We start from the raw sequence: 56886 nt of genomic DNA, 5'->3' as shown, positions 1-56886 counted from the left end.
CAGCGACGCGGCCGACCTCGCCACCCGGGCCGCCCAGCGCTTGATGGACCTGGACGACACAGACGCCACCTGGGACCCGCGCCACTACGTCCGCCAGCAGTACGCCCACTGGGCCAAGCACCAGTAGCAACGCCCGAGGGCGGTTGTCTCCGGCCAAAAACCCAACCGCCCTCGGTTCTCCCAGTCCCGATCACAGAACAGGCGAACCCCAGCATGCCCCAGCAGGACCCGGACGGACATCTCGGGGCAGCGCTTGACGCTGCGGCCCGGGGCTGGCGGGTCTTCCCGCTCGCCCCCCGGCGGCAAGACTCCGGCCGTACGCGATGGGGAGTCCCAGGCCACCGCAGACCCCGCGCAGATCAACCGCTGGTGGCGGGGCCGTCGGTGGGGCCGATGTCGGGGACCCCGAGTAGCCGCATCGCCTGGCGGATCCGGCCGCCACCGGTGTTCGGCCCGGCCCCACGCCCGATTGCCCGTGATCAGCAGAACCGGGCGCGGTAGAAATAGGTTATGCGTGGAGTTTTGGGTCAGTACTGGCGTGAATTGCTCAACTCATCCAGGAGCAACCATGCGCCCGGTCGGCTTACTCGTACGGGACATGGCCGCCAAGGGCACCAGGAGCACGACCAGCCCCATCAGGGAAAGTCGTGGCGGCTGCTGCGGCGCTTGCGCTCCCTACCGAGCGTGCGCAGCCTCGCCGGCCAGGTGTTCCTCATGCAGCTGGCAGTCGTGGTACTGCTCGTCGCCGCCGCGCTGGTGGCTCTCGTGGTGCAGGCTCAGCGCGGCAGTATGGCGGATGCCCGGCACCGGACGCTTGCCGCGGCCCAGGCGTTCGCGAACTCTCCGGGGATCGTGCCGGCCTTGGACAGCCCCGACCCGACCGCGGTGCTGCAGCCCCACGCCGAGGCGGCCCGGAAGGCCTCCGGCGTCGATGCCATCATCGTGTACAGGCTGGACGGGATCACCCTCACCCACAGTGACCCGAAACAGATCGGGAAACACGTCATCGGCCCCTACGCGGAGGCCGCGGAGGGCAAAGCTTTCACGAGGACCTTCCAAGGGGCCCTGGGTCTCTCCGTAATCTCGGCGGTCCCCGTCAAGAACGCCAGCGGCTCGGTTGTCGCCATCGTCTCCTCCCCCGTCAGGGTCGAGGAAGTGCAGCACGTGGTGAACCGGCAGCTGCCGGTTCTGTTCGGGAGCGCGGCCGGGGCTCTTGCCCTCGCTGCAGGTGGTGCGGGGCTGATGAGCCGTCGGTTGCTGCGGCAGACCCATGGCCTGGGCCCGGCTGAGATGACCCGGATGTACGAGCACCACGACGCCGTCCTGCATGCGGTGCGGGAGGGGGTGCTGATCATCGGGGGTGACGGCCGGCTGCTGCTGGCCAATGACGAGGCCCGGCGGCTGCTGGACCTGCCGGAGGACGCGGAGCAGCGCCACATCACCGATCTGGGGCTGGAGGCGGACCTTGTCGAGCTGCTGACCTCCGATCGCCCGGCCACCGACGAGGTACACCTGGCGGCCGACCGGCTACTGTCGGTCAACAAGCGGCCCACCGCCCCCTACGGGCCGACCAGCAGCGTCGTGACGCTGCGGGACACCACCGAGCTGCGGGCTCTCGCCGGCAGGGCCGAGATGGCCCGCGAACGGTTGCGGCTGCTCTACGACGCCGGGATGCGGATCGGGACCACGCTGGATGTCGCACGCACTGCTGAGGAACTGGCGGAGGTGGCGGTCCCCCGGTTCGCCGACGTCGTCACCGTCGAACTCCTGGACCCGGTCCTGCGCGGCGAGGAACCGCCCGGTGCGAGCACCGAGATGCGCCGCATCGCCGCCGTCGGCCTGGAGGGGGACCATGCCCTCTACCCCGTCGGCGAGCTGATCCGGTTTGTTGCCTCCCACCCCACCGCCGCGGCGGTGGCCGGCGGCCGAGCGGTCATCGAGAGGGACCTGAGCACCTCCGATGGCTGGCGGGCCCATGACCCCGAACGTGCCCAGCGAGTCCTGGACAACGGTATCCACTCCCTGATCGTGGTCCCGCTGAGGGCCCGGGGGGTGGTGCTGGGGACGGCGCACTTCTGGCGGGCGAAGGGCTCCCCACCGTTTGAAGAGGAGGACGTGTCCTTCGCCGAGGAGCTGGCTGCCCGGGCAGCGGTGTGTATCGACAACGCCCGTCGCTACACCCGCGAGCACACCATGGCCGTCACCCTGCAGCGCAGCCTGCTACCCCGTGAGCTGCCCGAGCAGACCGCCGTTGAGGCGGCCTACCGCTACCTTCCGGCCCAGGCCGGCGTGGGCGGGGACTGGTTCGACGTCATCCCGCTGTCCAGCACCCGGGTGGCCCTGGTGGTCGGCGATGTCGTCGGCCACGGCCTGCACGCTGCGGCGACCATGGGCCGGCTGCGCACCGCCGCTCACAACTTCTCCGCCCTGGACCTGCCTCCCGACGAGCTGCTGGGCCGTCTGGATGACCTGGTGGCCTACATCGACGCCGAAGAGGCCGCTGCCGGGGAGTACGGTCAGGGGATCACCGGGACCACCTGCCTGTACGCCATCTACGATCCCGCCTCCGGGCAGGTGGCCGCCGCCACCGCCGGCCATCCGGGGCCGGCGGTGGTCCATCCCGACGGGACCGCGGTCTTCCTCCAGGTGCCGGTCTCCCCGCCGCTGGGCCTGGGCGCCGGCCTGCCCTTCGAGATCGCCGAACTGGCCGTGCCCGAGGGCTCCCGGCTGGTGCTCTACACCGACGGCCTCCTCCAGGACCGCGACGTGGACGTTGCCCTGGAGGCCCTGCGTAGTGCTCTGGCCGGACCCGACCGCACCCCGGAGGCCACCTGCGCCGCGGTGATCGAGGCCCTGCTGCCCGCCCGTACCAACGACGACGTCGCGCTACTGGTGGCCCGCACGCGAAGGCTCGACCCCTCACAGATCGCCGGGTGGGACGTGCCCCGTGATCCGGCGGCGGTAGCCCCGGTTCGCACCGCCTGCGTCCGCCAACTGGCGGACTGGGGCCTGGAGGAGATCGCCTTCACCACCGAGCTCATCCTCAGCGAGTTGCTCACCAACGCCATCCGTTACGGCACCGAGCCCATCACCGTCCGGCTGCTGCGCGACCGCACCCTGATCTGCGAGGTCGCCGACGGCAGCAGCACCTCCCCCCGCCTGCGCCGGGCCGGGACCACCGATGAGGGCGGCCGGGGACTGTTCCTGGTCGCCCAGTTCGCCGAGCGCTGGGGCACCCGCTACACCCCCACCGGCAAAGTCATCTGGGCCGAACTGCCCCTCCACGGTGGCGCCACCCCGGCCGTGGAAGGCCTCGGCGAGATCCTCTTCGGCGAGGGAGCACCTCCCGGCGATAGCTGGGGGAAGGATGACACGGAGTCGTGAGGGTGGTCGTGCGATCGCCCGACGACCCGCCACCGGTCCGAGGTGCGCAGGCCGGAGTATCGCGACTCTCGGCCTCGACAGCTTCCAGGCCGCTCGATGTAGCCCATGCGCGGCGAAATACGGGCGGCTCGCGGTGCGGTTCGTCGCAGGAGAGCACAGCGTGACCAGTCGTTTACTACCGTGACACGACACGCCCTGCGACAACACTGTCCATCGGTGATAACCGCTTTCCCTTGGTATCCCCTCGCCTCCTGGAACCTTCGTGACCGCACTTCGTGCCCGAGCAGCGGCCGTCCCCTCTTGTCTGGCCCTCATGGCACTGGCCCTGAGCGCCTGCAGCGAAACGCCTACCGCCACGCCCGAGAAGCCCGCGGTGGCCACCTCAGCCGAAGACGTGGGCGGCATGGACGCACTGGTCGCCGCGGCGAAGGACGAGGGCCGGCTGAACGCGGTAGCGCTTCCGCGCGACTGGGCCAACTATGGGGGGCTGATCGACGGCTTCGAGAAGAAGTACGGGATCAACGTCACGGTCGCCAATCCGCAGCGCCACAGCCAGGACGAGATCGACGCCATCAAGAAGAACCGGGGCCGGCCCAATGCCCCCGACGTGATCGACGTAGGGGATACGTTCGCGCGGGCAGCAGCCCGGGAGAACCTGCTCGCGCCGTACAAGGTCGCCGCGTACGACTCGATCCCAAGCAATCAGAAGGACTCGCAGGCCCGCTGGTACAACAACTACGGGGGCTACATCTCCATCGGCTGCGATGCCAAGCGCGTCAAGACCTGTCCCCGGACCTTCGCCGATCTGCTGAAGCACCGGTACAAGGGCATGGTAGCGCTCTACGGCAACCCCACCCGGTCCAGTACTGGCTTCGCCGGCGTGTACGCGGCCGCCCTGGCGAACGGGGGGTCGTTCGACAACATCCAGCCCGGTCTCGACTTCTTCGCCAAGCTCAAGAAGAGGGGCAACTTCAACCCCGTCGAGTCCACCGCGGTCGCGGTCAAGAGCGGTCAGACTCCCATCAGCATCGACTTGGACCACACCAACCTCGGCTACGCCGACGAGTTCCGCAGCAAGGGCATTGACTGGCGGGTCTCGATCCCGTTCGACGGCAGCTTCGCCCAGTACTACGCGCAGGCGATCAATAAGGACGCCCCGCATCCGGCGGCTGCCCGCCTGTGGGAGGAGTACCTCTTCAGCGACAAGGGCCAGAACCTCCGGCTCTACGGCTACGCCCGCCCGGTGCTGATGGACGCCATGAAGAAGGACGGCACCCTCAACGAGGCCGCCGCCGCAAAGCTGCCGACCGTTGAGGGGACGCCGGAATTCCCGACAGACGCGCAGTTGGAGAAGGCGAGGGAGGAAGTCGCCCGGGGCTGGGCGAAGGCCGTCTCGGGCTGACACGCCGGCCTGAGGAATCCGACGGACGGTAGCCGGCCCGTTCAGGGGGACCCTACAGCGCCCTAGCCTCCGTACGCCCCGGATGCCGTCAGCCGCAGGGCGGTGTCGATCAGCGGCACATGGCTGAACGCCTGCGGGAAGTTGCCCACCTGCCGCTGCAGCCGGGGGTCCCACTCCTCGGCCAGCAGCCCCAGGTCGTTGCGGAGCGCGAGCAGCTTCTCGAAGAGCCTGCGGGCCTCGTCCACCCGGCCGATCATCGCCAGGTCGTCGGCGAGCCAGAACGAGCAGGCCAGGAAGGCGCCTTCGTCGCCCTCCAGACCGTCCACGCCCGCGTCCTCGCCCGCCGTCGGGTAGCGCATCACGAAGCCGTCGGGCGTCGACAGCTCCCGCTGGATCGCCTCGATGGTGCCGATGACCCGCTTGTCGTCCGGCGGCAGGAAGCCCATCTGCGGGATGAGCAGCAGCGAGGCGTCCAGTTCCTTGGAGCCGTAGGACTGGGTGAAGGTGTTGCGCTCGGCGTCGTAGCCCTTCTCGCACACATCCCGGTGGATCTCCTCGCGCAGCTCCCGCCAGCGCTCCAACGGGCCGTCCACATCGCCGGATTCGATGACCTTGACGGTGCGGTCGACCGCGACCCAGGCCATGACCTTGGAGTGCACGAAGTGGCGGCGGGGGCCGCGCACCTCCCAGATGCCCTCGTCCGGCTCGTCCCAGTGCTCCTCGAGGTAGCGGATCAGCTTCAGCTGGAGCACGCTCGCGTAGTCGTTGCGCGCGAGCCCGGTCATATGGGCCAGGTGCAGCGCCTCGGTGACCTCGCCGTAGACGTCCAGTTGGAGCTGGCCGGCCGCGCCGTTGCCGACCCGGACGGGCTGGGAGCCCTCATAGCCGGGCAGCCAGGGCAGCTCGGCCTCGGACAGCTCCCGCTCGCCCGCGATGCCGTACATGATCTGCAGGTTCTCCGGGTCGCCCGCGACCGCGCGCAGCAGCCATTCGCGCCAGGCGCGCGCCTCCTCGCGGTAGCCGGTGCGCAGCAGCGAGGACAGGGTGATCGCCGCGTCCCGCAGCCAGGTGAAGCGGTAGTCCCAGTTCCGGACGCCGCCGATCTCCTCGGGCAGTGAGGTGGTGGGGGCCGCGACGATGCCGCCGGTGGGGGCGTAGGTGAGCGCCTTGAGGGTGATCAGCGAGCGGACGACCGCGTCCCGGTAGGGGCCGTGGTACGTGCAGTGCTCGACCCACTCCCGCCAGAACGCCTCGGTCGTCACCAGGGCGCCCTCCGCGTCGGGCAGGGCGGGCGGCTCCTTGTGGGAGGGCTGCCAGCTGATGGTGAAGGCGATCCGGTCGCCGGGGCCGACCGTGAAGTCGGAGTAGGTGGTGAGGTCCTTGCCGTAGGTGTCGACCTCGGTGTCCAGCCACACCGAGTCGGGTCCGGCGACGGCGACCGTGCGCGTGTCCACCCTGTGCACCCACGGCACGACCCAGCCGTAGGAGAACCGCATGCGCAGCGCCGAGCGCATCGGTACCCGGCCGCTGACGCCCTCCACGATCCGCACGAGCTGCGGGGCGCCGTCACGCGGCGGCATGAAGTCGATCACACGGACCGTGCCGCGCGGGGTGTCCCACTCGGACTCCAGGACCAGCGAGTCCCCGCGGTAGCGGCGGCGGCCGGCGGCCGGCGGCTCGCTGCCCGTGGCCTGGGCCGGGCCCAGGCGCCAGAAGCCGTGTTCCTCGGTGCCCAGCAGACCGGCGAAGACGGCATGGGAGTCGAAGCGCGGCAGGCACAGCCAGTCGACCGTGCCGTCTCTGCAGACGAGGGCGGCGGTCTGCATATCACCGATCAGTGCGTAATCTTCGATACGCCCGGCCACGTGCATTCCCCATTCGAACGGCCGTATTGCCCCGGTGGGGCGCGGTCTCGGAAATTCTGGACGAGCTCTTGTACCGCGGGCGTGCTGGTGGTGCCGTGCCGGGGTGGCTCGCATGCGTGCGTCCGACGAAGGATACGACGGAGAACAGTGATCCGCTTGAGCCAGTCCACATCGTGGCTCGCATCTCACGGCCGATCGGGTGGCCAGGTCACGCAAGGTGTCCGGGTGACTGCGGAGACGGGCGTCCGCGCGATGGCGCGGACATGGCCAGCAGCGGGCGCCCCGGGGCACTGATACCCTGGTAGCCCGTGGAGCGGCGGGCGCAAAACCCCCGAACCTCAGCGACGGCGCCCCCGAATTTCCGGGGCAGCTGCCGGACCGCATCCTCACCACGCGACCACGGGAGCCCCCTCTTGGCCATTGCCGCTAAGCCCATGACGACCAAGCACCTCTTCGTCACCGGGGGTGTTGCTTCCTCACTCGGCAAGGGCCTGACCGCCTCCAGCCTGGGTGCTCTGCTGAAGGCGCGCGGTCTGCGCGTCACCATGCAGAAGCTCGACCCGTATCTGAACGTGGACCCGGGCACCATGAACCCCTTCCAGCACGGTGAGGTGTTCGTCACCAACGACGGCGCCGAGACCGACCTGGACATCGGCCACTACGAGCGGTTCCTCGACGTCGACCTCGACGGCTCGGCCAACGTGACCACCGGCCAGGTCTACTCCACCGTGATCGCCAAGGAGAGGCGCGGTGAGTACCTCGGCGACACCGTGCAGGTCATCCCGCATATCACCAACGAGATCAAGCACCGCATCCGCCGCATGGCCACCGACGACGTGGACGTCGTCATCACCGAGGTCGGCGGCACCGTTGGCGACATCGAGTCGCTGCCCTTCCTGGAGGCCGTGCGCCAGGTCCGCCACGAGGTCGGCCGGGACAACGTCTTTGTGGTGCACATCTCCCTGCTGCCCTACATCGGCCCGTCCGGTGAGCTGAAGACCAAGCCCACCCAGCACTCCGTCGCCGCGCTGCGCAACATCGGTATCCAGCCGGACGCGATCGTGCTGCGAGCCGACCGCGAGGTGCCCACCTCCATCAAGCGCAAGGTCTCGCTGATGTGCGATGTGGACGACGCGGCGGTGGTCGCCGCCATCGACGCCAAGTCGATCTACGACATCCCGAAGGTGCTGCACTCGGAGGGCCTGGACGCCTATGTCGTCCGCAAGCTGGACCTGCCCTTCCGCGATGTGGACTGGACCCAGTGGGCCGACCTGCTGAAGCGGGTCCACCATCCCGACCACGAGGTCACCGTCGCGCTCGTCGGCAAGTACATCGACCTGCCCGACGCCTATCTGTCCGTCACCGAGGCGCTGCGCGCGGGCGGCTTCGCCAACAACGCCCGCGTCAAGATCAAGTGGGTCACCTCGGACGACTGCAAGACCGCGGCCGGCGCCCGGCAGCAGCTCGAAGGCGTCGACGCGGTCTGCATCCCCGGCGGCTTCGGCGACCGGGGCGTGATCGGCAAGGTCGGCGCGATCACCTACGCCCGGGAGAACAGGATCCCGCTGCTCGGCCTCTGCCTCGGCCTCCAGTGCATCGTCATCGAGGCCGCGCGTAACCTCGCGGGCATCGAGGGAGCCAACTCCACCGAGTTCGAACCGGCCACCACCGACCCGGTGATCTCCACCATGGCCGAGCAGCTCGACATCGTGGCGGGAGAGGGCGACATGGGCGGCACCATGCGGCTGGGCATGTACCCGGCCAAGCTCGCCGAGGGCTCGATCGTCCGCGAGGTCTACGACAACCAGCCGTACGTCGAGGAGCGCCACCGCCACCGCTACGAGGTCAACAACTCCTACCGCGGCGAGCTGGAGAAGAAGGCCGGAATCGTCTTCTCCGGAACCTCCCCCGACAACAAGCTGGTCGAGTACGTCGAGTACCCGCGCGAGGTGCACCCGTATCTGGTCGGCACCCAGTCCCACCCCGAGCTGCGCTCCCGGCCCACCCGTCCGCACCCGCTCTTCGCGGGCCTGATCAAGGCGGCAGTCGAGCGACAGACCGCTGGTCAGAAGCGGGGCGCCGGCGCCTGACCGCTACGGTTGACGGGGGGCGGGCGGCCTGCGCGGCCCGCGCCCCGGCAACCGCATCGAAAGGACGCTGAGGCAAGCATGGGCATCCAGGACACCCCCGAGGAGTGGCCGGTCACCGCCACCGCCACGCCGTTCACCGGCAACAAGACGAGCGTGCGCACCGACGAGGTGGTCATGCCCGACGGCAGCCGGGTCACGCGCGACTACCAGGTCCACCCCGGCTCCGTCGCCGTCCTCACCCTCGACGAGGACGGGCGCGTCATCGTGCTGTGCCAGTACCGCCACCCGGTGCGCCACCGGCTGTGGGAGATCCCGGCCGGTCTGCTCGACATCCCCGGCGAGAACCCGCTGCACGCGGCCCAGCGGGAGCTGTACGAGGAGGCGCACGTCAAGGCCGAGGACTGGCGTGTCCTCGTCGATGTCTACACCTCGCCGGGCGGCTGCGACGAGGCCGTACGGATCTTCCTGGCGCGGGAGGTCTCGGCGGTCGAGGGCGAGCGCTTCGAGGTCTCCGAGGAGGAGGCCGACATGGAGCTCGCCCGCGTCCCCCTGGAGGAGCTGGTGCGCGGCGTCCTCGCGGGCGACCTGCACAACAACTGCCTCGCGGTCGGCGTCCTGGCGGCCCACGCCGCCCTGTCCGGCGACGGCCTCGACGCCCTCCGCCCCGCAGACGCCCCCTGGCCGGCCCGCCCCTTCGAGGCGTAACGGGGGCCGGGGCTCCGCCCCCGGACCGCGCCCCTCGTACGCCGGAGGGGCCGATCCTGTGAACATCGGTGGATCCGATGGGGTGATTTTCGCTCCGCGCCGTCGGCCGCGAGTGCCGGGGAGCTGACGCGGAGTGAACTACGCTCGTAGGGAGCCGAAGGGGCGCGCCGCTGTCGAAAGGGAGAGCGCGCGCAGACCCCGAGGGCTGCGATCCATATGCGGCTACCACCGCGCGAGGGGCCGAGCACGGTCGACCGTCGACAGGGGGGCACCCCCGGCCGAAGGTCGGGGGAGGCTTGAGCGCCCTGGAGGCGAGCTGAGCCGCAACACCCCGACCGCACCCGCGGCGGGCTCGTACGCGCAGGTGGACGGGAGTGGGCCCGTGGCGGAGCAGGCGGTCGACACCGATGGGGAGCCGGCGGCCTCCCGGAAGCGGCAGTCGCCGCCCGCCACGCCCGCTTCGCCCTCCTCCGGCCACCCACCGGCCGCCGCGCCCCGCGCGGCGAGCGGGACCCCGCCGGGGCAGCGCCCCCCGAGCGCCACGCCCGCCCCGGACACCGTCCCGGGCCCGGCCAGGGCCCGCGAGGCCCGGGAACCTCAGCCCGCCGCGGCCAGGACCCCGGCCCAGGACGGCGGGGTGTGGAGCGGGGCCACCCGGGCGGTGCTGTTCGCGGCGGCGGCCGCCGTGGGGCAGGGGTTCGCGGGGCGGCGGCGGGAGCTGCTGTCGCTGCGGGCCGATATCGACCGCGCCGGGCTGGACACGCTCGCCGGCCGCAAGGCCGCCCGCAGCCGGGTGCTGCTGATCGCCGGCCGCCCCGGCTGGGGCCGTACCGCGCTGGCCGAGGAGCTGGCCCGGCGGCTGGCGGACGACTACCCCGACGGCGTGCTGAGCGCGCGGCTGATGACCTCCGCCGGCGACCCCGTCCCCACCGAGCGCACCGCCCGCGACCTGCTCGGCCGGCTCGGGGTGACCGCCCCACCCGGGGCGGACGAGGACGAGCTGAGCGACACGCTGCGTGACACCCTCGACGGCAAGCGTGTGCTGCTGCTGCTCGACGACGTGGCCGGGGCCGAGCAGGTGGACGCGCTGCTCCCCGACGAGCCCGGCTGCCTGGTCGTCGCGGTCTCCCGCGGCCCGCTGACCGGGGTGCCGGACGTACGGCCGTGCACGGTCGGGGGGCTCGATGTGAGCGCGGCGGTGGGGCTGCTGGCGCAGTACGCCGGTCCCACCCGGATCACCTGCGACCCGGTGGCCGCGCAGTCCCTGGTCGAGGAGTGCGCGGGCCAGCCCGCCGCGCTCGTCCTGGTCGGCGGCTGGCTCGCCGCGCGCCCCCAGGCGTCCGTCGCCGATGTGGTGGCGCGGCTGCGCGAACTGCCCCCGTCCGCCGGTGAGGGGGACCAGGGCGCTCGGCCGCTGGCCCGCGCGTTCCGGCTGGCGTACGCAGCGCTGCCCCCGCCCGCCGCCCGGATGCTGCGGCTGCTGTCGCTCGCGCCAGCCGGATCGGCCGACGCGCACACCGCCTCCGCACTGGCCGGCTGCTCGGTCGAGGACGGCGAGGCGGCGCTGGAGGGCTTCGCCGGGTACGGGATGCTGCGCCCGCGCGAGGCGGGCCATTACCAGGTGCCCGGCTGTCTCGACCCGCTGCTGCGCGAGCTGCTGCGGACCGTGGAGCGCCCGGCGGAGGCGGAGCTGGCGCGGGCGCGGATGCTGGAGCGCACCGTACGGCGGCTGCACGCATGCCGGCTGGTGACCGAGCCGGCCGGGTCGCCGGCCCGGAAAAAGCTGGCCGAGATGCCGAAGTGGCTGCGGTTTCCGTCGTCGTCGGCCGCCGCCGACTGGCTGGAGGCGCGGCTTCCGGTGCTGCTGGAGGCCGCCCGGCTGGCCGTCGAGACCGGTGAACTCGACACCCTGGCCCGGCGTCTGGTGGCCGCACTGACCCACGCGCTCACCGCCCACCGGGGCCCCGAGGGCGCGGCTCCCGAGCTGTACGGGCTGCATCAGCTGGTGCTGGATGTGGCCCGGCGCCGCGATCTGCCGGTGGAGCGGGCGGCGGCGCTGCTGAACCTGGGCGATCTGGACGGCCGCGCGGGCCGGGTGGACCAGGCGCTGGACCGCTACAAGGGCGCGCTGGAGGCGGCGCGCGCGGCGGGCGATCCGTATACGACCGGGCGCGCGCTGGAGTCCATCGGCGCCACCTATCAGGAGCTCGAGGACTGGCACCGGGCGGCCGACTGGTACGGGCGGGCCCTGGAGCCGCCGCTGAGCCGCCGCGATCTGCCCGCGGGCGCCCGGCTGTACGCGCGGCTCGCCACCGTCCACGGATACGCCGGGCAGTGGGGCGAGGCGCTGCGCGACTGGCGCGCCGCCGCGGCCGCCTGCCGCCGCGCGGACGACCTGCCGGGATACGCACGGGCGCTGGGCGGCACGGCCCGCGCCCAGGAGCAGACAGGGCGGACGGGGGAGGCCTTGCGCACCTGGGCGGAGGCGGCTGCGGCCGCCCGGGGATGCGGGGACGCACGGCTGCACGCCGAGCTGTCGCTGCACGCCGCGGACGCGATGGACCGGCTCGGCGGCGACCCGGCGGTGGCGCGCTCGCTGCGGCGCGCGGCGGAGCGGATCGGGGCCGAGGACACGGGTACGTCACCCCGGGGCAATGAAGGGAGCCGGGCTCACCTACGAAATCAGTAGTGGTCTCGTGAAAGATTGATGCATTGCAAGGCTAGACAGTGCGACGTCCTTCATTAGACTGGCTGTACCGTGATTGTTGCGGTCGTCTCCGGCATGCGGACGTTCTTCGTTTTGCCTGCTTATGGTCGGGAGTGTCCCGACTGGGACGCTCTATTCCTTTCCCCCATTCAAGGACCGTGATCGACGTGAAGGTCGGTATCCCCCGCGAGGTCAAGAACAACGAGTTCCGCGTGGCCATCACCCCCGCCGGCGTGCATGAGTTGGTCCGCAACGGCCACGAGGTCTTCGTGGAGCGGAGCGCGGGCCTCGGCTCCTCCATCCCGGACGCGGAGTACACCGCCGCCGGTGCGCGCATCCTCGATGCCGCCGACGAGGTCTGGGCCGCCGCCGACCTGGTGCTGAAGGTCAAGGAGCCCATCGCGGAGGAGTACCACCGCCTGCGCAAGGGCCAGACGCTCTTCACCTACCTCCACCTCGCCGCCTCCCGGCCGTGCACGGACGCGCTGCTGGAGTCCGGCACCACCGCCATCGCCTACGAGACCGTCGAGACCGCGAGCCGTGCGCTGCCGCTGCTCGCGCCCATGTCCGAGGTCGCGGGCCGGATCGCCCCGCAGGTCGGCGCGTACCACCTGATGCGCTCGGCCGGCGGCCGGGGCGTGCTGCCCGCCGGGGTGCCCGGTGTGGCCGCCGCCCGCGCGGTCGTCATCGGCGGCGGCGTCTCCGGCTGGAACGCCGCGCAGATCGCCACCGGCATGGGCTTCCATGTCACCCTGCTCGACCGGGACATCAACAAGCTCCGCGAGGCCGACAGGATCTTCGGCAACCGCGTGCAGACCATCGCCTCCAACGCCTTCGAGCTGGAGAAGGCCGTCCTCGACGCCGACCTCGTGATCGGCGCGGTGCTCATCCCCGGTGCCAAGGCGCCGAAGCTGGTCACCAACGAGTTGGTGTCCCGGATGAAGCCGGGAAGTGTCCTTGTCGACATCGCGATCGACCAGGGCGGCTGCTTCGAGGACTCCCGTCCCACCACCCACGCCGAGCCGACCTTCACGGTGCACAACTCGGTCTTCTACTGCGTCGCCAACATGCCGGGCGCGGTGCCGAACACCTCCACCCACGCGCTCACCAACGCCACGCTGCCGTACATCGTGGAGCTGGCCAACCGCGGCTGGCGGGAGGCGCTGCGCCGGGACGCCGCGCTGGCCAAGGGGCTCAACACTCATGAGGGCCAGGTCGTCTACGGCCCGGTCGCCGAGGCGCACGACATGCCCGCCGTCGAACTGAGCTCGCTGATCGGCTGAGTCCGGCCGGGCAGTCAACACGGGCGGTCAACCAGGACCGTCAACACCAGGTCAACACCGGGCATCCGGCCGGGCCTTGCCGAAGGGCGGGACCCGGCCGCGGGTGTGTCCGCTGTGCCCCGGATCGGGGGCCGCTCACCGCCGAGCCAACTCCCCCTAAAGGTAACTATTCAGACGCTTTATGGGGTGGTGAAAGCTCCGTGGCGCCGTTCACACGCCCTTGACACAGGGGCGTTCGATTGCCGACACATCGTGCCGTGTCCGGTGGATTGTGTTGCTGCGGACCGCCGACACGCCATAGAGTCGCCAACCGTCGGCATGGTGTCACGCTGACCTATCGAGAAATTTCCTGGTCACCAAGGAGGTAGGACGACTTGTGAATGAGTCGACATTTTCTCCCGGGGGTGGTCAACCAGGAACGGCTGCGCGGGGCCAGGGTCCCTCGGGGCTCGAGGCTGTCGGCTCCGTCGCTGTCCGCACCTTCGCAACCCGCCAGAGCATGACGACAGCCCACCAGAGCCACAGCATGGACGGCCATCACGTGAACGCCATGGCCGGCGACCGGGGGGGCAACGATCCCGCCCGCCTCGCCGACTACGACGACCTCCCCGACGGGCACTTCTACGACCCGGACGCGGAGTACGAGCCCGACCCCGAATACGCGGCCACCCTCGCGCCCGACGCGGCCCGCCAGCGGCGCGAGCGCATCGGCCCGACCGGGCGGCCGCTGCCGTACTTCCCGATCCCGGGACCGCTGACCGACCACGGCCCCGCGAAGATCATCGCGATGTGCAACCAAAAGGGCGGCGTCGGCAAGACCACCTCCACCATCAACCTGGGCGCGGCCCTCGCCGAGTACGGCCGCCGGGTCCTGCTGGTCGACTTCGACCCGCAGGGCGCCCTCTCGGTCGGCCTCGGGGTCAACCCGATGGAGCTCGACCTCACGGTCTACAACCTGCTCATGGAGCGGGGCATGTCGGCCGACGAGGTGCTGCTGAAGACGGCCGTGCCCAATATGGACCTGCTTCCCAGCAATATCGACTTGTCGGCCGCCGAGGTTCAGCTGGTCAGCGAGGTCGCGCGGGAGTCGACCCTACAGCGGGCGCTCAAGCCGCTGATGGCCGACTACGACTACGTCGTCATCGACTGCCAGCCCTCGCTCGGCCTGCTCACCGTCAACGCGCTCACCGCGGCGCACAAGGTGATCGTGCCGCTCGAGTGCGAGTTCTTCGCGCTGCGCGGTGTGGCGTTGCTCACGGAGACGATCGAGAAGGTCCAGGAGCGGCTCAACCCCGACCTGGAGCTCGACGGCATCCTCGCCACGATGTACGACTCACGCACCGTGCACAGCCGTGAGGTCCTCGCCCGCGTGGTCGAGGCGTTCGACGAGCACGTCTACCACACGGTCATCGGCCGTACGGTCCGCTTCCCCGAGACCACGGTCGCGGGCGAGCCGATCACCACGTACGCGTCCAACTCCGTCGGTGCCGCCGCCTACCGCCAGCTCGCCAGGGAGGTGCTCGCCCGGTGTCACGCCGAGTGAGTCTGCCGGGCGCCGACGAACTGTTCCGCACCACGGGAGGGATGGGACTCCAGTCCTCCTCTCCCGCGTCCGGTCGCCGCCAGGCGAACGGCGAGGCGCCCCGGGTGCCCGCCCCGGCCGGCGAGCCGGATCCGGCCGCCGATGCGCACGACGGGCAGGAGCAGCGCGCGGACGCGGAGCAGTCCGGCGCCGCCGAACACCCGGGACGGGAGGCGGCCGCCCATCAGGACGCGGCCGGCGAGCGGCACCCCGCGGCGGCGGGGGAGCGGTCCAAGGGCCGCCAGCCCCAGAGCGGTTCGGTCGCGGCCGAGCAGTCCGGTGCGGCCCGCCGCCGCGCCCGCGCGGCGAACCGCCGGCCCAGCGGCCGTGAGCGCCACGACGAGAAGATCACGGTCTATGTCTCGGCCGAGGAGCTGATGGACCTCGAGCACGCGCGTCTGGTGCTGCGCGGCGAACACGGCCTCGCGGTCGACCGCGGCCGGATCGTCCGCGAGGCGGTCGCGGTCGTCCTCGCCGACCTCGAGTCGCGCGGCGACGCGAGCATCCTGGTGCGCCGCCTGCGCGGCCGCTGACCGGGCCGGGCGATAGCCTGCCCGGTCAGACGGGCTGCCCCGCCCGGCCCTGAGCACCCTGGACCGCGATGCCGACGAACGACGCCCCACCGCCCCGCCCGCCCCGCCGCACCCTGGGGCGCGGCCCCGGCGCGGGTCCGGTCGCCGCGGGGGAGGGTCGGCCGGAGGCCGAGGCCGGGACGGCCCCGGAGCCTCAGCCGGCACCCGCGCCCGAGCCGGAGCTGGTGCCCCAGCCCGCACCGGAGCCGGTGTCCGTACCCGCACCCGCACCCGTACCCGCAGGGGAGTCGGCGGCCCAGCCCGCGCCTCAGCCGGTGCCCCAGCCCGCGACAGAGCCGGCACCCGAGCCGGAGCCGGCACCCGCGCCCGAGCCGGTGCCGGTGCCCCAGGCCGCACCGGAGCCGGTGTCCGTACCCGCACCCGCACCCGCATCCGCAGGGGAGTCGGCGGCCCAGCCCGCGCCCGAGCCCGCGCCTCAGCCGGTGCCGCAGCCCGCGACCGAGCCGGCACCTGAGCCGGAGCTGGCACCTGAGCCGGCGCCGGCACCCGCGCCCGAGCCGGAGTCGGTGCCCCAGGCCGCACCGGAGCCGGTGCCCGCACCTGCACCCGTACTCGCAGGGGAGTCGGCGGCCCAGCCCGCGACCGAGCCGGCGCCTCAGCCGGTGCCGCAGCCCGCGACCGAGCCGGCACCTGAGCCGGAGCTGACACCGGCGCCGGCGCCGGCACCCGTACTCGCAGGGGAGTCGGCGGCCCAGCCCGCGCCCGCGCCTCAGCCGGTGCCGCAGCCCGCGACCGAGCCGGCACCTGAGCCGGAGCTGGCACCTGAGCCGGCGCCGGCACCCGCGCCCGAGCCGGAGTCGGTGCCCCAGGCCGCACCGGAGCCGGTGCCCGCACCTGCACCCGTACTCGCAGGGGAGTCGGCGGCCCAGCCCGCGCCCGCGCCTCAGCCGGTGCCGCAGCCCGCGCCCGAGCCCGACCCCGCGCATGCGCGGGCCGAGGAGGCGCCAGAAGGGCCCGTACGGCCCGCGCCGCCCGAGGAGCCACCGGAGGCCGGGGCCGGGGCCGAGGAGGCCGTCAGCGGGGCGCTGGAGGCCGCGGCGGACGGCGAGGCCCAGGGTGAGGGCGCGGCGGACGGCGGCGGCAACCGGTTCACCGTGCGGCTGGACAACTTCGAGGGGCCCTTCGATCTGCTCCTGCAGCTGATCTCCAAGCACAAGCTGGACGTCACCGAGGTCGCCCTGTCCAAGGTCACCGACGAGTTCATGACGTACATCCGGGCCATGGGACCGGACTGGGACCTCGACCAGACCACCGAGTTCCTTGTCGTCGCCGCGACCCTGCTCGATCTCAAGGCAGCCCGGCTGCTGCCCGCCGCCGAGGTCGAGGACGAGGCCGATCTCGCGCTGCTGGAGGCCCGCGACCTGCTCTTCGCCCGCCTCCTCCAGTACCGCGCGTACAAGCGGATCGCGGACATCTTCAACGACCGGCTGATCGCCGAGGCCGCCCGCCACCCCCGTACGGTGGGCCTGGAACCGCACCACGCCGACCTGCTGCCCGACGTCGTGATCAGCATCGGCGCCGAGGGGTTCGCCAAACTGGCAGTGAAGGCGATGCAGCCCAAGCCCAAGCCGCAGGTGTACGTCGACCACATCCACGCCCCCCTGGTCAGCGTCCGTGAGCAGGCCGAGGTGGTTGTCGCGCGGCTGCGGGAGCTGGGGGAGGCCAGCTTCCGCACGCTCACCGAGGACGCCCCCGACCTCCTTACGGTCGTCGCGCGCTTCCTGGCGCTGCTGGAGCTCTACCGGGAGCGCGCGGTCCTGCTCGACCAGCCGGAGGCGCTCGGCTCGCTCATGGTGCGCTGGACGGGCGAGGAGGGGCGGCAGCCGCTGGTCACCGACGAGTTCGACCAGGAGGCCGCGCCGCCACCCGAGCAGAAGGAGAAGGAGGAGGTACGGAGTTGAGCGAGCAGCGGACATCCGCCGGGGCTTTCGAGGTCGCCGAGCTGGAGCTCAAACCCGCCCTGGAAGCCGTCCTCATGGTCGTCGACGAGCCCGCCACCGAGGAGCATCTCGCCAAGGTCCTGGACCGGCCGCGCCGCGCCGTCGCGGACGCGCTGCGCGAGCTGGCCGACGAGTACGCGACCCAGGGCCGCGGCTTCGAGCTGCGGCTGATCGCGGGCGGCTGGCGCTACTACACCCGCCCCGCGTACGCCGCCGCCGTCGAGGGATTCGTCCTGGACGGCCAGCAGGCCCGGCTCACCCAGGCCGCTTTGGAAACCCTGGCGGTGGTCGCGTACCGTCAGCCGGTCAGCCGTTCCCGAGTCTCGGCCGTCCGCGGTGTCAACTGTGACGGCGTGATGCGGACCCTCCTCCAGCGCGGGCTGATCGAGGAGGCGGGCACGGAACCCGAAACAGGTGCGATCCTGTACAGGACGACGAACTACTTTCTGGAGCGGATGGGCCTGCGGGGTCTGGACGAGCTTCCGGAGCTCGCGCCGTTCCTCCCCGAGGCGGAGGCGGTCGAGGGCGAGTCCCAGGAAGGCGTGCCGTCGTTCGATCGAGCCGTCATCGACACCGATGACGCGTACGACGACGTAGAACACCGAGCCGACAGCGGCCACTCTCAGACGGAAACTTGATGCGAAGCAGCGGCAGGAACAGCAGGGGCAGCAGCAGCGGTAGGCAGAACCCCCGAGGCGCGGGCAGCGGGCGCGACGACAAGCAGAAGCGCACGGGCCGCCCCCGCCCCGAGGAGCGCCGCTACGACGTGGGCGGCGGCCCGAAGAGCGACGGCCCGAAGAGCGGCCCCAAGGGCGGCCCCAAGGGTGGTCCCAAGGCCGGCGCCCCCAAGGCCGGCGCCCCCAAGGCCGGCGGCCGCGGCCGTAAGCCGAGCCCCCCGGCCCGTCCGCGCGAGTACGAGGCGCAGATAGAGGAGCGGAACCGGGCCCGTCACAACAAGCCCCAGATCAAGCTGCCGAAGACCTTCGGCGAGCAGGAGGGCGAGCGGCTCCAGAAGGTGCTGGCCCGCGCCGGTATGGGTTCGCGCCGCGCCTGTGAGGACCTCATCGACCAGGCCCGGGTCGAGGTCAACGGCAAGATCGTCACCGAGCAGGGGCTGCGCGTCGACCCCGAGAAGGACGAGATCAAGGTCGACGGGCTGACCGTCGCCACCCAGTCGTACCTCTTCTTCGCGCTGAACAAGCCCGCCGGTGTCGTCTCCACCATGGAAGACCCCGACGGCCGCCAGTGCCTGGGCGACTACGTCACCAACCGCGAGACCCGGCTCTTCCACGTCGGCCGCCTCGACACCGAGACCGAGGGCATCATCCTGCTCACCAACCACGGTGAGCTGGCCCACCGCCTCACCCACCCCCGCTACGGCGTCAAGAAGACCTATCTCGCCGCGATCCAGGGCCCGCTCCCGCGCGACCTCGGCAAGCAGCTCAAGAACGGCATCGAGCTGGAGGACGGCTACGCCCGCGCCGACCACTTCAGGGTCGTCCAGAACACCGGCAAGAACTATCTGGTCGAGGTGACCCTGCACGAGGGCCGCAAGCACATCGTGCGGCGCATGCTCGCCGAGGCCGGCTTCCCGGTCGACAAGCTGGTGCGTACGTCCTTCGGTCCGATCCCGCTCGGCGACCAGAAGTCCGGCTGGCTGCGCCGGTTGACCAACACCGAGGTCGGCATGCTCATGCGCGAGGTCGAGCTCTGACGGCTCGGCGCCGCCGCCCCGTTCCGCCCCGTCTCGCCCTGCGGTCGCCGCGCGAGCGCGCCCGGCCCGCTCGTTAGGCTGATCGTGAGCGCGGCGGGGAACGGTGCCGCGGCGACAGCGACACAGGCGAGTATGCGCAGGGGAGCACAGACGTGGCGGTACGAGCGGTCCGCGGGGCAGTCCAGCTGGAGCGGGACGAACCGCAGCATATGCATGAGCAGGTCGCCGAGCTGCTGACCGCCATCCTGGAGCGCAACGGCCTCGAACCGGACGATCTCATCAGCGTCTGGTTTACGGCCACCCCCGATCTGCACAGCGACTTCCCCGCGGTCGCCGCGCGCAAGCTCGGCATCACCGACGTACCGCTGATCTGCGCACAGGAGCTGGACATCGACGGGGCCATGCCACGGGTCGTGCGCATCCTGGCGCATGTCGAGACCGGCCTGCCCAAGTCCGATGTGGCCCATGTCTACCTGGGGGCCGCCGCATCCCTCCGCAAGGACATCGCCCAATGAGAACCGCGCTCGTCATCGGCACCGGCCTGATCGGCACCTCCGCCGCCCTGGCCCTGGCCGGCCGCGGGGTCCATGTCCATCTCGCCGACCACGATGTGGACCAGGCCCGGACCGCCGAGGCCCTCGGCGCCGGTACCCAGGAGGAGCCCGACGGGCCCGTGGACCTGGCGATCGTCGCCGTACCGCCGGCGTACGTGGCCCGGACGGTGGCCGATGTGATGCGCCGCGGCGTCGCGCGCGGCTGTCTGGACGTCGCGAGCGTCAAGGGCGGCCCGCGCCGTGAGCTGGAGGCGCTCGGCTGCGATCTGACCCGCTACATCGGTACGCATCCGATGGCGGGCCGCGAGCGCTCCGGGCCGCTGGCCGCCACCGCCGACCTCTTCGAGGGCCGGCCGTGGGTGCTCACACCCACGGCCGGCACCGACACCGAGGTGCTCAACCTCGCACTCGAGCTCGTCGCGCTGTGCCGCGCCGTACCGGTGGTGATGGACGACGACGCCCACGACCGCGCCGTGGCCCTCGTCTCGCACACCCCGCATCTGCTGTCCAGCATGGTCGCGGCGCGGCTGCAGGGCGCCGACGAGACGGCGGTACGGCTGTGCGGGCAGGGCATCCGCGATGTCACCCGCATCGCGGCCTCCGACCCCGCGATGTGGATCGACATCCTGTCCGCCAACCCCGGCCCGGTCGCCGATGTGCTCGCGGAGGTCGCCGCCGACCTCGCCGAGACGGTACGGGCGCTGCGCGGCCTCCAGTCCGCCGACGAGGCCAAGCGCAGCGGTGGCGCGTCCGGTATCGAGGACGTGCTGCGCCGCGGGAACGCCGGGCGCGAGCGGGTGCCGGGCAAGCACGGCGCCGCCTCGGCCGCCTACGAGACGGTGACGGTGCTCATCGGCGACCAGCCGGGCGAGCTGGCCCGGATCTTCGCCGACGCGGGCCGGGTGGGCGTCAACATCGAGGACGTACGGATCGAGCACGCCACCGGCCAGCAGGCGGGCCTGATCCAGCTGATGGTCGACCCCACCGCGGCCCCCGGCCTGACCAAGGCCCTGCGCGAGCGTGGCTGGTCCATCCGGCAGTGACCCGGACCGGCGGACGGAGTCCGACGCAGCCGTCCGAAGCCCGGAGGCGCCCCGGCGCCGAGCGGTGCGAGGGTGGCCAGGTGCGGGGAGGCTCGTGGCTGGTCCATCGGGCAGTGATCACGGTCCGGCGGCTGTCCGGGGTGGTCGTTTGAACCAGTAACCTTGTGCGGGGCTCCACAAGCTCCGTTCATTCCCGCCCCGTGCATACGAAAGGTGTCTGTCACCGTGGAAACCGCCGCCCGGACCGCCCCGGCAGCAGTGATTGTCGCGATCGACGGCCCCGCAGGCACGGGCAAGTCCAGTACCTCGAAGGCCGTCGCCGCCAAGCTCGGCCTCGGCTACCTGGACACCGGCGCCCAGTACCGGGCGATCACCTGGTGGATGGTGAACAACGGCATCGACGTCGAGGACGCCGTCGCCGTGGCCGACGCCGCCGCCAAGCCGGCCATCGTCTCCGGCACCGACCCGGCCGCCCCGACGATCTCTGTCGACGGCATCGATGTCTCCGGGCCGATCCGCACCCAGGAGGTCACCTCGCGGGTCAGCGCGGTCAGCGCGGTCCCCGAGGTGCGGGAGCGGATCACCGAGCTGCAGCGGACCATCGCCGCCGAGGCGCCGCGCGGCATCGTCGTCGAGGGCCGGGACATCGGCACCACCGTGCTCCCGGACGCCGACCTCAAGATCTTCCTGACCGCCTCCGCCGAGGTGCGGGCCGCCCGCCGCAGCGGGGAGCTCAAGGGCACGGACGCCGCCGACCTGGCCGCCACGCAGGCCGCGCTCGCCAAGCGGGACGCGCTCGACTCGGGCCGCAAGGCCTCGCCGCTCGCCAAGGCGGACGACGCGGTCGAGGTGGACACCACCGAACTCACCCTCGACCAGGTCATCGAGTGCGTGGTCACCTTGGTCGAGGAGAAGCGGACCGCCGGGTGAGCGCCGCCACGACCGACTCGCAGCCCACCCCGGCCGGTGCCGCGGTGGGGCGCCGGATCGGCATCGGCCTGATGTACGGGCTGTGGAAGCCGCGGGTGCTGGGCGCCTGGCGGATTCCGTCCACCGGGCCCGTCATCCTCGCGGGGAACCACTCCCACAACATCGACGGCCCGATGCTGATCGGCACCTCGCCGCGGCCGGTGCACTTCCTGGTCAAGAAGGAGGCGTTCATCGGTCCGCTGGACCCGTTCCTGCGCGGGATCGGGCAGCTGAAGGTGGACCGTACGAGCGCCGACCGGGCCGCGATCTCCAGTGCGCTGGGCGTGCTGGAGCGCGGCGGGGTGCTGGGGATCTTCCCGGAGGGCACCCGCGGCGAGGGCGACTTCGCGTCGCTGCGCGCCGGGCTCGCGTACTTCGCCGTACGGTCCGGTGCGCCGATCGTGCCGGTGGCCGTGCTCGGCACGGCCGAGCAGCGGCGCGCGAACGGACAGGCCAAGGCGGTGCCGCGGCTGCGCAGCCGGATCGATGTGGTCTTCGGGGACGCCTTCGAGGCGGGGGACGGCAGCGGCCGGCGGACACGGGCGGCCCTGGATGCGGCGACCGAGCGCATCCAGAAGCGGCTGGGCGCGCACCTGGGGACCGCCAGGCGGCTGACCGGCCGCCGAGACGAGACATGAGCGCCGCGAGCCCATAACGGGCCCGGGGCATTGAAGGACGACGAGGACATCTTCATGGACGACCAGATTCACAGCGGCGCCGACGAACACGGAGAGCTTGGCGACGCCGAGTACGCGGAGTTCATGGAGCTTGCCGCGCAAGAGGGCTTCGACCTGGAACAGGTCGAGGGGGACCTCGCCGCGGCGGGGCACGGACCGCTGCCGGTGCTGGCCGTCGTCGGCCGCCCGAATGTCGGCAAGTCGACCCTGGTGAACCGCATCCTCGGCCGCCGGGAGGCGGTCGTGGAGGACAAGCCCGGCGTCACCCGTGACCGGGTGAGCTACGAGGCCGAGTGGTCGGGCCGCCGCTTCAAGGTGGTCGACACCGGCGGCTGGGAACAGGACGTGCTCGGCATCGACGCGTCCGTGGCCGCGCAGGCCGAGTTCGCCATCGAGGCCGCCGACGCCGTGGTCTTCGTGGTGGACGCGACGGTGGGCGCCACCGACACCGACGAGGCCGTGGTCAAGCTGTTGCGCCGGGCCGGAAAGCCCGTCGTGCTGTGCGCCAACAAGGTCGACGGGCCCAGCGGTGAGGCGGACGCCGCGATGCTGTGGTCGCTCGGCCTCGGCGAGCCCTACCCGGTCTCGGCGCTGCACGGCCGCGGCACCGGCGACATGCTCGACGCCGTGCTGGAGGCGCTGCCCGAGGCCCCGGCCCAGACCTTCGGCGCGACGGTCGGCGGACCGCGCCGGATCGCGCTCATCGGCCGTCCCAACGTCGGCAAGTCCTCGCTGCTGAACAAGGTCGCGGGCGAGGAGCGGGTGGTCGTCAACGAGGTGGCGGGCACCACCCGTGACCCGGTCGACGAGCTGATCGAACTCGGCGGCGTCACCTGGAAGTTCGTGGACACCGCCGGTATCCGCCGCCGGGTCCACCTCCAGGAGGGTGCCGACTACTACGCCTCGCTGCGCACCGCCGCCGCCGTGGAGAAGGCCGAGGTCGCAGTCGTCCTGATCGACACGACCGAGTCCATCAGCGTCCAGGACCAGCGGATCATCTCGATGGCCGTGGAGGCCGGGCGCGCGCTCGTCGTCGCGTTCAACAAGTGGGACACCCTCGACGAGGAGCGCCGCTACTACCTGGAGCGCGAGATCGAGACGGAGCTCGCGCAGATCCAGTGGGCGCCGCGGGTCAATGTCTCGGCGCGCACCGGCCGCCATATGGAGAAGCTCGTCCCGGCGATCGAGACGGCGCTGGCCGGCTGGGAGACCCGGGTCCCGACCGGGCGGCTGAACTCCTTCCTCGGGGAGATCGTCGCCTCCCATCCGCATCCGGTCCGCGGTGGCAAGCAGCCCCGCATCCTCTTCGGGACGCAGGCCGGGACCCGGCCGCCGCGGTTCGTCCTCTTCGCGTCGGGCTTCCTGGAGGCGGGCTACCGCCGCTTCATCGAGCGGCGGCTGCGCGAGGAGTTCGGCTTCGCGGGGACGCCCCTGCAGATCTCGGTGCGGGTGCGCGAGAAGCGCGGCCGCAAGAAGTAGCGGCCCCCCTTATTCGGGGCTCGGTTCGCCTCCGGGGCGCTATGAGCCTCCCCCAGCCTTTCGGCCGGGGGCGCCCCCTGTCGACGGTCGATCGTGCTCGGCCCCTCGCGCGGCGGTAGCCGCATGTCGATCGCAGCCCTCGGGGCCTTCGCGCGTTCTCCCTTTCGACAGCGGCGCGCCCCTTCGGCTCGCCCCCAGCTACCGCTGGGAGGTGCCCCCAGCCGAGGGTTCAGCGCCCCTGGGACACCGTCTAGTAGTCGTGTCCCCGCCCGTCGCGCTGGCCCGGCGGCAGGGCGGGGAGGTAGGTGCGGTAGTACAGCCCGCCGGTGTCCCACCCCCCGCCGTAGCCGCTCGTACGGCCATTCGGCGCGCCCCTTCGGCTCGCCCCCAGCTACCGCTGGGAGGTGCCCCCAGCCGAGGGTTCAGCGCCCCTGGGACACCGTCTAGTAGTCGTGTCCCCGCCCGTCGCGCTGGCCCGGCGGCAGGGCGGGGAGGTAGGTGCGGTAGTACAGCCCGCCGGTGTCCCACCCCCCGCCGTAGCCGCTCGTACGGCCATGGCCGCCGCTGGTCAGCCCCCGGGGCTGGCCGATGGCGCTGAACGCGACGAACCCCATATCCTCCTCGTCCGAACGGTCGCCGGGCAGCGCCCGGAACAGCCGCCGGTACTCCGCGTACAGCGCGTCGTAGATCGGCGTGGCGGAGTGCCGCCAATGATCGGGAGATGCCTCCGGCGCGGGGCGCATGGCCGGAATGTAGCCGTATGAGGGGGAACGGTAGGGGAGGTCGTATGCGTGCACGTATGTGCCAACGACCCGGCCGCCCGTCGGATGCGGCATCGGTGGCGAATGGGCTGCTTGTGGGAGGTGCGTGAGGCCCGGGGGCGGCCCCGGGACGGTGGCGGCCATGGGCGTCAGGTGCCCGCGAGCGGCATCGAGGCGCCGACCAGCGCGCCGCGCGCCGCGGCCCGGTCCAGCGCCGCGCGCAGCTGGTCCTCGCGCGGCTGGGTGCCGATCGTGCCCGCTGCCGCCGCGTAGACCATGACCTGCTGGGAGCGGCCGACGGCGTTGCGCCAGCCCTCGCTCAGCGGCATCGGGCTGTGCGCCTGCCACCAGGCCACCGGGGCGCCGCCGTTCGCCGCCGGCATCAGCACCGCGTGCAGCTGCCCCATGGCCAGCAGCACCGACCAGCCGGGGAGCGGCGCGGGCGGCCGGCCGAGGTCGACGACCGACAGAAAGCCCTGCTCGGTGAGGAGCGGCAGGAAGTCGTCGCCGTGGCCGGCCATCCCGGGGCGGGTGATCGGCGCCGTCGGCTCGACGACCAGCGCCGGACGCGCCTCCGCACCGACCAGTACCACCCCGCTGGTGACGCCGAGCACGGCCTGCTGGGGCGCCGGGGCCGGGGCGTAGCCGGACGGGGCGGCGTGCTGCGGGGTGTGCGAGGCATGCGGGGCGGGAGGGGCGGGAGGGGCGGGAGGTGCGTGCGGCGGTGCCTCGGCGGCCGGGGCCGCCGCGTCCTCGCCCGTGATGGAGCGCACCGCGCCGCGCAGCTGCTCCTCGGAGACCGGGACGACCTGGGAGGGGACGCAGGTGGCGTGCGCGAAGGCGAGCACCGCCGTCTCCTGCCCCACGAAGAGCACGGTGCTGGTGCGCTCCTGGTCGGTGTTGCCAGGGGTGCGGCAGGACGTGCAGTCGTAGGCGCCCGGGGCGTTCTCCCCGGCGAGCAGCCGGTCGGCTTCTTCGTCGCCGATCTCGGCGCGTACGTCATCGCTGACGTCGAGCATGCGCGGCACGGGTGGCTCCTCGGTCTTGGTCCGTGTGCCGGGCGGTTCCCGGCTCATACGTACACAACGGGCCATGCACGGCGGGGGTCACGCGCCCCGGCCGCCCCGTGGTCTGATGCGTCAGTTCGCGGGTAAGTTCCCTGAGTTCGCTACCGATTTCACATCTGTTGGGGAACAAGACGGTGATGGCGCCCAACCTCGCAACCGCTTTCGCGGTCTCACTCCGTGGTAGGCGGACGAGACACCCGTCCGCGGGGAAGCAGTGGGATACGGGGACGGATGCACATCTCATTCCTGATTCACAACGCGTACGGGATCGGCGGGACGATCCGGACCACGTACAACCTCGCCCGCACCCTGGGAGAGCAGCACGACGTGGAGATCGTTTCGGTGTTCCGCCACCGTGACCGGCCGGTCTTCGACCCCGGCCCGAACGTGCGGATCAGCCATCTGGTGGACATTCGCAAGGGCAGCCCGTCCTACGACGGCGCGGACCCGGACTACGCCCGCCCGGCGAAGGTCTTCCCGGCCACCGAGGGCCGGTACAAGCAGTACAACGTGCTCACCGACCGCCGTATCGCGGACCATCTCCGCCGGCTGGATGCCGATATCGTTGTCGGCACCCGGCCCGGTCTCAATGTCCACATCGCCCGTGAGGCGCGCCGTGGTCCGGTGCGGGTCGGCCAGGAGCATCTGACGCTGAGCACCCACTCCAACGGGCTGAAGCGGGCACTGCGCGCCGTCTACCCGCGACTGGACGCGGTGACCACCGTGACCGAGGCCGACGCGGAGACCTACCGCCGCCGGATGCGGCTGCCGGGGGTGCGGGTCGAGTCGGTGCCCAACAGCGTGCCGGAGCCCGGTCTGGAGCCCGCCGACGGCACCGGCAAATGGGTCGTCGCGGCCGGCCGGCTCGCCCCGGTCAAACGGTACGACCTGCTGATAAGGGCCTTCGCCAAGGTCACCGCGGCCCGCCCGGACTGGCGGCTGCGGATCTACGGCGGCGGCGCCCAGCACGCCAAGCTGCGTGCGCTCATCGACAAGCTCGGCCTCTACAACCATGTCTATCTGATGGGCCCGGCCAATCCGCTCGACCCCGAGTGGGCCAAGGGCTCGATCGCCGCCGTCACCTCCAGCATGGAGTCGTTCGGCATGACCATCGTCGAGGCGATGCGCTGCGGCCTCCCCGTGGTTTCCACCGACTGCCCGCATGGACCGGCCGAGATCATCGACAATGGCGTGGACGGCCGGCTCGTCCCCACGGGCGACGCGGACGCCATAGCCGCCGCGCTGCTGGACCTCATCAACAACGACGAGCTGCGGCAGCAGATGGGACAGGCGGCGCTGAAGGACTCGGCCCGCTTCGATCCGTCGCGCGTGGCCGGGCGTTACGAGTCGCTCTTCTCCGATCTGGTCGCGCGCAGTGGGCTGCGAGGCACCCTGCACCGGGCCCGCGGCACCCTGCTCAGCGGCGCGTTCACCACACAGGACTCACTGCGGAAGGCGGTCGCGTGAGCGACGCGCGCGCGGCCGCCGGGCCGCGGATGACATCGATGGCCGCACCTCTGCGCCGCGCGGGCGGAGAAGCGAATGAAGTGAGCAGAGCATGAGCACGAGCGGGAGCGCGACAGCGGGAGCAGCGACGGGATGCGAGGAGGACAGCATGAGTGATGCCACCGAGGCGGCCCCGGCCCGCGCCGACTGCGTGGCGGATTCCGCCGGTGGGCTCACCTTCCACATCTCCGACTGGGCCCGGCCCCAACCGGGGAGCCACGACGACTGGAGCGGCGCGCTGGTCCTGGTCCGCCGGGGCGCGGAGACCTCGGACGGGGAGGTACGGCTGCCGCTGGGCCCCACCGGCAACGGCAGGCTCCAGGCCGCGCTGCCCAGCACCGTCGCGCTGCCCGAGGGCCGCTGGGACGTCCATGTGGCGTACGGGGACGCCGAACCGCAGCGGCTCGTCCCGGGCCTGAACGATCTGCGTTCCCTGGTCGACCGCCGGCCCGGCCCCAGCACCTCGCCGCTGTCCGTCCGCATTCCGTACGCCACCAAGCACGGCAACCTCTCGCTGCGCAGCTGGCGCCGGGTCCCGCACGCCGAGGCCGGGGAGATCCGTCTCGAGGGCGGCACGATGGCCGTACGGGGCAGGCTCTACCGCGTCGAGTACCCCTCCGACTGGCTGGCCGACGCGGTCGTCGAGGCCCGCTGCCGCCGCGACCCGTCCGTCATGCGGACGGCGCCGCTGGAGTCGGACGGCCCCGAGTTCTCCTTCACGCTCCCGTACGCCGAGCTCGCCGAGAGCTGGGGCGGCGGCGCGGACGTATGGGACCTGTGGCTCCGCCCGGCGGACGAGGGCGCGGTCCCGGCGCGGCTCGCCCGGATACTGGACGACGTCGCGGACAAGAAGGAGATCTTCACCTATCCGCCCCGCGAGGTCTCCGCCCCGCACGGGACCGCACACGCGCGTCCGTACTACACCGGCGACAACGATCTGGTGGTGCGCATAGAGGCGCCGGCCTGAGGCCATCACCTCGAACGCGACGGACCCTTGGGGACAGTTCCTGTCCTCAAGGGCTGGCAGACTCGACCGCATGTTGGAGACCTCGGCCCGTCTGCTCCGTCTGCTCTCCCTGCTGCAGGCCCATCGGGAATGGTCCGGCGCCGACCTCGCCGACCGGCTCGGGGTGACCCCGCGCACCGTGCGCCGCGACATCGACCGGCTGCGGGAGCTCGGCTACCCCGTGCATTCCGCCCCGGGCACCGCCGGCGGCTATCAGCTGGGCGCGGGCGCCCAGCTGCCGCCGCTGCTGCTCGACGACGAGGAGGCGGTGGCGGTCGCGGTGGGGCTGCGCCAGGCCGCGGGCGGCGGGGTCGAGGGCATCGAGGAGACCTCCGTACGCGCCCTCGCCAAGCTGGAGCAGGTGCTGCCGGACCGGCTGCGCCGCCGGGTGAGCGCGCTGAGCTCCTTCACCGTGCCGATGGCCGGCGGGATCCCGGGCCCCGGGGTGGACCCGGCGGTGCTGACCGAGCTGGCGAACGCCTGCCGTGACCGCCGCCGGCTGCGCTTCGCCTACCGCGACCACGCCGGCGCGGTCAGCCGCCGGAGCGCGGAGCCCCATCGGCTGGTCTGCGCGCAGCGCCGCTGGTATCTGGTCGCCTGGGACGTGGAGCGGGCGGACTGGCGCACGTACCGGGCCGACCGGATCACCCCGACCCCGCCGCACGGTCCCCTCTTCGCCCCGCGCCGCCCGCCCGCCGACGATCTGGCGGCCTATGTCTCCCGGGGCGTGTCCACCGCCGTCTACGCCGAGCGGGCGACCGTCCTTCTGCGGGTGTCCGCGGAGCGGGCGGCCGAGCGGATCTCGCCCTCGGCGGGGGTGCTGGAGGCGGTCGACGAGCACAGCTGTCTGCTGCGCACCGGCGCGCACAGCCTCGATCTGATGGTGATCCATATCGTGCTGGCCGGATTCGACTTCGAGGTGCGGGAGCCGGCCGAGCTGAACGACCACATACGGCGGATCAGGGACCGCTTGGATCGGGCCCTGGGCTGACCGAGCCGTGCGGCTTCAGCTGCTGGTCCTTCTCCTGCTCGATCGCCACCTCCGGATGGTGCAGATCGAAGGCGGGCGACTCGGAGCGGACCTTGGGCAGGGCCACGAAGTTGTGGCGCGGCGGGGGACAGGAGGTCGCCCACTCCAGGGAGCGGCCGAACCCCCAGGGGTCCTCGACCTCGACCCGCGTGCCGTACTGGGCCGTCTTCCAGACGTTGTAGAGGAACGGCAGGCTAGAGATGCCCAGCAGAAAGGCGCCGATCGTGGAGATGGTGTTGAGCGCCGTGAAGCCGTCCGCGGCCAGATAGTCGGCGTAGCGGCGCGGCATCCCCTCCGCGCCCAGCCAGTGCTGCACCAGGAAGGTGGTGTGGAAGCCGACGAACAGCGACCAGAAGTGGATCCTGGCCAGCCGCTCGTCCAGCAGCTTCCCGGTGAACTTCGGCCACCAGAAGTAGAACCCCGCGAACATCGCGAAGACGACCGTCCCGAAGACCACGTAGTGGAAGTGGGCCACGACGAAGTAGGTGTCGGTGACATGGAAGTCGAGCGGCGGTGAGGCCAGGATGACGCCGGTCAGCCCGCCGAAGAGAAAGCTCACCAGAAAGCCGACCGCCCACAGCATCGGCGCCTCGAACGACAGCGAGCCGCCCAGCATGGTGCCGATCCAGTTGAAGAACTTGACCCCGGTCGGCACCGCGATCAGAAACGACATCAGGGAGAAGAACGGCAGGAGTACGGCGCCCGTCGCGAACATGTGGTGCGCCCACACCACCATCGACAGCCCGGTGATGGCCATCGTCGCCCCGATCAGCGTGAGGTAGCCGAAGATCGGCTTACGGGAGAAGACCGGAATGATCTCGGTGATGATGCCGAAGAACGGCAGCGCGATGATGTAGACCTCGGGGTGGCCGAAGAACCAGAAGAGATGCTGCCACAGCAGCGCCCCGCCGAAGCGGGCGTCGAAGACCACCGACCCGTACCGCCGGTCCACCTCCAGTACCAGCAGCGCCGCCGCGAGCACCGGGAACGCCATCAGGACCATGATCGAGGTGAAGAGGGTGTTCCAGGTGAAGATCGGCATCCGGAACATCGTCATGCCCGGGGCGCGCATCGTCACGATGGTCGTCAGGAAGTTCACCGCGGCCAGGATCGTGCCGAAGCCCGACATCGCGAGGCCCACGATCCACATATCGGCGCCGATGCCGGGGGAGCGCACCGCGCTGTTGAGCGGGGCATAGGCGGTCCAGCCGAAGTCCGCGCCGCCCCCCGGTACGACCAGAGCGCCCACCACCAGCAGCGCGCCGAACAGATACAGCCAGTACGAGAGCATATTGAGGCGCGGAAAGGCCACGTCCGGCGCACCGATCTGCAACGGCATGATCTCGTTGGCGAACCCCGAGAACGCCGGGGTCGCGAACAGCAGCAGCATGATCGTGCCATGCAGGGTGAACGCCTGGTTGAACTCCTCCTGCGAGACGATCTGGAGGCCGGGGCGGGCCAGTTCGGCGCGCATCACCAGCGCCAGCACGCCACCGACCAGGAAGAAGCCGAAGGACGAGATCAGATAGAGATGGCCGATCTTCTTGTGGTCGGTCGTCGTCAGCCAGTCCACGACCACCCGGCCCTGCCGCGGCAGCCACACCGGACCGGCGGCGGGGCCGGTGTCTGTCGCCATCGGGGCTCCCTCTGTGGTGTCGTATGACCGGCTCAAGGCGGTTTACGGCCATGATCGCCCGGCTGCCGTGCCAATACGGGGAGATGTGCCCTGGTGCGTGGAGGTGTCCCGAGCGTCACTCCCTCGGGGGCAGCAGCGGCCCGAGCGGCCCGAGGTCCAGATTGAGATCCGAGGGCGCGAGGCCGTAGCGGTCGCACAGCGTGTTCATCCGGTCCTCCAGGAGCATCAGCGTCAGCCCGATCCGCTCCTCCTGGTCCTCCGTCAGATCGCCCTGGTCCACCCGGCGCAGCGCCTGCCGCTCCATGAGCTGGCGCAGCAGCTCGACGACGGTCAGCACCAGCTTCATCAGATCGCGTTCGACGGTGTCCTGGTCCAGCTCCAGCTTCCGCGTGGTCACGGTTCCTCCCAGGGGGACGGCACATTCTCGTTCACCGAGCTGATGAGCGCGCGCAGATCGATGCGGACGAGATCGACATCGGCGATCCGCAGGGTCAGATCGCCGGTGATCACCACACCGCCCGCCAGCAGCCGGTCCAACAGGTCCACCAGGGCGATCTGGTGATGGGCCAGGGGGCTCGCGGTCATGCGCCCGCCCCCGCGCCCTCCGCCTCGTCCGGGGCGACGAAGGAGTACGGCGCCCATGGACCGGTCAGCTCGAGCCGCAGCCCCGCCGCCCGCTCGGCCAGCTCGCCCACCCGCACCGCGAACTGCGAGCTGTCCTCGCGCCGCACCAGATACGCGGCGTTCAGCACATGGTGATCCGACTCACCCGACAGCCGCGCGTCCTGCGGCGGATGCAGCCGGGCGCGCTCCGCGAGCTGGGCGAGCGTGTCGTGCACCAGCCGCGCGCCGTCCTCCGTACGGCCCCACCGCTCCTCGGTGGCCCGGCGCTGCGCGCTGCGCCGGCGCAGATAGTCGCGGCCCGAGACAGCGGCCGAGGGCTCGGCGGACGGCTTCTCCGGTGCGGGCGGCGCGGCATACGCCTTGACGCCCCATTCGACCCGTCCCTCCAGCCGGTCCAGCGCCGCCGCGAACCGGTCCCGCCCGTCCGCGAGCATGCGCCGCAGCCCCTCCTCGCCGCGGCAGACGGTGGCCATCCGGACCGGGATGACGCACGCGTCGGCGCCGGCCGTGTCCACCACCCGCTGATGGGCTCGGGCGACCCCCTCCAGCCAGCTCATGTCCTCCAGCCGCTCGCGCAGCGAGCCCTCGTCGAAGTCCTCCGCCGGAACGGGGCCCGCCAGCACGGCGAGCCCCAGATGGCGCACGGCGCGCACCGGTTCGCCCGCGACCCCGCGAAGCCCCTCCAGAGCGTCCAGGGTGTGGGGGGCGGCGTCCGGGGCGCCGGTGTCCCGGACGACCGCATAGGCGTACTGCAGTCCTTCGGTCATTCGGTCTTCTCCCCGCTCGTCACCTCGGCGCGGGCACGCGACGACAGCGACGGGTCGTGCTCCCACCAGTCGATCCCCATCTCCTTGGCCTTATCGACCGAGGCCACGATCAGCCGCAGCTTGATCGTGAGGAGCTCGATGTCGAGCAGATTGATACGTATGTCGCCCGCGATGACGACACCCTTGTCGAGCACCCGCTCCAGGATGTCGGCGAGGTTGGCCGAGCCGTCCCCGCGGGCCGACGCCAGTCCGTACGACCCCGGTGAGGGAAACGACGACGCCGGTGAGCCGTACGCCCCGCCCGATCCGGGCAGCCCCCCGCCGCGGGCGGTGGTCATAGGGTCCCGTTCGCCCATTGGCGCGCCTCCTCAAGCCGGTCGAGCAGCACATCCTCCTGCCGCTCGAACTCCTTCTCGTCGATCAGGCCCTCATCGAGCTGGGTCTCCAGCTCGATGAGGGCGCGCTGGATGTTGGCCGGGTCGTAGTACTCCCGCTCCGCCACGGCGACGACCTGCCTCAGCACCCAGCCGATGAACAGCATCAGGAATCGACGAAGCTGTACGGCGGCAGCGGCCCGTTGACCCGCAGCTTCAGCCGGGGGTGGGCGTTCTCCAGCTCGGCGACCGCCTCCATCAGCGGCTCGGCGGCGTCCTTGGGCGTCAGCAGGGACAGGCTCAGAAACCAGCCGCCGCTCTCCGGACCGGGGCGGTGCGCCTCGGCGGTGGGGGCCAGCGCCTCCTCCACGAGCTTCGCATCGTGCACCTCGCGCGCCCGGACCGCGTTCGCCACCAGCTCGCCGAAGCGCACCCGGTCCTCGTAGGTGCCGCCGCCCGCGGCCCGGTTGGCCTCGGCCAGCGCCCGCAACTCCGGCTCCTCGGAGAGCACTTGGTGCAGCACGGCGTCCTCGTCGTGCACCACCTTGACGTTGTACTCCACCCGGTCCCCCAGCCGCCGCAGCTGGTCGTGGTAGCGGTCGGCGTGCTCGGCCAGCACGCTGCGCACGTCGTCGTCGCTGGAGGAGACGCTGCCGAACCGCATCGGCAGCACCGGATGAGCGTCGCTCACCTCGGCCAGCACATGCTGATGGGCCAGCAGATCGCGCCGCCGGGGCTTCAGATCCGGCGCGCAGTCGCTGACGATCGCGGCCAGCTCGCCCTCGTGCAGCGCGCGGACGGGCAGCGGGGGATCGCCGATGCCCAGGAGTTCGTCGCCCAGGACCGCCTCGCCGCGCGCGATGCCGTAGACATAGGTGCTCATGCCGACTCCTCGGACTTCTTCGGCGCCGACTTACGGGCCGCCGGGCGCCGCCGGGTGTGAGAGGACTCCTCCTCGTCCTCGTCCGAGGGCCTGATCGCGTCGGCCACGGACTGGGCGGCCTTGGAGACGGTCTGGCCGGCGCCGGACAGCGCGCCCTTGGTCTTGGAGCGCGCACCGCCCTCGGTGATGCCCTCGACGACCTCGGGGAGGCCGGGGGACTTGTTCGGACCCGACTCCAGGTCGAGCCGGTTGCACGCCTCCGCGAACCGCAGATAGGTGTCGACGCTCGCCACCACGATCCGGATGTCGATCTTGAGTATCTCGATGCCGACGAGGGAGACGCGGATGAACGCGTCGATCACCAGCCCTCGGTCGAGGATGAGTTCCAGGATGTCGTACAGGCCGCTGGAGCCGCCCCCACCCCTGCTCTGCTGTGCCGGGACAACAGTGGTCATGTCGCAGTGTGTCCTCTCGTGTCCGGCGGGCCGCGCGGGCCCGCCAACGGTCAGCCTCGGTCGCTTCGCCCGCGTTCGTAGCGGCGGATGCGGCGGTAGCCGGTGAGCTGGCCGTCCGGGTCGAGAGTCACCTCGTACAACGCCATCAGGCTCATCGTCTCCGGTACCCGGGCCAGTTCCACCACCTCGGCGTCCAGCACCCATCCCTCGTCGGTCCGCTCCATGCGGGTCAGCGACTCGGGATACAGGCCCGTCAGCTCGACGAGCTGTTCACGGGCAGAGCGCAGGAGCGCCAGCGGGGTCAGGCCGCCGGTCGCCGTCTTCTCGCGGTTCTCATTGGATGTGTCTGTCATGTTGGCCTCGATGGGGGCGGGTACCGCGTCGGCGCCGGGGCAAACCTGAGGGCTCGTATTCGGCGGTTTGTGGCGGAATTGTGTGCTCCGGAGGGGTCCCGGGGCGTCGATTTTTCCGTCGGCCGCTGCAATTTGTTCGGCAGATCTCGCGAACAGCCCGTCGCCTATACCAGACCGTCGCCTTTGCCTGGGGATTTCGGCGGAAACTCTCAGTCATCTTCGAGGCGTCAACACAAGCCCCGGAAGAGTGACAAAGTCGCTGACAAACCCGGGCGTGTTTTCTGTGACACAAGTGTGACGAGTGACGGACATGGGGCGCATGAGACTCTGTCAGCCGGTGTCCGCCTCCGCTTTCCCACCCATATGGAGCCACCTACCGTGGCTGTCATGGGACCTGTACCGAACCTTCCGGCCGAACCCGACGACGACCTCGACAGCTATGTGGGCCTCGACGCCCGGACCGCCGAGGAGGTGGCGCGCGAGCGCGGCTGGACCACCGTGCGGAGGCTGCCGCCGGGCGCGATCATCACGATGGAGTACCTGCGGGGCCGGATCAACTTCGAGGTCGCGGACGGCGTCGTCAAGCGCTGCTGGCGCGGCTGACCGCCCGCCTGCCCTCGCCGTGCGCGCACGCCCCGCCCCGGACACGGCGACGGCCCCGGACGCTCCAGCGGGAGCGTCCGGGGCCGTGGTGTGCCGCCGATGCCGGGAGAACCGGTGCGGGGGAAGGCTGTGCGTACCGCCCCGCGGCCCGGTGGGGCGGCTCAGCCGCCCGTGGTCGTCCGTCCGCGCCCGGCGGACGGGCTGAGGGGTGCCGTGGCGCGCGGCACCCGGTCGGCGTGCGGCGGTCGGCGGCTGCCGACCGGGGTGACCGGGGTCCGCTCGGAGCGCACCGTGTGCTGGCGGACCGGGTGGTGCGGCCGGGCCTCGGACCCGCGCCCCGTGGCGCCGCCCGACCGGACCGCGCCCACCGGCTCGCGGGCGGGCAGCTCGTCGTCGCGCGCGGCACGCGGTGTGGCCAGGGGAGATCCGGCGACCGGCCATGCGGACGGCACCCGTACGGGCAACCGGCCCCGGCGCATCCGCCGCCACAGGGCCAGCAGCAGCACCTCGGCGCGGGCCATGGCCGGCTCCAGCCACGGCAGGGCCAGCAGCACCAGCACCCCGGCCGCCCAGCCCAGCACCACATCGCTCAGCCAGTGGGTGCCGAGGTAGACGGTCGTCATGCCGACGCCGAAAGCGAACCCCGCGGCGATCAGCGAGGCGACCCTGCGGGCCCGGGGAGTGGTCGCCAGATAGGCCAGCACACCCCAGGTGACCACGGCGTTCGCGGTGTGACCCGAAGGAAATATATCGCCGTTGTGCCACATCTCGCTGGAACCGACGGTGGTGGCGTAGTGCGGGCCGAGCCGGCCGAAGCCGATCTTCACGGCACCCACGGTGATGTTCAGCAGCAGCAGGGAGGTGCCCAGCACCAGCCCCGGGCGCAGGGTGCGGTGCCGGTAGCAGCACCAGCCCAGCCAGGCGGCGACCGCCACCGCGGTGGGACCGCGCTGGCCCATGACGACGAAGTAGTCCAGGAACGTGTGGAACTCCGGCCACTGCTTGTAGGGCCGGAAGAGCATGACCTGCCAGTCGAGCTTCACCAGCCATGAGGTGGTGAGCACGCCGATCACGGTCGCCGCGTAGACCGCCAGCGTGGTCCCGAGCAACCAGAAGCGTGTTCGGGTCATGCGTGGTCGCGCGAGATCGGTTGGTCGCTCCTCGGTCTCAGGGAGCTTGTCTTCGGTACGCACCTAATCGACGTTACATTGCGTGACAGGCGGCTTCAGTCACTCAGGTCGCTTTGTGATGACGATGTGATGTGGAGTAGGTCTCGTCGGCGACTTTTGGCCGCGCCTTTCCAAGGAATGCACGAGGCCCCGGAACTTATGTGGGCACGGCCTTCCAAACACCGCCCCGCACTCCCTTTATGGAATTCTTACAGGGTCGTTTATCGGTGATTGGCCGCGACGTTCCTCACTGTTTCCCCGGGTGTCGCCGGGTGGACGGGGGCGGTCGCCGGCCCGAACCGGCCGAGGTGGCCCGATCACGGCGGTCCGGAGCCATGCAGCCAGAACGCCCCGTACACCGCCGAGGCGAGTCCGACCGAGCCCAGGACCAGCGCGGTCCGCACCGGACGCAGCCGGGCCAGGGCGATCGCGATCGGCAGCAGCAGGGGGAAGGCGGGGATCAGCAACCGCGGTTTCGAGCCGAAATACCCCTTCGCGGCCAGCGCGAGGACCAGCACCGCCCCGCCGTAGGCCAGCAGCGGCAGCGGCTGGCGCTGCCGCACACAGCGCGTGTACAGCCAGATCAGCGCCGCGACGCCGAGCAGCAGCCCGAGGCCGGCCACGAAGGGCGGGTGTATCAGCAGCCCGCCGACGAAGCCCGCGAAGGCCAGACCACCGTCGAAGCCGTTCCCCCAGCCGTTCTGGACGTCGAAATAGCCGGTGACGCTACCGGTCTCGAAGCCGACCCACACCACATAGCCCAGCCAGCCGAGCGGGGCGAGGACGACGCCCGCCAGCGCGCGCGGATGGGTCCGCCACGCCTGGCGCCACCGCCCGCCGGGCAGCAGCTCGACCGCCGCGGCCACCCAGACCGCCGCGACCACCGCCGCCCCGACCGGCCGGGTGAGGCCCGCCAGCGCGGCGAGGGCGCCCGCCCACAGCCATCGCCGGGTGAGCGCCGCGTACACCCCCCAGGCGGCCAGCGCCGTGAAGAGCGACTCGGAGTACGCCATCGACTGCACGATCCCGACCGGCAGCACACCCCACAGCACGGCCAGCGTGGTGCCCACCCGCCGGCCGTACAGCAGATCGCCGACCGCGAAGATCCCCCACGCGGCGAGCAGCGAGGTGAGCCAGGACACGGCGAGGCCCGCGTCGGCCGCGCCCAGCGGGGTTATGACGGATATCACCCGCTCCAGCGCGGGGAGCAGCGGGAAGAACGCGAGGTTGGAGTGGACCGCCCCGTCGGCCAGATGGAGCGTGTAGCCGTACCCCTCCTCGGCGATGCGGGTGTACCAGAGCGAGTCCCAGCGCGCCGAGAGGAGCTGGTGCGGGCTCTTGTCCGCGAAGGCTCCCCAGACGGCGAGAACCACCAGCCCGAGCAGGCGCGTCCCCGCATACGAGAGCAGCGCCGGAGCGGCTCGGCGCAGCGCCGCACGAGCGGCGCGGCCCGGCCGGCCGTCGTCGCTGAGCGGCGTGGTGCCGGCGTGGGCGAGATCAGTCACGGCGACGATTATCAAGCATGTTTCCGGTGGCCCGCGGCGCCTGTGGACAACGGGAGGCGAACGGCATACGGATACCCGGCGTACGCCGGGGCACGGGGAACCGGGGGGACAAAAGGGGACGCGTGGAACGTACTCCTCCGTAACCGCCTGCGACGTGGGTCGCAACATGACCTGCGGCACACGTCGGGCGCGGGGACTCGCGTACCCTGACCTCTCACTCGCGCCTTCGCCACCGGGCCACCGGACGTCCCCACGACGTGACGTTTCCGCCCCCGGGCGGAACGCGAGCGCAAGACCAGGGAGGTGCGTACATGTCCGGGACGACCACGGCCCGCACTCGGCGGACGGCGGGCGTTCCCCGGCAATGGCGCGGTACCGAGGCGGGCGGCGGAGCGAACCGCTGGATCGTGCTCCTCGTGCTCTGCGTCAGCCTGCTGCTCGTCGCCGTCGACGCGACCGTGCTCCATGTCGCGGTCCCGGCCGTCACCGAGGATCTGCGCCCCGGCGCGATGGAACTGCTGTGGATCGTGGACGCCTACCCACTGGTCTGCGCGTCCCTGCTGATCCTCTTCGGCACCCTCGGCGACCGTGTCGGCCGCCGGCGCGTCCTGCTGCTCGGCTACGGGCTCTTCGGCGCAGCCTCGGCCCTCGCGGCCTTCGCCCCCAGTCCGCAGATTCTCATCGTGGCCCGTGCCCTGCTGGGCATCGGCGGCGCGATGATCATGCCCGCGACGCTGTCGATCCTGCGCCAGGTCTTCCCTGACCGTCGTGAGCGGGCCCTGGCCATCGGCGTCTGGAGCGCGGTCGCCGCCGTCGGTGCGGCCGTCGGCCCGCTGCTCGGCGGCTTCCTGGTGGAGAACTTCTGGTGGGGCTCGGTCTTCCTCATCAACATCCCGCTGATGGCCGTGGCGCTGCCGGTGGGGCGCTGGCTGCTGCCGGAGTCCACCGGCGACGGCGAAGGGCCCTGGGATGTGCTCGGCGCGTTCATGGCGGCCTTCGGCCTGTTCTGTGTGGTCTTCGGCGTCAAGCGGGTGGGCAGCGGCGCGGGGCTGCTGGACCTCGCCACCGCCGTCCCGGCGCTCTTCGGGGCGGTGCTGCTGGTGCTCTTCGTCCGCCGCCAGCGGCGCCGTACGCATCCGCTGGTGGACCTGAGGCTCTTCGCGCGGCCCGCCTTCTCGATCTCGGTCGGCTGTATCGTGCTCGCCCTGCTGGCGCTCGTCGGCCTGGAGCTCATAGCCGCCCAGTACCTTCAGCTCGTGCTCGGGCTCACCCCGCTCGAGACGGGTCTGCGGCTGCTGCCGCTCACCTTCGCCGCCATGGGCGCCGGGCTCGCGGGATCCCGGATGCTCCAGGGGCTCGGCCCCCGCACCATGGTCGCCTTCGGCTTCGTGCTCACCGCCGTCGCCGTTCTCTCGCTCACCGTCATGGGCCAGTCCGACCGGCCCGCGGTGCTGGTCGGCGCCTTCATCGTTCTCGGCTTCGGCCTGGAGACCACGCTGTTCGGCGCGTACGAGTCCATGCTGAACGAAGCCTCGGCCAAGTCGGCGGGCGGGGCGGCCGCCATCGGCGAGACCTCCTACCAGCTCGGCGCCGGTATCGGCATCGCCCTCCTCGGCAGCGTCATGAACGCCGCCTACAAGCCCGGTGTCTCCTCGGTGACCGGCGTACCGGCCTCGGCCGGTACGGAGGCCGGCCAGTCGCTGGGCGCGGCGTACGACGTCTCGAACCAGCTCGGCGGGGCGGCCGGAAGCGCGCTGCGCGCCGCCGCCCGCGTGTCCTTCGTCCACGGTCTGCATGTCACGCTCGCGGTCAGCGCGGGTCTGCTGCTGATGGGCGCGCTGGCGGCGCTGCGGCTGCCGAGGGCCATGGAGTGCGGTGCGGCCGACGAGGAGGAGTCCGAGCCGGGCGCCGCCCCCAAGGAGCAGGCGCGCCGGCAGGAGCCGCGCGACCGCACCGCCGTCGTCGGCGCCGACTCCCCGGGCTGACCTGGCGAGGAAGGTCTGGACGACAGGCGTTACCCGGCCGTAGCGTCTGATCCGACCGGGATCACCACACCGGAGGCCGCTACTCATGCCCGCTGGCACCCTTCCACCGTTCGACCCGAGCGACCCGCTGGGGATCGACGACCTGCTCGACCCCGAGGACCTTGCGGTCCGCGACACCGTGCGGCAATGGGCCGCCGACCGCGTACTGCCGGACATCGCCGACTGGTACGAGCGCGGTGAGCTGCCCGGCATCCGGGAACTGGCCCGTGAACTCGGCGCGCTCGGCGCGCTCGGCATGTCGCTCACGGGCTACGGCTGCGCGGGCGCCGGCGCCGTCCAGTACGGTCTGGCCTGTCTGGAGCTGGAGGCGGCCGACTCCGGGATCCGCTCCCTGGTCTCGGTGCAGGGCTCCCTGGCCATGTACGCGATCCACCGCTTCGGCTCCGAGGAGCAGAAGCGGGAGTGGCTGCCGCGGATGGCCGCCGGCGAGGTCATCGGCTGCTTCGGGCTGACCGAGCCGGACCATGGCTCCGACCCGGCCGGGATGCGGACGTACGCGAAGCGCGACGGCTCCGACTGGGTGCTGACGGGCCGCAAGATGTGGATCACCAATGGCTCGGTGGCCGGTGTCGCGGTGGTGTGGGCCCGCACCGACGAGGGCGTCCGCGGCTTCGTCGTCCCCACCGATGTCCCCGGCTTCTCGGCCCCCGAGATCAAGCACAAGTGGTCGCTGCGCGCCTCGGTCACCAGCGAACTGGTCCTGGACGACGTGCGGCTGCCCGCGGACGCCGTACTGCCCGAGGCCAGCGGGTTGCGGGGGCCGCTCAGCTGTCTGAGCCACGCGCGCTACGGGATCGTCTGGGGCGCGATGGGCGCGGCGCGCGCGAGCTTCGAGGCGGCGCTGGACTACGCGCGGACCCGTGAGCAGTTCGGCCGGCCGATCGGCGGCTTCCAGCTCACCCAGGCCAAGCTGGCCGATATGGCGGTGGAGCTGCACAAGGGGGTGCTGCTCGCCCATCATCTGGGGCGGCGGATGGACGCGGGGCGGATCCGCCCCGAGCAGATCAGCTTCGGCAAGCTGAACAATGTGCGGGAAGCGATCGAGATCTGCCGCACGGCCCGGACGATCCTGGGCGCCAACGGGATCTCGCTGGAGTATCCGGTGATGCGGCATGCGACGAATCTGGAATCGGTGCTCACCTATGAGGGCACCGTCGAAATGCACCAACTGGTGCTGGGCAAGGCGCTCACCGGGATCGATGCCTTCCGGTAGGACGCCTCCGGCGAGCGGCCTCGCCCGTCAGCTCTGATTGAAGAAGCCGCTGACCGAGCGGCCGGCCTCACCGCTCACGATCTGGTAGTCGGCGGGGGTGAGGAGGAAGACGCGGGTGGCGACGCGCTCGATGGAGCCGCGGAGCCCGAACGTCAGCCCGGCCGCGAAGTCCACCACGCGCTTGGCGTCGGCCGGCTCCATCGTCGTCAGGTTGACGATGACCGGAACGCCTTCCCGGAACAGCTCACCGATGCCGCGGGCGTCCCGGAAGCCGTCCGGGGTGACCGTGGCGATGCGCGTGCCCTGGTCCTGCGCGGCCTGGTCGGCCACCCGCACCCGCGGGTCGGTCACCCAGGAGTCGCCGGGCTCGGGCCCTTCGGCGTAGTCGTCGTCGTAGTAGCGCTCGTCATCGCTGTCGTCGACGAGGCCAAGCCAGGCACTCGCCTTGCGTACCGATCCCATGGACGCCTCCTCTCCCTGATGGTGTGTACTGTCCGCCCCTCTATGGTCGTCCATGATGCGGATGGTCTGCCACGTGGATTGCGGCCGCACAGGGGATTCGTGACGTTACTGGTGCACAACGGCTGGCGCCATATCAGAGTTCCACCTGCTTACGGGGGCTGACGGAGTGCTGGGTAGACTCCGCCGGGCCGGACGGGTGACGTCAGGGACGTACGGGTGAACGGGGATCGTGGTGTTTGGCATTATCCGGCCTTGCCGCCATCGGCTGTCGGAAAACCTGCGCACCGAGTGGATGGCGCATTTGTGCGGGCTATGCCTCGCGTTGAGGGGGGACCACGGGCAGTTTGCCCGAATAGCCACCAATTACGACGGTCTGGTCATCTCGGTGCTCGTGGAGGCCCAGGCCGGGCGCTCGGACGGCCGGCGGCGCACCGCCGGGCCGTGTCCGCTGCGCGGGATGCGGACGGCGTCGGTCGCCCAGGGCCAGGGGGCGCGGCTCGCGGCCACCGTCTCGCTGGTGCTGGCCTCGGCGAAGATGCGGGACCATGTCGCGGACGGCGACGGGGCGTTGGCCCGGCGGCCGGTCGCCGCGGCCGCCCGCCGGGTGGCCGGCCGATGGGACCGGGCCGGGGCGCGCAGCGGAGCCGAGATCGGTTTCGATACGGCCGTACTGCTCGACGCCGTCGGCCGGCAGACCGAGATCGAGGACGCGACCGGCCCCGGCACCTCACTGCTGACGGTCACCGAGCCGACCGAGACCGCGACCGCCGCCGCCTTCGGCCACACCGCCGTCCTGGCCGGGCGCCCCGGCAACCGGGCCCCGCTGGAGGAGGCGGGTCGGCTCTTCGGACGGCTCGCGCATCTGCTGGACGCGGTGGAGGACCTGGCCGAGGACGCCGAGACGGACGCCTGGAACCCGATCACGGCCACCGGAACGGACCTCGCCGAGGTCCGCAGGCTCTGCGATGACGCAGTGCACGGGGTGCGGCTCGCCCTCCGGGAGGTCGAATTCGCGAGCAAGGGGTCCGGCAAGCTGGCGCATGTGCTGCTGGCGCATGAGCTCCAGCGCGCGGTGGACCGGGCCTTCGGCACCACCGGCTGTCCGCACACCGGCCATGGCGCGGAGGCGTCGCGCGACGCACCCGCCGCGCACGCCCCGGAGGCGTCCTTCGGCCCGCCGCAGTCGCCGTGGATCACCCCGCCCGGGCCCGGCGGCCCCGGCGGCGCGCCGCCCGAGCCGCCGAACCGCCACCGGCGCGGGCTGATCGCCGGGTGCATGGTGTGGACCGGGCTCTTCTGCACCTGCCAGGTGTGCTGCCGGGACCCGTACGACGACCCGTGGACCGGGCAGCCGCGCGAGGGTCTGTGCCACAAGTGCGATGACTGCTCGGACTGTTGCGATTGCTGTGACTGCTGCAACTGCTGTGATGGTTGTGATTGCTGCGACGGCTGCGACTGCGGCTGCGATTGCGGCTGTTAGTCGCCGGCCGCACTGCCGCCCGGGATCACCGTCCATGAGCACCGGCACCGCGCCGTACGCGTCACCGGGCCGCGTGACGGACGTCAGCAGGTGTGGCTGGAGGGGCGGTCAGCCCCGCTCACCGCCGACGCCGTCGTGCTCACCGACGCCGAGATCCGTGACACGGCAACCGGCCGCTTCATCGACCGCGACAAACTGCACTACGTCCACTTCGAGGGCGCCCACTTCCGGGTGCGCGGCCCCGCCATCGTGCCGAGGCCCCCACAGGGTCATCCGGTCGTCGCGATCGACGCCACCGACCCCGTCACCTGGCAGACCGCGGCCCGCCACGCCGATGTGGCCCTGGTGCGCGCCACCGGCCCGGACGCGGCGGGCCGGATAGGCATGAGCTGCGGCACCGGGCGGTGGCGTACGGCCGGGACGCCGACGCGCTCACCGTGCTCGCCGCCATCGCCGTGGCTCTGGGCGACGGCGAGTGCGCCGCCGAACTCGGCCCGGAGCAGGGCCCGTTGACGGCCGTGGCCGACGGGCCGCCGCTGTACCGCGGGGGGACCGGTCGGCCTCGCCGAGCTGATCGCCGGCTGGCAGGGCGCACGGGCGGTGGACGGCTTCCACATCGCCCCCGTCGTACCCCGCCATGACCTCGAACGCTTCGTCAACGGCACCGTGGCGCTGCTCCAGCATCGCGGGCTGTTCCGCACCTTCTACCCCGGTACGACGCTGCGCGAGCATCTGGGGCGGCCGCGCCCGGCCAACCGCTACGCCCTCGCCAGGGAGGCCGTCCGATGAGCCACCCGTCCGAGCGGCCCCAACAGATCCATCTCGCCGCGCACTTCCCCGGCGTCAACAACACCACCGGCACGCCGATCCGCAAGCCCTCACCGCGAAGTGGCGGGCGCTGTCGGAGGAGAAAGGGCTGTCCATCCGGCAGACCGTGATCGAGGCGACCGGCCGCCAGTCCTTCATCGGCACCCCGGAGACGGTCGCCGAGGAGATGGCCGCTTTTGTCGCCGCCGACGCCGCCGACGGCTTCATCCTCGTACCGCATCTGACCCCCTGCGGGCTGGACGACTTCGTGGACCGGGTGGTCCCGCTGCTCCAGGAACGAGGGGTCTTCCGCATGGCCTACGCGGGCCGGACACTCCGCGACCACCTGGGGCTTTCGTATCCAGGGGGGGCGAGGCTGACCGGCTCCGCGGCCGGGCCGGCACCCGGGCGTACGGATTGCAGGGGCCGAACCGGAACCTGACGGCCCGCGGGCTCGTCCTGTAGGTACCCGAGGGGATGGGCGCACAGCCCCGGTGGCGAAAAGCCGCCGGGGCCATGCGACATGTGTCCGGTAGCTGTTCCGAATTGTCCTCTTGCGCGGTACGCCCGCGTCCACGAATACTTCCGGAAGCGCTTGTCAGGGGCACGTCGGAATCGGCTTCCGGCGGGCTCGCTGACTGCGCCTCACGGGCCTGCCCACCCAAGCGGACCCCCGATTCCCCCGGAGGAAGAGTTGAGGATCAAGCGCAACGCCCCCCACAGCAAGCAGGCGAGACGCATCGCCCTGCTCGCCGCGACGTCCGCCCTGGTGGCCGGGACGGCGCTCGCCGCCCCCGCCGCCTACGCCGGAAACGACGCCACCCCCAAGTTCAGCGCTTCGGAGGCGAAGGCGGCCACCCATGCCGTCCTCGACGCCGATGTCGCGGGCACCGCCTGGTATGTCGACAAGGCGACCAACACCCTGGTCGTCACGGCCGACAGCACCGTGTCCAAGAGCGAGATCGCCAAGATCAAGAGCACCGCGGGTACGAGCGCCGACGCCATCGAGGTCAAGCGCACCCCGGGCAAGATCCAGAAGCTGATCTCCGGCGGCGATGCCATCTACGCGAGTAGCTGGCGCTGCTCTCTCGGCTTCAACGTACGCAACAGCAGTGGGACGAACTACTTCGTCACCGCCGGTCACTGCACCGACGGTGCGGGCACCTGGTGGTCGAACTCCGGCCACACCACCACCATCGGCCCGACGGTCGGCTCCAGCTTCCCGACCAATGACTACGGCCTGGTCCAGTACAGCGGCTCGGTCACCCCCTCCGGCACCGTCGGCAGCCAGGACATCACCAGGGCAGCCAACCCCACCGTGGGCCAGGCCGTCACCCGGCGCGGCAGCACCACCGGCATTCACAGCGGAACGGTCACCGCGCTGAACGCCACGGTCAACTACGGCGGCGGTGACATCGTCTACGGCATGATCCAGACCAACGTCTGCGCCGAGCCCGGCGACAGCGGCGGCTCCCTCTACTCCGGCTCCACCGCCCTCGGCCTCACCTCCGGCGGCAGCGGTGACTGCACCTCCGGCGGCACCACGTTCTTCCAGCCGGTCGTCGAGGCGCTGAACGCGTATGGCGTGAACGTGTACTAAGCCTGCTCAGGCAGACGGACCCGGCGTGAGCTCCTTCGGCCGACGAACCCCCCGCCCGGACCCCGGGCGGGGGGTTTTCCACAGCCCTCCCCACGGATTCGCGTCAGGACTATCGTGGAGATCAGTACCCCAAGTGGGGCATCGTTCACGATAGGGACGGCAGGTGGCCGTGATGGTCGATGCGCTCGTGACAGTCATCGTGGTACTGGCTTGTATCGGCGCCGTCTGCGCCCTGGCGTCGGCCCGTGTGATCAAGCAGTACGAGCGGGGAGTGGTCTTCCGGCTCGGGAGGCTGCGACAGGGTATCCGGGGGCCGGGGTTCACCATGATCGCTCCGGTGATCGACCGGCTCCGTAAGGTGAATATGCAGATCGTGACGATGCCCGTGCCCTCCCAGGAGGGCATCACCCGGGACAATGTGACGGTGCGGGTCGACGCCGTCGTCTACTTCAAGGTCGTGGATCCGGCCGAGGCCATCGTCGAGGTCGAGGACTACCGCTTCGCCGTCTCCCAGATGGCCCAGACCTCGCTGCGGTCGATCATCGGAAAGAGTGATCTGGACGATCTGCTCTCCAACCGGGAGAAGCTCAACCAGGGCCTGGAGCTCATGATCGACAGCCCGGCCGTCGGGTGGGGTGTGCATATCGACCGCGTCGAGATCAAGGATGTGTCGCTGCCGGAGACCATGAAGCGGTCGATGGCCCGCCAGGCGGAGGCCGACCGGGAGCGGCGCGCCCGGGTGATCAACGCGGACGCGGAGCTGCAGGCGTCGAAGAAGCTGGCCGAGGCCGCCGCGCAGATGGCCGAGACCCCGTCGGCCCTCCAGCTGCGGCTGCTGCAGACGGTGATGGCGGTGGCCGCCGAGAAGAACTCCACGCTGGTGCTGCCCATCCCGGTGGAGCTGCTGCGCTTCCTGGAGCGGGGGCAGCAGCCCTCGGAGGCGGCGGGCCGGACGGTCGACGGTGCCCCGGAGCGGGAAATCCCGGAGCGGGAGGCTCCGCCCGAGCGGCCCTCCCCGGCAGCCATCCCGACCCTCACCGAGCGCGAGCCGGAGCGAGAGCGGGAGCGGGAGACGCGGGCTCGCTGAACCGCGATCGGTGCCCGCGCACGGACTGATGTGCGCGGGCACCGCCATGTCCGGACACGGGCGCGCAGGGTAAATTTCACACCCCCGACGTGAACGCGGTCTTGTGCGGCCCTGGTGTCCCTGGGAATACTCGGCGGCACAAATTGGCATGGACGCGCCTCCGTCTGGGCAGGCGCGCCCATGCCATGCACGCCCTCCGGGCCCGGCACCCCACTGCCGATGGGCCCAACCCCCCACTGGAGGAAAAGAGTTGAAGCACCGCCGCATATCCAAGCGCCGCATCGCCATAGCCGGTGGCGGCATTGTGGCGCTGGTCGCCGCGACTCTCACGCTGCAGAACGCCAACGCCGCACCCGGTGAGCCGGAGCCCGACGCCCTGTCGGTCGGCGCCGCCGGAAAGCTCGCCCACAGCCTCACCTCCGCCCTCAAGGGCGACACGGCGGGTTCGTACTACGACGCCAAGGCCAAGAAGCTGGTCGTCAACGTGGTGAACAAGGCCGCCGTCGACCAGGTCCGCGACGCCGGCGCCGAGGCCAAGGTGGTCAAGTACACCCTGGCCCAGCTGGGACAGGCTCGTCAGACATTGAAGGACAAGGCCACCATTCCCGGCACCTCCTGGTCGGTGGACCCCAGAACCAACAAGGTCGTCGTCACCGCGGACAGCAGCGTCAAGGGCGCCCGGCTGGCCACCCTCAACAAGGTCTCCGGCGGCCTCGGCGACAAGGTCGAGGTCAAGCGCTCGGCCGGGAAGTTCTCCACCTTCATCGCGGGCGGCGACGCCATCTTCGGCGGCAGTGGACGCTGCTCGCTCGGGTTCAACGTGGTCAAGGGCGGCCAGCCGTTCTTCCTGACCGCCGGCCACTGCACCGAGGCGATCAAGAGCTGGTCCGACGCGCAGGGCGGTGCCGAGATCGGGGCCAACGCGGGCAGCGAGTTCCCCGGCAACGACTACGGCCTGGTGAAGTACACCAAGGCCACCGCCCACCCGAGCGCGGTGGACCTCTACAACGGCAGCACCCAGGCCATCTCCAAGGCGGGCAACGCCACGGTCGGCGAGAAGGTGCAGCGCAGCGGCTCCACCACCCAGGTGCACGGTGGCGAGGTCACCGGCCTCAACGCGACCGTCAACTACCAGGAGGGCTCGGTCGACGGGCTGATCCGGACCAACGTCTGCGCCGAGCCCGGCGACAGCGGCGGCGCGCTCTTCGCGGGCGACACGGCGCTGGGTCTGACCTCCGGCGGCAGCGGTGACTGCTCCGCCGGTGGCGAGACGTTCTTCCAGCCGGTGCCGGAGGCGCTGCAGGCGTTCGGCGCCGAGATCGGCTGATCCCGCGGACAGAGCAGGGCCCCCGGACACCCGTGGACGGTGTCCGGGGGCTTCCCCTTTGTACGGTCGTGTGTGTGCGGTCGTTCAGCAGGTCAGAAGTCGAAGACCAGCGTCGAGGCAGCGTTCTTGAAGCAGTTGTTCGCGAAGGTGTGCTCGTACGACACCTGGCGGCCGTCCCAGATGCCCTCCGCCGTGACGGTGATCGGACGCCACTCCTTGGTGCAGACCCGGCCGGGCTCCGACCGGGTCGTCAGCGCGGTGAACGCGCCGTCCACGGTGCGCAGTTCGGCGCATGCCTGGGCGGCCGCCGGATGGGTACCGGTGGGGGTGGGCTGACAGCTCAGCGTCACCGCGCGCTGGACGTCGGCCGAGGCCGCGTCGGCCCCATAGCCGACGGTGAGGACCAACGCGGAGGGCGGGTACAGGCTTCTTGGCTGCGCGGGTTCGGCGTTCGCCGTCCCGCTGGTGCCGATCCCCAGCGCGGCGCTCATGGCCAGAGCGGCTCCCAGGCCGATCGCCCCTGTCGTTTTCCGCATTTCGAACACTCCCTTGCTCGTGATTGCAGATACCGGACGGAGTCTTACGCGGTGCGCGTCAGGAACGCACGTCGATCGAGCACTTCCGGTCGCTACAAGTAGTCATTAGGTGGCTTATTGTCGCGTGCGCTAGGTGGAGCGCCGTGGAACGCCGCGTGGCGACCGGGTGCGGGGCGGTCCGGGGGAGGGGGGAGGGGAGGGGCGTGCGGTATGGCGAACCGCGTGCTCAGCGCGCTCGGATCGATTCAAGGCGCTCGGATGAGGGTGCCATCGCGGCTCGTGGGGCCCGAGGGGCGGAAGGGTGGCACAAGGGGGAGAACCTGCCAGCGCAAGCCGACCGAGGGGCGGTGTGTCCGAAGGCCCCTCGGCCGGTCTCAGCCGGTCTCGGCCGCATCGCAGTCGTCTCGGCAGGGGCCTCGGTCGGGTCGCGGCCGGGCCTCGGTCGGGTCTCGGCAGGGCCTCGGTCGGGACCCGGCCGGGCCTCAGTCGGTGAGGGGGCCGCTCAGGGGGCCGGTCTGCCGCCCCCAGCCGTACGCGCGATCGGCCCGCAGCCGCACCACCAGCCGCCGGTCGGCCACCATCGCGGCGCGGAACTCCTCCCAGTCCGGATGCTCCCCCTGGATCGCGCGGTAGACCTCGACGAGCTCGTCGACGGTGGCGTCATGGGGATCGGCGGCGACCGGCGTCAGCTCGGCGTCGCCCTCGGCCACCAGATAGGAGTAACGGTCGCCGCTGGTGACATAGAAGCTCGCGCGCGGATCGCGGCGCAGATTGCGGGTCTTGGCGCGGCCGTCGGTGACGGAGATCCGGATGAGGCGGGTCGCGGGGTCGTAGGTGAAGGCGACATTGGACAGCTGGGGCCGGCCGTCGCGCTTGAGGGTGACGAGCGCCCCGGTGCGCTGCTCCCGCAGCAGATCGAGCCGGGTGTCGTCGCCGGACTCCATGGACTCGCCGGATCGCTCGGTCATGGTGATCAGAATACGGCGAACGGCCTACATTCCGCGGCGCGACACGCGGAATGTAGGGGTGTTTTGCATGCTTATGGTGTATATGGGGGCGCGATGGAAGGGGGATGGCCGTCCTCGTACGCTTGTTCGAGAATGGGGTTATGGTGGGGCGTGAGACAAGCAGGGTCGGTCAGGGGGTGTGAGCAGCGGGAGGTGCGGATGCCAGGCTTCACGCATCTGCACACCGCGTCCGGGTTCTCCATGCGGTACGGGGCCACGCACCCGGAGCGGCTGGCGGAGCGCGCCGCCGAGCGCGGTATGGACGCGATCGCGCTGACCGACCGCGACAGCCTCGCCGGAGCGGTGCGGTTCGCCAGGGCGAGCGAGTCCGCGGGGGTGCGGCCGCTCTTCGGGGTGAACCTCGGCGTACAGGCGCAGCTCCCGGAGCCGGGGCGCACGGTCCGGCGGCGCACGCCGGTGCGCGGAGGGGCGTTCATCGATGAATCCGCGCCCCGCGCGGTCTTTCTCGCCCGCGACGGCGCGGCCGGCTGGGCCGGGCTGTGCGGGCTGGTCTCCGCCGCCCACGCGGGCCTCGCCCACCCCGGAACCGCCCGGACGAACGGCGACGGCCCGCCCCTGCTGCACTGGTCCGATCTGGAGAGTGGCGGTGGAGCGCTCGCCCCGCTGACCGTGCTCCTCGGCCCGGACTCCGACATCGGCCGCGCCCTGGCCGCCGGACGCCCCGACCGGGCCGCGCGGCTGATCGCCCCCTGGCGTGAGCTCTTCGGCGACGCGCTGCGGCTGGAGGCCGTATGGCACGGCCGCACGGGCACCGGCCCCGCTTCGCTGCGGCTCGCCGCCCGCACCGTCGGCTTCGCCGCCGACCAGGGCATCCGGGCCGTCCTCAGCAACGCCGTCCGCTACGCCGACCCGGGTCAGGGCCCGGTCGCCGACGTCCTCGACGCCGCCCGCCGGCTCGTCCCCATCGACTCGCGCACCCCCGGGGCGCTCGACAGCGGCGAGCGCTGGCTCAAAGGCCCCGGGGAGATGGCGGAGATCGCCGAGCGGATCGCGGAGGCGGCGGGGATGCGGCGGGACGCCGCGTACCGGCTGCTGGAGGAGACCCGGCGCACCGCCGCCGCCTGCCTCGTCGACCCCGAGGACCACATCGGCCTCGGCAGCGTCCACTTCCCCGAGCCGCGGCTGGTCGGAGCGGGGCGGCGGAGCGCGGAGCGGGTGCTGCGCTCGCGCTGCGCCGCCGCCATGGTGCTGCGCGGGTACGACCGCGACCGGGCGCGCTGGGAGCGGCTCGAGGACGAGCTGCGCACCATCGAACGGCTCGGCTTCGCCTCGTACTTCCTCACCGTCGCGCGGGTCGTCGACGACACCCGCGCGCTCGGCATCCGGGTGACCGCCCGTGGCTCCGGGGCGGGCTCGTTCGTCAACCATCTGCTCGGCATCGCCCACGCCGACCCCGTGGCCCACGGCCTGCTGATGGAGCGCTTCCTGTCGGTGCGGCGGGCCGCGCTGCCCGATATCGACATCGACGTCGAGTCCGCGCGCCGTCTGGACGTCTACCGCGCGATCTTCGACCGCTTCGGGGCGGAGCGGGTCGCGACCGTCTCGATGCCCGAGACCTACCGGGTGCGCCATGCCGTACGGGATGTGGGCGCGGCGCTCGGCATGGATCCGGCCGAGGTCGACCGGCTCGCCAAGTCCTTCCCGCACATCCGCGCCCGCGATGCGCGCGCGGCGCTCGCCGAACTGCCCGAGCTGCGCGGGGTCGCCGCCGAGCAGGAACGTTTCGGCAGGCTCTGGGAGCTGGTCGAGGCGCTCGACGGGCTGCCCCGCGGCATCGCCATGCACCCCTGCGGAGTGCTGCTCTCCGACGCCGGGCTGCCGGCCCGTACGCCCATCGTGCCGACCAGCGGCGAGGGCTTCCCCATGTCGCAGTTCGACAAGGACGACGTCGAGGAGCTCGGGCTGCTCAAGCTCGATGTCCTCGGCGTACGGATGCAGTCCGCGATGGCGCACGCGGTCGCGGAGATCCGGCGGGCCACGGGACGGGTCCTGGACCTCGACGACCCCGAGCAGGTCCGGCCCGGCGACCCCGTCACGTACGATCTGATCCGCTCCACCGAGACGCTCGGCTGCTTCCAGATCGAATCGCCCGGCCAGCGCGATCTCCTCGGCCGGCTCCAGCCCACCTCCTTCCACGACCTCGTGGTCGACATATCGCTTTTCCGGCCGGGTCCGGTCGCGGCCGACATGGTGCGCCCCTTCATCGACGCCCGGCACGGCCGTAAGCCGCCGCGCTATCCGCATCCGGATCTGGAGGACGCGCTGCGCGAGACGTACGGGGTCGTCGTCTTCCATGAGCAGATCATCAAGATCGTGTCGATCATGACCGGATGTGAACGGGACCTCGCCGACGAGGCGCGCCGCGCGCTGTCCGACCCCGAACGGCAAGGGCGGGTACGGGCCTGGTTCCACGCGGAGGCGGCGAAGCGGGGCTATGCGCCGGAGGTGCTGGCGCATACCTGGGAAATCGTCGAGGCATTCGGTTCGTACGGCTTCTGCAAGGCGCACGCCGTGGCCTTCGCGGTCCCGACCTACCAGTCCGCCTGGCTCAAGGCGCACCACCCGGCCGCCTTCTACGCCGGGCTGCTCACCCATGACCCCGGGATGTACCCGAAGCGGCTGCTGTTGGCGGACGCGCGGCGGCGTGGAGTGCCGATACTTCCGCTGGATGTGAACCGGTCGGGCTCCGATTATCGAATCGAACTGATGTCCGGTGGCGGTGACGGTGACGGCCCTGGTGACGGTGGGGAAGCGGGCATCCGGCTGGCGTTGAGCGATGTCCACGGCATCAGCGAGGCCGAGACCGAGCGGATCGCGGCCGGAGCACCGTACTCCTCGCTCCAGGACCTGTGGCTGCGCGCCCACCCGGGGCGGCCGGTCGCCGAACGGCTCGCCCAGGTCGGCGCGTTGGACGCCTTCGGCGCGAGCCGTCGCGATCTGCTGCTGCAGATCGCCGAACTGCACCGGCAGCAGCACGGTGCCCGGCGCGCCGGTGCGGATCAGCTCCCGCTGGCCGAAACCGCCCCACCCGCCCCCGCCGGACTCCCCGACCTCGACGCGGACGAACGCCTCGGCGCCGAGCTCGGCATCCTCGGCATGGACGTCTCCCGCCACCTCATGGGCGACCACCGCGACTTCCTGGAAGAGCTGGGCGCGATGTCCGCGAAGCGGTTGCGCTCCGCGAGGCACGGTGAGGTTGTGCTCGTCGCCGGGGCCAAGGCCGCCACCCAGACCCCGCCGATCCGCTCGGGGCGCCGGGTCATCTTCACCACCCTCGACGACGGTACCGGCCTGGTCGACTGCGCCTTCTTCGACGACAGCCACGCCGCGTGCGCGCACACCGTCTTCCACTCCTGGCTGCTGCTCGTCCGCGGCGTGGTCCAACGCCGCGGCCCGCGCAGCCTCAGCGTCGTCGGCTCGGCCGTCTGGAACCTCGCCGAACTGGCCGCGCTCCGGAAGGAGGGCGGCCTGGAGGCGGTCGCGACGGAGCTCGCGGGCGCGGGGCCGGACGCGGACGGTACGCCGGCCTCCGGCGCCGACTCCGCCTCCGGCGCCGACTCCGGCATTGGCACCGACTCCGGCCGTCGCATCCATCTGTCCACCGGCTACGCCATGCACCCCTGGGCCGACCTCCAGCCCGCGGGCGACCAGTCCGCCACCGGCCGCAAACTGTGGCACGCGAGCCCCGGGAGCGCGGGATGACCCCCGCCGTCGGCCGCTACGCGGCCCATGAGCAGGCGCCGCGCCCCGCCGCCGGGCCGATGCCGCCCGGCGCCCCGGCGGCGGGCGGCGGTGGGTCCGCTGCTGCGCCGGGTGGGGCGTTCCCGGCCGCGCCCGCCGAACCCCCGGCCGGCGCCGGGGGGTTGGCGGCGGTGCCTGAGGTTGGTGTCCCGGAAGCCGGAGCTGGGTGCGCCCCGTCTCTCACCGCCGGGCCGGCGCGGCCCAGCGCCCCGGAGGCCGCTGACAGTGGGTCCGCTGCTGCGCCGGGTGGGGTGTTCTCGGCTGGGTCGGCTGAATCGCCCATGCCGGGGGAGCCTCCGTTTGCTGTGCCGGAGTCGGGTCATGCCGTCGGGTCGGCGCCGGAGGTCGCCGGCGGTGGCTCCGCCGCCGGGCCGGGTGCGGTGTCGTCGGCCGCGCCCGCCGAACCCCCGGCCGGCGCCGGGGGGTTGGGGGAGGGGGCCGAGAGCGTGGAGCGGGAACCCCGGGCCGCGATGTCGGGGGCCCAGGACCCGGCCGCGGGTGGTGGTCCCGCCGCCGGGCCGGGTGCGGCCTCCGGGGCCGGCGGCCGGGGGCGGCCAAGGGGGATGCCCTCCGCCGAATCCACGGCGGCCGAGGTCCCGGCCGGTGAGGGGGCGGCGGAGGAGGATGGTGGCGCCGGGGGCCCGCGGGGCGCGGCCGGAGCCGGTGGGGCGCCGCATGTGTTGTATGTGCGCTTCCATCCCGCCGGCGACGCGGCGCTCGGGGAAGACGTCTACCAGGGGCTGCTCGCGCTGCTCGGGGAGTTGACGCCCGTCGTCGAGGCGCTGCCACCCGATGCCGCGCTCGCGGATGTGCGGGGGGCGCTGCGGTACTTCGGGCGGGACGCGGCGGGGCTCGCGGAGATCGTGCGGGTCCGGGCGCTGGCCCGGTACGGCGTGGACTGCACGGTCGGTGTCGCCGCCAACCCCATGCTCGCCCGGATGGCCGCCCACGACCGGTCGGCCGAGGCGGTCCGCACCGTTCCCGGCGATCCGGACGCCGTCGCCGCCTTTCTCGCCCGTAAGCCGCCCACCGCCCTGCCCGGCGTGGGGCCCGCGATCGCGCGCACCCTGTGCTCGTACGGGCTCGACAGCGCCGCGCGGATCGCCGACGCGCCGCTGTCCACCCTGCAGCGGATCCTCGGCGCGGCGACCGCGCGCCGGGTGCACGCATGGGCCCGCGGTATCGATCCGGCGCCCGTCACCCCGAACTCCCCCGCCCGCGCCATGGGCGCGGAACACCGCTTCCGCCACGACGAGTTGGACCCCGTCCGCAGACGTCGCGCGCTGCTCACCCTCGCCGACGGGCTCGGCGTCCGGCTGCGGACGAGCGGGCAGGTGGCGGTCGCGCTCAGCCTGACCGTCCGTTACGCCGACCGCTCCACGACCACCCGCAGCCGCACCCTGGCCGAGCCGACCGCGCACACCCCGGTGCTGACCGCCACCGCGTACGCGCTGCATGACGCGCTCGGGCTGCAGCGGGCCCGGGTACGGTCCGTGGCGTTGCGGGTCGAGGGCCTGATGGGCGCCGAACTCGCCGCTCATCAGCTGAGCTTCGACCCCGTGGACGACAAGTCACGCCGTCTGGAGGCGGCCGCCGACCGGGCCCGGGCCCGCTTCGGCGTGTCGGCGGTCCGGCCCGCCGGATTTCTGGACGTCGCGTGAATACTGCGTGAGCGTTTCTTCACCGACGTATGGCTGGAAGCCTTTGCTACTCGCGCGTAATTTTCATCTCAGCGCAACATTCTTGTGATCCGGGTCGCAGGGCGCACATCGGCGCAACTCTCTCCCCCACCAGCGAGGAGTTCATGTGATGCTGCCCTGGAGGCGTATCCCCCGAAGCCGTAAGGCCCCTCAGACCCCCCAGACCCCCCAAACTCATAAGCCCCGTAAGCCCCGTACGTCCCGTGGCTTACTGCCCGCCCTGGCCCTGGCCGTCGTGGCGAGCACGGCGACCCCCACCGCCGCCTTCGCCACGGAGAGCGCGACGCAGAGCGTCAGCAGCGGCTGGAACAACTACTCCTGCAAGCCATCGGTCCAGCACCCCCGCCCCGTCGTCCTGGTGCACGGCACCCTCGGCAACTCCGTCGACAACTGGCTCGGCTTCGCGCCCTACCTGGTCGACCGCGGCTACTGCGTCTTCTCCCTCGACTACGGCCAACTGCCCGGCGTGCCCCTCTTCCACGGCCTCGGCCCGGTCGACCAGTCGGCCAAGCAGCTGTCCGCCTACGTCGACCGGGTACTCGCCGCCACCGGCGCCGCCAAGGTCGATCTGGTCGGCCATTCGCAGGGCGGGATGATGTCCCGCTACTACCTCAAGTTCTTGGGCGGCGCGGCGAAGGTGAACGCCCTGGTCGCCCTCGGCCCGCCCAGCCACGGCACCACCATGTTCGGTCTGACGAAGCTGCTGGACTACTTCCCGGTCATCGGCGATCTCATCGCCAAGGGCACCCCCGGGCTGATGGACCAGGTGGCCGGCTCGGACTTCATGAAGCGCCTCAACGAGGGCGGCGACACCGTCCCCGGGGTGCACTACACCGTCATCGCGACCAAGTACGACGAGGTCGTCACGCCCTACCGCTCTCAGTTCCTCTCCGGCCCCGACGTCAAGAACGTGCTGCTCCAGGACCTCTGCTGGTCCGATATCTCCGAGCACCTCACCATCGGTCTGACCGACGGACTGGCCTTCCATGAAGCCGTCAACGCCCTCGATCCGGATCACGCCACTCCGACGACCTGTGCGTCGGACGACTGACCCTTGACAGCGCGCGGCTAGTCAGTGCGACGTACGGCTCCCGAGTGCCCCCACAAAGCGCGTCAGGAGCCGTGCGAAGGTCCGCCCGGTCCGCCTCCGGCCACCCCTCCATCGCCTCCGCGAACACGGAGCGCCGGAAGCGGTGCACCTCCTGTGTCAGGGCGCGCCCCGCCTCGGTCCGTACGAGCAGGGCGCGCCGCCCGTCCGACTGATCCGCTTCCCTCCGCACCAACCCGGCCTCGACCGCCCCCGCGATGAGCCCGCTCGCCCGCGGCTGATCGACGCCCAGGGCCCCGGCGACACCCGAGACGGTGGCCGGGGCCCCGCTCTGTTCCGCCGCCTCGATGGCGTCCAGCCGCCCTGATCGACGCGGACTTCGAGCGCGCCCTCGCCGACAGCGGCCTCTCGCGCTGGCACTGGCAGATCCTGAACTCCCTCAGCACCGGCCCGAAAGGCACCGACGAACTCGCCGCGGCACTGCGCCCCTTCTGGGGCCGAGGGCGCCATCACCCTGGACGAGGCCGTGGAGGCACTCCGGACCCGAGGCTGGGTGACCCGCCAGGCCGACGGCGGCCCCTACGCCCTCACCCCACGCGGCACCGACGGCCACACCGCCGCGGCCGAACGGGTCGGCGTCACCCGGCGACGGCTGATGAACGGCCTGACGGACGACCAGTACGTGGAGACTGTCCGGGTGCTGAGCCGCATGGCCGCGAACCTCGAATCCGCGTCATCCGCCGTGTGAACGACGCGGCCTTCGAGGTCGTCAAGCGGAACAACCCGCGCCGTTCGCGTTACTCGGCGATGAGCTCGACCGCGATGTTGCCCTTCGTCGCCTTCGAGTACGGGCACGTCTGGTGGGCCTGCTCGACCAGCTTGCGGCCGGTCTCGTTCTCGAGCTCGCTGGGGAGCTCCACGCGCAGGGTCACCTGGAGGCCGAAGCCGCCGTCTGCCTCGTCCTTGCCGATGCCGACCTCGGCGGTGACCGAGATGTCCTTGGTGTCGACCTTGGCCTGGCGGCCGACGAGGCCGAGGGCGCTGGCGAAGCAGGAGGCGTAGCCCGCAGCGAACAGCTGCTCGGGG

General features: G+C 71.8%; 50 protein-coding genes and 3 pseudogenes (2 of these 53 running past the window's edge). 34 read left to right on the top strand and 19 right to left on the bottom strand.

Translation table 11 applies throughout. The features are described 5' to 3' along the window. From ABZS71_RS15770 to ABZS71_RS15755, 4 genes and pseudogenes are all read left to right on the top strand, one after another. Nucleotides 1-127, top strand: partial view of a hypothetical protein gene (locus ABZS71_RS15770; protein ID WP_356210431.1) — the 3' end only. It extends 158 nt beyond the left edge of the window; 127 of the gene's 285 nt are visible here — the last part of the coding sequence; its start codon lies off the left edge, out of view; the stop codon is at nt 125-127. Between the two features lie 126 nt (nt 128-253). Continuing rightward, a pseudogene (locus ABZS71_RS15765) lies at nt 254-349 on the top strand (hypothetical protein); the annotation flags it as partial. A gap of 365 nt (nt 350-714) precedes the next feature. After that, the gene (locus ABZS71_RS15760) at nt 715-3384 is read left to right on the top strand and encodes a SpoIIE family protein phosphatase (protein ID WP_356210429.1); all 2670 of its coding nucleotides are present in this window, start codon (nt 715-717) and stop codon (nt 3382-3384) included. Between the two features lie 313 nt (nt 3385-3697). Next, nucleotides 3698-4786: an extracellular solute-binding protein gene (locus tag ABZS71_RS15755; protein WP_356210478.1), complete on the top strand. Its 1089-nt coding sequence runs from the start codon at nt 3698-3700 to the stop codon at nt 4784-4786. A 62-nt stretch (nt 4787-4848) separates the two neighbouring features. Here the strand turns inward: ABZS71_RS15755 and ABZS71_RS15750 are convergent, their stop codons facing one another. Next, nucleotides 4849-6657, bottom strand: coding sequence for a glycoside hydrolase family 15 protein (locus tag ABZS71_RS15750; RefSeq protein ID WP_356210427.1), 1809 nt, complete (start codon nt 6655-6657; stop codon nt 4849-4851). A gap of 428 nt (nt 6658-7085) precedes the next feature. Here ABZS71_RS15750 and ABZS71_RS15745 point away from each other — a divergent pair, with 428 nt between their 5' ends. From ABZS71_RS15745 to der, 14 genes are all read left to right on the top strand, one after another. After that, the gene (locus ABZS71_RS15745; RefSeq protein WP_356210425.1) at nt 7086-8741 is read left to right on the top strand and encodes a CTP synthase; all 1656 of its coding nucleotides are present in this window, start codon (nt 7086-7088) and stop codon (nt 8739-8741) included. A 78-nt stretch (nt 8742-8819) separates the two neighbouring features. Continuing rightward, nucleotides 8820-9446 (top strand): NUDIX hydrolase, encoded by a 627-nt coding sequence (locus tag ABZS71_RS15740; protein WP_355859407.1) that lies wholly within the window; start codon nt 8820-8822, stop codon nt 9444-9446. 637 nt (nt 9447-10083) lie between these two features. After that, nucleotides 10084-12135: a tetratricopeptide repeat protein gene (locus ABZS71_RS15735; protein ID WP_356210475.1), complete on the top strand. Its 2052-nt coding sequence runs from the start codon at nt 10084-10086 to the stop codon at nt 12133-12135. Between the two features lie 185 nt (nt 12136-12320). Further along, nucleotides 12321-13436: an alanine dehydrogenase gene (ald, locus tag ABZS71_RS15730; protein ID WP_355859431.1), complete on the top strand. Its 1116-nt coding sequence runs from the start codon at nt 12321-12323 to the stop codon at nt 13434-13436. A 376-nt stretch (nt 13437-13812) separates the two neighbouring features. Then, nucleotides 13813-14979 (top strand): ParA family protein, encoded by a 1167-nt coding sequence (locus ABZS71_RS15725; RefSeq protein ID WP_355860644.1) that lies wholly within the window; start codon nt 13813-13815, stop codon nt 14977-14979. Then, nucleotides 14964-15551: a hypothetical protein gene (locus ABZS71_RS15720; RefSeq protein WP_356210422.1), complete on the top strand. Its 588-nt coding sequence runs from the start codon at nt 14964-14966 to the stop codon at nt 15549-15551. The genes ABZS71_RS15725 and ABZS71_RS15720 overlap by 16 nt, the downstream gene beginning before the upstream one ends. 590 nt (nt 15552-16141) lie before the next feature. Continuing rightward, nucleotides 16142-17512 (top strand): segregation/condensation protein A, encoded by a 1371-nt coding sequence (locus tag ABZS71_RS15715; RefSeq protein WP_356210419.1) that lies wholly within the window; start codon nt 16142-16144, stop codon nt 17510-17512. Next, nucleotides 17509-18189, top strand: coding sequence for an SMC-Scp complex subunit ScpB (gene scpB, locus ABZS71_RS15710; protein ID WP_355859831.1), 681 nt, complete (start codon nt 17509-17511; stop codon nt 18187-18189). The genes ABZS71_RS15715 and scpB overlap by 4 nt, the downstream gene beginning before the upstream one ends. After that, nucleotides 18189-19265 (top strand): pseudouridine synthase, encoded by a 1077-nt coding sequence (locus tag ABZS71_RS15705; protein ID WP_356210417.1) that lies wholly within the window; start codon nt 18189-18191, stop codon nt 19263-19265. The genes scpB and ABZS71_RS15705 overlap by 1 nt, the downstream gene beginning before the upstream one ends. A gap of 152 nt (nt 19266-19417) precedes the next feature. Continuing rightward, a complete protein-coding gene (aroH, locus tag ABZS71_RS15700; protein WP_356210415.1) occupies nt 19418-19780 on the top strand; it encodes a chorismate mutase in 363 nt (120 codons plus the stop codon). Continuing rightward, entirely contained in the window at nt 19777-20862 is a 1086-nt protein-coding gene (locus ABZS71_RS15695; protein WP_356210411.1) for a prephenate dehydrogenase, read from the top strand. Before aroH ends, ABZS71_RS15695 begins: the two co-directional genes overlap by 4 nt. 213 nt (nt 20863-21075) lie before the next feature. Further along, nucleotides 21076-21792, top strand: a complete 717-nt coding sequence (gene cmk / locus ABZS71_RS15690; protein ID WP_355859839.1) for a (d)CMP kinase — start codon at nt 21076-21078, stop codon at nt 21790-21792. Next, nucleotides 21789-22469, top strand: coding sequence for a lysophospholipid acyltransferase family protein (locus ABZS71_RS15685; RefSeq protein ID WP_355859841.1), 681 nt, complete (start codon nt 21789-21791; stop codon nt 22467-22469). The genes cmk and ABZS71_RS15685 overlap by 4 nt, the downstream gene beginning before the upstream one ends. Nucleotides 22470-22523: 54 nt before the next feature. After that, the gene (gene der, locus ABZS71_RS15680; protein WP_355859843.1) at nt 22524-23987 is read left to right on the top strand and encodes a ribosome biogenesis GTPase Der; all 1464 of its coding nucleotides are present in this window, start codon (nt 22524-22526) and stop codon (nt 23985-23987) included. A gap of 443 nt (nt 23988-24430) precedes the next feature. Here the strand turns inward: der and ABZS71_RS15675 are convergent, their stop codons facing one another. Then, nucleotides 24431-24730 carry a hypothetical protein gene (locus ABZS71_RS15675; RefSeq protein WP_355859845.1) on the bottom strand — a complete coding sequence of 100 codons (300 nt, stop codon included), beginning with the start codon at nt 24728-24730 and terminating at the stop codon, nt 24431-24433. Between the two features lie 167 nt (nt 24731-24897). Next, nucleotides 24898-25776 carry a hypothetical protein gene (locus ABZS71_RS15670; protein ID WP_356210409.1) on the bottom strand — a complete coding sequence of 293 codons (879 nt, stop codon included), beginning with the start codon at nt 25774-25776 and terminating at the stop codon, nt 24898-24900. Between the two features lie 270 nt (nt 25777-26046). On the opposite strand from ABZS71_RS15670, the gene ABZS71_RS15665 reads away from it, so the two are divergent. From ABZS71_RS15665 to ABZS71_RS15655, 3 genes are all read left to right on the top strand, one after another. Further along, nucleotides 26047-27282 (top strand): glycosyltransferase family 4 protein, encoded by a 1236-nt coding sequence (locus tag ABZS71_RS15665; protein WP_356210407.1) that lies wholly within the window; start codon nt 26047-26049, stop codon nt 27280-27282. A gap of 148 nt (nt 27283-27430) precedes the next feature. Beyond that, a complete protein-coding gene (locus ABZS71_RS15660; RefSeq protein ID WP_356210405.1) occupies nt 27431-28288 on the top strand; it encodes a hypothetical protein in 858 nt (285 codons plus the stop codon). 70 nt (nt 28289-28358) lie between these two features. Beyond that, entirely contained in the window at nt 28359-29318 is a 960-nt protein-coding gene (locus ABZS71_RS15655; RefSeq protein WP_355859851.1) for a YafY family protein, read from the top strand. Here ABZS71_RS15655 and ctaD read toward each other — a convergent pair. The 9 genes from ctaD to gvpO form a co-directional block, all read right to left on the bottom strand. Beyond that, nucleotides 29287-30993: a cytochrome c oxidase subunit I gene (gene ctaD, locus ABZS71_RS15650; protein ID WP_355859853.1), complete on the bottom strand. Its 1707-nt coding sequence runs from the start codon at nt 30991-30993 to the stop codon at nt 29287-29289. The two genes, ABZS71_RS15655 and ctaD, sit on opposite strands and share 32 nt — an antisense overlap. 115 nt (nt 30994-31108) lie before the next feature. After that, nucleotides 31109-31390, bottom strand: coding sequence for a gas vesicle protein K (locus ABZS71_RS15645; RefSeq protein WP_355859855.1), 282 nt, complete (start codon nt 31388-31390; stop codon nt 31109-31111). Next, a complete protein-coding gene (locus ABZS71_RS15640) occupies nt 31387-31578 on the bottom strand; it encodes a gas vesicle protein (RefSeq protein WP_355859857.1) in 192 nt (63 codons plus the stop codon). The genes ABZS71_RS15645 and ABZS71_RS15640 overlap by 4 nt, the downstream gene beginning before the upstream one ends. Continuing rightward, nucleotides 31575-32384 carry a GvpL/GvpF family gas vesicle protein gene (locus ABZS71_RS15635; RefSeq protein ID WP_356210403.1) on the bottom strand — a complete coding sequence of 270 codons (810 nt, stop codon included), beginning with the start codon at nt 32382-32384 and terminating at the stop codon, nt 31575-31577. The genes ABZS71_RS15640 and ABZS71_RS15635 overlap by 4 nt, the downstream gene beginning before the upstream one ends. After that, complete coding sequence (locus ABZS71_RS15630) at nt 32381-32740, bottom strand: gas vesicle protein (RefSeq protein ID WP_355859861.1); 360 nt, start codon at nt 32738-32740, stop codon at nt 32381-32383. Before ABZS71_RS15630 ends, ABZS71_RS15635 begins: the two co-directional genes overlap by 4 nt. Further along, nucleotides 32719-32925: a gas vesicle protein GvpG gene (locus ABZS71_RS15625; RefSeq protein ID WP_356210401.1), complete on the bottom strand. Its 207-nt coding sequence runs from the start codon at nt 32923-32925 to the stop codon at nt 32719-32721. The genes ABZS71_RS15630 and ABZS71_RS15625 overlap by 22 nt, the downstream gene beginning before the upstream one ends. Continuing rightward, a complete protein-coding gene (locus ABZS71_RS15620) occupies nt 32925-33641 on the bottom strand; it encodes a GvpL/GvpF family gas vesicle protein (protein WP_355859865.1) in 717 nt (238 codons plus the stop codon). Before ABZS71_RS15620 ends, ABZS71_RS15625 begins: the two co-directional genes overlap by 1 nt. Further along, nucleotides 33638-34096: a gas vesicle structural protein GvpA gene (locus ABZS71_RS15615; protein WP_355859867.1), complete on the bottom strand. Its 459-nt coding sequence runs from the start codon at nt 34094-34096 to the stop codon at nt 33638-33640. Before ABZS71_RS15615 ends, ABZS71_RS15620 begins: the two co-directional genes overlap by 4 nt. Nucleotides 34097-34146: 50 nt before the next feature. After that, nucleotides 34147-34449 carry a gas vesicle protein GvpO gene (gene gvpO, locus ABZS71_RS15610; protein WP_355859869.1) on the bottom strand — a complete coding sequence of 101 codons (303 nt, stop codon included), beginning with the start codon at nt 34447-34449 and terminating at the stop codon, nt 34147-34149. A 387-nt stretch (nt 34450-34836) separates the two neighbouring features. Here gvpO and ABZS71_RS15605 point away from each other — a divergent pair, with 387 nt between their 5' ends. Further along, on the top strand, nt 34837-35052 hold the full coding sequence (locus ABZS71_RS15605; protein ID WP_356210399.1) for an I78 family peptidase inhibitor: 216 nt from the start codon (nt 34837-34839) through the stop codon (nt 35050-35052). 161 nt (nt 35053-35213) lie between these two features. Here ABZS71_RS15605 and ABZS71_RS15600 read toward each other — a convergent pair whose 3' ends face one another. Together ABZS71_RS15600 and ABZS71_RS15595 are read right to left on the bottom strand one after the other, a co-directional pair. Next, nucleotides 35214-36245 carry a phosphatase PAP2 family protein gene (locus tag ABZS71_RS15600; RefSeq protein ID WP_355858603.1) on the bottom strand — a complete coding sequence of 344 codons (1032 nt, stop codon included), beginning with the start codon at nt 36243-36245 and terminating at the stop codon, nt 35214-35216. A 293-nt stretch (nt 36246-36538) separates the two neighbouring features. Then, nucleotides 36539-37726 carry a mannosyltransferase family protein gene (locus ABZS71_RS15595; RefSeq protein ID WP_356210397.1) on the bottom strand — a complete coding sequence of 396 codons (1188 nt, stop codon included), beginning with the start codon at nt 37724-37726 and terminating at the stop codon, nt 36539-36541. 311 nt (nt 37727-38037) lie between these two features. Between ABZS71_RS15595 and ABZS71_RS15590 the strand changes: the two genes are divergently transcribed. Together ABZS71_RS15590 and ABZS71_RS15585 are read left to right on the top strand one after the other, a co-directional pair. Continuing rightward, nucleotides 38038-39711, top strand: coding sequence for an MFS transporter (locus ABZS71_RS15590; protein WP_356210395.1), 1674 nt, complete (start codon nt 38038-38040; stop codon nt 39709-39711). A gap of 85 nt (nt 39712-39796) precedes the next feature. After that, complete coding sequence (locus ABZS71_RS15585) at nt 39797-40984, top strand: acyl-CoA dehydrogenase family protein (RefSeq protein ID WP_355858595.1); 1188 nt, start codon at nt 39797-39799, stop codon at nt 40982-40984. Between the two features lie 27 nt (nt 40985-41011). Here ABZS71_RS15585 and sepF read toward each other — a convergent pair whose 3' ends face one another. Then, on the bottom strand, nt 41012-41446 hold the full coding sequence (gene sepF, locus ABZS71_RS15580; RefSeq protein ID WP_355858592.1) for a cell division protein SepF: 435 nt from the start codon (nt 41444-41446) through the stop codon (nt 41012-41014). A gap of 232 nt (nt 41447-41678) precedes the next feature. Here sepF and ABZS71_RS15575 point away from each other — a divergent pair, with 232 nt between their 5' ends. The 6 genes and pseudogenes from ABZS71_RS15575 to ABZS71_RS15550 all read left to right on the top strand — a co-directional run bounded on the left by ABZS71_RS15575 (nt 41679) and on the right by ABZS71_RS15550 (nt 47747). Then, the gene (locus tag ABZS71_RS15575; protein ID WP_356210473.1) at nt 41679-42926 is read left to right on the top strand and encodes a DUF5685 family protein; all 1248 of its coding nucleotides are present in this window, start codon (nt 41679-41681) and stop codon (nt 42924-42926) included. Nucleotides 42927-43070: 144 nt separating this feature from the next. Then, nucleotides 43071-43715: pseudogene (locus ABZS71_RS15570) on the top strand (LLM class flavin-dependent oxidoreductase); the annotation flags it as partial. Between the two features lie 76 nt (nt 43716-43791). Beyond that, a pseudogene (locus ABZS71_RS15565) lies at nt 43792-44175 on the top strand (hypothetical protein); the annotation flags it as partial. A 252-nt stretch (nt 44176-44427) separates the two neighbouring features. Then, nucleotides 44428-45333, top strand: coding sequence for a S1 family peptidase (locus ABZS71_RS15560; protein WP_356210393.1), 906 nt, complete (start codon nt 44428-44430; stop codon nt 45331-45333). A gap of 172 nt (nt 45334-45505) precedes the next feature. Continuing rightward, the gene (locus ABZS71_RS15555; RefSeq protein WP_356210390.1) at nt 45506-46420 is read left to right on the top strand and encodes a slipin family protein; all 915 of its coding nucleotides are present in this window, start codon (nt 45506-45508) and stop codon (nt 46418-46420) included. 250 nt (nt 46421-46670) lie between these two features. Then, nucleotides 46671-47747, top strand: a complete 1077-nt coding sequence (locus ABZS71_RS15550; protein ID WP_356210388.1) for a S1 family peptidase — start codon at nt 46671-46673, stop codon at nt 47745-47747. 92 nt (nt 47748-47839) lie between these two features. Here the strand turns inward: ABZS71_RS15550 and ABZS71_RS15545 are convergent, their stop codons facing one another. Both ABZS71_RS15545 and ABZS71_RS15540 read right to left on the bottom strand, forming a co-directional pair. Beyond that, on the bottom strand, nt 47840-48283 hold the full coding sequence (locus ABZS71_RS15545) for a subtilase-type protease inhibitor (protein ID WP_356210385.1): 444 nt from the start codon (nt 48281-48283) through the stop codon (nt 47840-47842). Between the two features lie 482 nt (nt 48284-48765). Next, complete coding sequence (locus ABZS71_RS15540) at nt 48766-49227, bottom strand: PPOX class F420-dependent oxidoreductase (protein ID WP_356210472.1); 462 nt, start codon at nt 49225-49227, stop codon at nt 48766-48768. 222 nt (nt 49228-49449) lie between these two features. Here ABZS71_RS15540 and dnaE point away from each other — a divergent pair, with 222 nt between their 5' ends. From dnaE to ABZS71_RS15525, 3 genes are all read left to right on the top strand, one after another. Beyond that, nucleotides 49450-53013 carry a DNA polymerase III subunit alpha gene (dnaE, locus tag ABZS71_RS15535; RefSeq protein ID WP_356210382.1) on the top strand — a complete coding sequence of 1188 codons (3564 nt, stop codon included), beginning with the start codon at nt 49450-49452 and terminating at the stop codon, nt 53011-53013. A 485-nt stretch (nt 53014-53498) separates the two neighbouring features. After that, nucleotides 53499-54713 (top strand): helix-hairpin-helix domain-containing protein, encoded by a 1215-nt coding sequence (locus ABZS71_RS15530; RefSeq protein ID WP_356210379.1) that lies wholly within the window; start codon nt 53499-53501, stop codon nt 54711-54713. 148 nt (nt 54714-54861) lie between these two features. Next, nucleotides 54862-55803: a triacylglycerol lipase gene (locus tag ABZS71_RS15525; protein ID WP_356210377.1), complete on the top strand. Its 942-nt coding sequence runs from the start codon at nt 54862-54864 to the stop codon at nt 55801-55803. Here ABZS71_RS15525 and ABZS71_RS15520 read toward each other — a convergent pair. After that, nucleotides 55748-56092 carry a MarR family winged helix-turn-helix transcriptional regulator gene (locus tag ABZS71_RS15520; protein WP_356210471.1) on the bottom strand — a complete coding sequence of 115 codons (345 nt, stop codon included), beginning with the start codon at nt 56090-56092 and terminating at the stop codon, nt 55748-55750. The two genes, ABZS71_RS15525 and ABZS71_RS15520, sit on opposite strands and share 56 nt — an antisense overlap. Before the next feature lie 234 nt (nt 56093-56326). Between ABZS71_RS15520 and ABZS71_RS15515 the strand changes: the two genes are divergently transcribed. After that, nucleotides 56327-56548 carry a hypothetical protein gene (locus ABZS71_RS15515; protein ID WP_356210374.1) on the top strand — a complete coding sequence of 74 codons (222 nt, stop codon included), beginning with the start codon at nt 56327-56329 and terminating at the stop codon, nt 56546-56548. Nucleotides 56549-56597: 49 nt separating this feature from the next. Here the strand turns inward: ABZS71_RS15515 and ABZS71_RS15510 are convergent, their stop codons facing one another. Beyond that, nucleotides 56598-56886, bottom strand: the 3' portion of a protein-coding gene (locus tag ABZS71_RS15510) for an organic hydroperoxide resistance protein (RefSeq protein WP_356210372.1). It continues 128 nt past the right edge of the window; only the last 289 of its 417 coding nucleotides appear in the window; its start codon lies off the right edge, out of view; it ends in the stop codon at nt 56598-56600.

The sequence above is a fragment of the Streptomyces sp. NPDC005393 genome (genome assembly GCF_040606675.1).
Lineage (GTDB): Bacteria > Actinomycetota > Actinomycetes > Streptomycetales > Streptomycetaceae > Streptomyces.
This window is presented reverse-complemented; position numbering and strand designations above follow the sequence as displayed.

What these genes read in the sequence shown, in the direction of transcription:
- ABZS71_RS15760 (WP_356210429.1), top strand. Translation starts at nt 715, where the DNA reads ATGCAGCTGGCAGTCGTGGTACTGCTCGTCGCCGCCGCGCTGGTGGCT.
- ABZS71_RS15755 (WP_356210478.1), top strand. Translation starts at nt 3,698, where the DNA reads ATGGCACTGGCCCTGAGCGCCTGCAGCGAAACGCCTACCGCCACGCCC.
- ABZS71_RS15750 (WP_356210427.1), bottom strand. Translation starts at nt 6,657, where the DNA reads ATGCACGTGGCCGGGCGTATCGAAGATTACGCACTGATCGGTGATATG.
- ABZS71_RS15745 (WP_356210425.1), top strand. Translation starts at nt 7,086, where the DNA reads ATGACGACCAAGCACCTCTTCGTCACCGGGGGTGTTGCTTCCTCACTC.
- ABZS71_RS15740 (WP_355859407.1), top strand. Translation starts at nt 8,820, where the DNA reads ATGGGCATCCAGGACACCCCCGAGGAGTGGCCGGTCACCGCCACCGCC.
- ABZS71_RS15705 (WP_356210417.1), top strand. Translation starts at nt 18,189, where the DNA reads ATGCGAAGCAGCGGCAGGAACAGCAGGGGCAGCAGCAGCGGTAGGCAG.
- ABZS71_RS15695 (WP_356210411.1), top strand. Translation starts at nt 19,777, where the DNA reads ATGAGAACCGCGCTCGTCATCGGCACCGGCCTGATCGGCACCTCCGCC.
- der (WP_355859843.1), top strand. Translation starts at nt 22,524, where the DNA reads ATGGACGACCAGATTCACAGCGGCGCCGACGAACACGGAGAGCTTGGC.
- ABZS71_RS15675 (WP_355859845.1), bottom strand. Translation starts at nt 24,730, where the DNA reads ATGCGCCCCGCGCCGGAGGCATCTCCCGATCATTGGCGGCACTCCGCC.
- ABZS71_RS15665 (WP_356210407.1), top strand. Translation starts at nt 26,047, where the DNA reads ATGCACATCTCATTCCTGATTCACAACGCGTACGGGATCGGCGGGACG.
- ABZS71_RS15660 (WP_356210405.1), top strand. Translation starts at nt 27,431, where the DNA reads ATGAGTGATGCCACCGAGGCGGCCCCGGCCCGCGCCGACTGCGTGGCG.
- ABZS71_RS15655 (WP_355859851.1), top strand. Translation starts at nt 28,359, where the DNA reads ATGTTGGAGACCTCGGCCCGTCTGCTCCGTCTGCTCTCCCTGCTGCAG.
- ctaD (WP_355859853.1), bottom strand. Translation starts at nt 30,993, where the DNA reads ATGGCGACAGACACCGGCCCCGCCGCCGGTCCGGTGTGGCTGCCGCGG.
- ABZS71_RS15640 (WP_355859857.1), bottom strand. Translation starts at nt 31,578, where the DNA reads ATGACCGCGAGCCCCCTGGCCCATCACCAGATCGCCCTGGTGGACCTG.
- ABZS71_RS15635 (WP_356210403.1), bottom strand. Translation starts at nt 32,384, where the DNA reads ATGACCGAAGGACTGCAGTACGCCTATGCGGTCGTCCGGGACACCGGC.
- ABZS71_RS15630 (WP_355859861.1), bottom strand. Translation starts at nt 32,740, where the DNA reads ATGGGCGAACGGGACCCTATGACCACCGCCCGCGGCGGGGGGCTGCCC.
- ABZS71_RS15625 (WP_356210401.1), bottom strand. Translation starts at nt 32,925, where the DNA reads ATGCTGTTCATCGGCTGGGTGCTGAGGCAGGTCGTCGCCGTGGCGGAG.
- ABZS71_RS15620 (WP_355859865.1), bottom strand. Translation starts at nt 33,641, where the DNA reads ATGAGCACCTATGTCTACGGCATCGCGCGCGGCGAGGCGGTCCTGGGC.
- ABZS71_RS15615 (WP_355859867.1), bottom strand. Translation starts at nt 34,096, where the DNA reads ATGACCACTGTTGTCCCGGCACAGCAGAGCAGGGGTGGGGGCGGCTCC.
- gvpO (WP_355859869.1), bottom strand. Translation starts at nt 34,449, where the DNA reads ATGACAGACACATCCAATGAGAACCGCGAGAAGACGGCGACCGGCGGC.
- ABZS71_RS15605 (WP_356210399.1), top strand. Translation starts at nt 34,837, where the DNA reads ATGGGACCTGTACCGAACCTTCCGGCCGAACCCGACGACGACCTCGAC.
- ABZS71_RS15590 (WP_356210395.1), top strand. Translation starts at nt 38,038, where the DNA reads ATGTCCGGGACGACCACGGCCCGCACTCGGCGGACGGCGGGCGTTCCC.
- ABZS71_RS15585 (WP_355858595.1), top strand. Translation starts at nt 39,797, where the DNA reads ATGCCCGCTGGCACCCTTCCACCGTTCGACCCGAGCGACCCGCTGGGG.
- sepF (WP_355858592.1), bottom strand. Translation starts at nt 41,446, where the DNA reads ATGGGATCGGTACGCAAGGCGAGTGCCTGGCTTGGCCTCGTCGACGAC.
- ABZS71_RS15555 (WP_356210390.1), top strand. Translation starts at nt 45,506, where the DNA reads ATGGTCGATGCGCTCGTGACAGTCATCGTGGTACTGGCTTGTATCGGC.
- ABZS71_RS15545 (WP_356210385.1), bottom strand. Translation starts at nt 48,283, where the DNA reads ATGCGGAAAACGACAGGGGCGATCGGCCTGGGAGCCGCTCTGGCCATG.
- ABZS71_RS15540 (WP_356210472.1), bottom strand. Translation starts at nt 49,227, where the DNA reads ATGGAGTCCGGCGACGACACCCGGCTCGATCTGCTGCGGGAGCAGCGC.
- dnaE (WP_356210382.1), top strand. Translation starts at nt 49,450, where the DNA reads ATGCCAGGCTTCACGCATCTGCACACCGCGTCCGGGTTCTCCATGCGG.
- ABZS71_RS15525 (WP_356210377.1), top strand. Translation starts at nt 54,862, where the DNA reads ATGCTGCCCTGGAGGCGTATCCCCCGAAGCCGTAAGGCCCCTCAGACC.